At 62.1% G+C, this 55,772-nt stretch carries 53 protein-coding genes, 1 tRNA gene and 1 pseudogene (1 of these 55 running past the window's edge); 23 read left to right on the plus strand and 32 right to left on the minus strand.

The window, feature by feature from the left end; all coding sequences use genetic code 11:
* Position 1: 1 nt before the first annotated feature.
* Positions 2-74 (minus strand) — tRNA-Glu (locus AC1Q9F_RS09760).
* A 388-nt stretch (positions 75-462) separates the two neighbouring features.
* Between AC1Q9F_RS09760 and AC1Q9F_RS09765 the strand changes: the two genes are divergently transcribed.
* A complete protein-coding gene (locus AC1Q9F_RS09765; RefSeq protein WP_011335462.1) occupies positions 463-1,221 on the plus strand; it encodes a hypothetical protein in 759 nt (252 codons plus the stop codon).
* Positions 1,222-1,654: 433 nt separating this feature from the next.
* On the opposite strand, the gene AC1Q9F_RS09770 is transcribed toward AC1Q9F_RS09765, so the two are convergent.
* From AC1Q9F_RS09770 to AC1Q9F_RS09785, 4 genes and pseudogenes are all read right to left on the minus strand, one after another.
* On the minus strand, positions 1,655-2,536 hold the full coding sequence (locus tag AC1Q9F_RS09770; protein WP_371921047.1) for a methyl-accepting chemotaxis protein: 882 nt from the start codon (positions 2,534-2,536) through the stop codon (positions 1,655-1,657).
* Positions 2,516-3,619, minus strand: a pseudogene (locus AC1Q9F_RS09775) (HAMP domain-containing protein); the annotation flags it as partial. The gene AC1Q9F_RS09770 and the pseudogene AC1Q9F_RS09775, both read right to left, overlap by 21 nt.
* A 108-nt stretch (positions 3,620-3,727) precedes the next feature.
* On the minus strand, positions 3,728-5,128 hold the full coding sequence (locus tag AC1Q9F_RS09780; protein ID WP_492620013.1) for an aminotransferase-like domain-containing protein: 1,401 nt from the start codon (positions 5,126-5,128) through the stop codon (positions 3,728-3,730).
* Positions 5,129-5,323: 195 nt separating this feature from the next.
* Positions 5,324-6,085 (minus strand): SDR family oxidoreductase, encoded by a 762-nt coding sequence (locus tag AC1Q9F_RS09785; RefSeq protein WP_007917441.1) that lies wholly within the window; start codon positions 6,083-6,085, stop codon positions 5,324-5,326.
* A 228-nt stretch (positions 6,086-6,313) separates the two neighbouring features.
* Between AC1Q9F_RS09785 and AC1Q9F_RS09790 the strand changes: the two genes are divergently transcribed.
* The gene (locus AC1Q9F_RS09790; RefSeq protein WP_085730437.1) at positions 6,314-7,318 is read left to right on the plus strand and encodes an NADP-dependent oxidoreductase; all 1,005 of its coding nucleotides are present in this window, start codon (positions 6,314-6,316) and stop codon (positions 7,316-7,318) included.
* A 52-nt stretch (positions 7,319-7,370) separates the two neighbouring features.
* On the opposite strand, the gene pyrF is transcribed toward AC1Q9F_RS09790, so the two are convergent.
* Complete coding sequence (gene pyrF / locus AC1Q9F_RS09795; RefSeq protein ID WP_207983661.1) at positions 7,371-8,069, minus strand: orotidine-5'-phosphate decarboxylase; 699 nt, start codon at positions 8,067-8,069, stop codon at positions 7,371-7,373.
* 295 nt (positions 8,070-8,364) lie between these two features.
* Here pyrF and AC1Q9F_RS09800 point away from each other — a divergent pair, with 295 nt between their 5' ends.
* From AC1Q9F_RS09800 to xopAW, 3 genes are all read left to right on the plus strand, one after another.
* Positions 8,365-9,114 carry a response regulator gene (locus AC1Q9F_RS09800; RefSeq protein ID WP_207983662.1) on the plus strand — a complete coding sequence of 250 codons (750 nt, stop codon included), beginning with the start codon at positions 8,365-8,367 and terminating at the stop codon, positions 9,112-9,114.
* A complete protein-coding gene (locus AC1Q9F_RS09805) occupies positions 9,114-10,163 on the plus strand; it encodes an ATP-binding protein (RefSeq protein ID WP_492620012.1) in 1,050 nt (349 codons plus the stop codon). Before AC1Q9F_RS09800 ends, AC1Q9F_RS09805 begins: the two co-directional genes overlap by 1 nt.
* Positions 10,164-10,273: 110 nt before the next feature.
* Positions 10,274-11,131, plus strand: a complete 858-nt coding sequence (gene xopAW, locus AC1Q9F_RS09810) for a XopAW family type III secretion system calcium-binding effector (RefSeq protein WP_492620011.1) — start codon at positions 10,274-10,276, stop codon at positions 11,129-11,131.
* A 351-nt stretch (positions 11,132-11,482) separates the two neighbouring features.
* Here the strand turns inward: xopAW and AC1Q9F_RS09815 are convergent, their stop codons facing one another.
* From AC1Q9F_RS09815 to AC1Q9F_RS09855, 9 genes are all read right to left on the minus strand, one after another.
* Positions 11,483-12,523, minus strand: a complete 1,041-nt coding sequence (locus tag AC1Q9F_RS09815; protein WP_179694084.1) for an AI-2E family transporter — start codon at positions 12,521-12,523, stop codon at positions 11,483-11,485.
* Between the two features lie 70 nt (positions 12,524-12,593).
* Positions 12,594-13,400 (minus strand): DUF4892 domain-containing protein, encoded by an 807-nt coding sequence (locus AC1Q9F_RS09820; protein WP_007957816.1) that lies wholly within the window; start codon positions 13,398-13,400, stop codon positions 12,594-12,596.
* Positions 13,401-13,527: 127 nt separating this feature from the next.
* Complete coding sequence (locus AC1Q9F_RS09825; RefSeq protein WP_007957814.1) at positions 13,528-14,382, minus strand: alpha/beta hydrolase; 855 nt, start codon at positions 14,380-14,382, stop codon at positions 13,528-13,530.
* Positions 14,379-15,185, minus strand: a complete 807-nt coding sequence (locus tag AC1Q9F_RS09830) for an alpha/beta fold hydrolase (RefSeq protein WP_085683559.1) — start codon at positions 15,183-15,185, stop codon at positions 14,379-14,381. The genes AC1Q9F_RS09825 and AC1Q9F_RS09830 overlap by 4 nt, the downstream gene beginning before the upstream one ends.
* A gap of 118 nt (positions 15,186-15,303) precedes the next feature.
* Positions 15,304-15,747, minus strand: a complete 444-nt coding sequence (locus AC1Q9F_RS09835) for a hotdog fold thioesterase (RefSeq protein WP_007957810.1) — start codon at positions 15,745-15,747, stop codon at positions 15,304-15,306.
* 31 nt (positions 15,748-15,778) lie between these two features.
* Positions 15,779-17,434: an AMP-binding protein gene (locus AC1Q9F_RS09840; RefSeq protein WP_492620010.1), complete on the minus strand. Its 1,656-nt coding sequence runs from the start codon at positions 17,432-17,434 to the stop codon at positions 15,779-15,781.
* Positions 17,435-17,516: 82 nt separating this feature from the next.
* Positions 17,517-17,969 carry a phosphohistidine phosphatase SixA gene (gene sixA, locus AC1Q9F_RS09845; protein ID WP_492620009.1) on the minus strand — a complete coding sequence of 151 codons (453 nt, stop codon included), beginning with the start codon at positions 17,967-17,969 and terminating at the stop codon, positions 17,517-17,519.
* Positions 17,966-18,313 (minus strand): DUF4389 domain-containing protein, encoded by a 348-nt coding sequence (locus tag AC1Q9F_RS09850; RefSeq protein ID WP_115078878.1) that lies wholly within the window; start codon positions 18,311-18,313, stop codon positions 17,966-17,968. Before AC1Q9F_RS09850 ends, sixA begins: the two co-directional genes overlap by 4 nt.
* Positions 18,314-18,331: 18 nt before the next feature.
* A complete protein-coding gene (locus AC1Q9F_RS09855; protein WP_007957803.1) occupies positions 18,332-19,357 on the minus strand; it encodes an NAD(P)H-dependent glycerol-3-phosphate dehydrogenase in 1,026 nt (341 codons plus the stop codon).
* Positions 19,358-19,553: 196 nt separating this feature from the next.
* Here AC1Q9F_RS09855 and AC1Q9F_RS09860 point away from each other — a divergent pair, with 196 nt between their 5' ends.
* From AC1Q9F_RS09860 to AC1Q9F_RS09885, 6 genes are all read left to right on the plus strand, one after another.
* Positions 19,554-21,677: a TonB-dependent receptor plug domain-containing protein gene (locus tag AC1Q9F_RS09860; protein ID WP_492620008.1), complete on the plus strand. Its 2,124-nt coding sequence runs from the start codon at positions 19,554-19,556 to the stop codon at positions 21,675-21,677.
* On the plus strand, positions 21,678-22,610 hold the full coding sequence (locus AC1Q9F_RS09865; RefSeq protein ID WP_492620007.1) for an ABC transporter substrate-binding protein: 933 nt from the start codon (positions 21,678-21,680) through the stop codon (positions 22,608-22,610). It begins immediately after the preceding gene.
* A complete protein-coding gene (locus AC1Q9F_RS09870) occupies positions 22,607-24,508 on the plus strand; it encodes an ATP-binding protein (RefSeq protein ID WP_207983668.1) in 1,902 nt (633 codons plus the stop codon). The genes AC1Q9F_RS09865 and AC1Q9F_RS09870 overlap by 4 nt, the downstream gene beginning before the upstream one ends.
* A gap of 247 nt (positions 24,509-24,755) precedes the next feature.
* Positions 24,756-25,271, plus strand: coding sequence for a 3-hydroxyacyl-[acyl-carrier-protein] dehydratase FabA (gene fabA, locus AC1Q9F_RS09875; protein WP_003227150.1), 516 nt, complete (start codon positions 24,756-24,758; stop codon positions 25,269-25,271).
* 11 nt (positions 25,272-25,282) lie between these two features.
* Positions 25,283-26,503, plus strand: coding sequence for a beta-ketoacyl-ACP synthase I (gene fabB / locus AC1Q9F_RS09880; RefSeq protein WP_007957797.1), 1,221 nt, complete (start codon positions 25,283-25,285; stop codon positions 26,501-26,503).
* A 276-nt stretch (positions 26,504-26,779) separates the two neighbouring features.
* Positions 26,780-26,968: a hypothetical protein gene (locus AC1Q9F_RS09885; RefSeq protein WP_007957795.1), complete on the plus strand. Its 189-nt coding sequence runs from the start codon at positions 26,780-26,782 to the stop codon at positions 26,966-26,968.
* An 89-nt stretch (positions 26,969-27,057) separates the two neighbouring features.
* Here AC1Q9F_RS09885 and AC1Q9F_RS09890 read toward each other — a convergent pair whose 3' ends face one another.
* From AC1Q9F_RS09890 to AC1Q9F_RS09920, 7 genes are all read right to left on the minus strand, one after another.
* Entirely contained in the window at positions 27,058-27,600 is a 543-nt protein-coding gene (locus AC1Q9F_RS09890) for a DUF2058 domain-containing protein (RefSeq protein WP_007957793.1), read from the minus strand.
* Between the two features lie 26 nt (positions 27,601-27,626).
* The gene (gene mazG, locus AC1Q9F_RS09895) at positions 27,627-28,460 is read right to left on the minus strand and encodes a nucleoside triphosphate pyrophosphohydrolase (protein ID WP_492620023.1); all 834 of its coding nucleotides are present in this window, start codon (positions 28,458-28,460) and stop codon (positions 27,627-27,629) included.
* A 5-nt stretch (positions 28,461-28,465) separates the two neighbouring features.
* Positions 28,466-30,709, minus strand: a complete 2,244-nt coding sequence (gene relA / locus AC1Q9F_RS09900) for a GTP diphosphokinase (RefSeq protein WP_007957789.1) — start codon at positions 30,707-30,709, stop codon at positions 28,466-28,468.
* 88 nt (positions 30,710-30,797) lie between these two features.
* Positions 30,798-32,183, minus strand: a complete 1,386-nt coding sequence (rlmD, locus tag AC1Q9F_RS09905) for a 23S rRNA (uracil(1939)-C(5))-methyltransferase RlmD (protein WP_492620006.1) — start codon at positions 32,181-32,183, stop codon at positions 30,798-30,800.
* Positions 32,183-33,085: a cysteine synthase CysM gene (gene cysM, locus AC1Q9F_RS09910; protein WP_045121847.1), complete on the minus strand. Its 903-nt coding sequence runs from the start codon at positions 33,083-33,085 to the stop codon at positions 32,183-32,185. The genes rlmD and cysM overlap by 1 nt, the downstream gene beginning before the upstream one ends.
* A gap of 170 nt (positions 33,086-33,255) precedes the next feature.
* Complete coding sequence (locus AC1Q9F_RS09915) at positions 33,256-34,680, minus strand: histidine kinase sensor domain-containing protein (RefSeq protein WP_492620005.1); 1,425 nt, start codon at positions 34,678-34,680, stop codon at positions 33,256-33,258.
* Entirely contained in the window at positions 34,667-35,389 is a 723-nt protein-coding gene (locus AC1Q9F_RS09920) for a response regulator transcription factor (protein ID WP_207983671.1), read from the minus strand. Before AC1Q9F_RS09920 ends, AC1Q9F_RS09915 begins: the two co-directional genes overlap by 14 nt.
* A gap of 216 nt (positions 35,390-35,605) precedes the next feature.
* On the opposite strand from AC1Q9F_RS09920, the gene AC1Q9F_RS09925 reads away from it, so the two are divergent.
* Together AC1Q9F_RS09925 and AC1Q9F_RS09930 are read left to right on the plus strand one after the other, a co-directional pair.
* On the plus strand, positions 35,606-38,359 hold the full coding sequence (locus AC1Q9F_RS09925) for a response regulator (protein WP_492620004.1): 2,754 nt from the start codon (positions 35,606-35,608) through the stop codon (positions 38,357-38,359).
* 83 nt (positions 38,360-38,442) lie between these two features.
* On the plus strand, positions 38,443-39,432 hold the full coding sequence (locus AC1Q9F_RS09930; RefSeq protein ID WP_492620003.1) for a 2-hydroxyacid dehydrogenase: 990 nt from the start codon (positions 38,443-38,445) through the stop codon (positions 39,430-39,432).
* A 10-nt stretch (positions 39,433-39,442) separates the two neighbouring features.
* On the opposite strand, the gene AC1Q9F_RS09935 is transcribed toward AC1Q9F_RS09930, so the two are convergent.
* Positions 39,443-39,883, minus strand: coding sequence for a hypothetical protein (locus tag AC1Q9F_RS09935; RefSeq protein ID WP_492620002.1), 441 nt, complete (start codon positions 39,881-39,883; stop codon positions 39,443-39,445).
* 133 nt (positions 39,884-40,016) lie between these two features.
* On the opposite strand from AC1Q9F_RS09935, the gene AC1Q9F_RS09940 reads away from it, so the two are divergent.
* Positions 40,017-40,451: a hypothetical protein gene (locus AC1Q9F_RS09940; RefSeq protein ID WP_007957770.1), complete on the plus strand. Its 435-nt coding sequence runs from the start codon at positions 40,017-40,019 to the stop codon at positions 40,449-40,451.
* Positions 40,451-40,855, plus strand: a complete 405-nt coding sequence (locus AC1Q9F_RS09945) for an META domain-containing protein (RefSeq protein WP_007957769.1) — start codon at positions 40,451-40,453, stop codon at positions 40,853-40,855. Before AC1Q9F_RS09940 ends, AC1Q9F_RS09945 begins: the two co-directional genes overlap by 1 nt.
* 62 nt (positions 40,856-40,917) lie before the next feature.
* Here the strand turns inward: AC1Q9F_RS09945 and AC1Q9F_RS09950 are convergent, their stop codons facing one another.
* A complete protein-coding gene (locus tag AC1Q9F_RS09950) occupies positions 40,918-41,385 on the minus strand; it encodes a TlpA disulfide reductase family protein (RefSeq protein ID WP_007957768.1) in 468 nt (155 codons plus the stop codon).
* Between the two features lie 114 nt (positions 41,386-41,499).
* Between AC1Q9F_RS09950 and arsC the strand changes: the two genes are divergently transcribed.
* The 3 genes from arsC to AC1Q9F_RS09965 are packed head-to-tail and all read left to right on the plus strand — an operon-like array spanning position 41,500 to position 42,873.
* The gene (gene arsC, locus AC1Q9F_RS09955) at positions 41,500-41,853 is read left to right on the plus strand and encodes an arsenate reductase (glutaredoxin) (RefSeq protein ID WP_492620001.1); all 354 of its coding nucleotides are present in this window, start codon (positions 41,500-41,502) and stop codon (positions 41,851-41,853) included.
* The gene (wrbA, locus tag AC1Q9F_RS09960) at positions 41,850-42,446 is read left to right on the plus strand and encodes an NAD(P)H:quinone oxidoreductase (RefSeq protein ID WP_007957765.1); all 597 of its coding nucleotides are present in this window, start codon (positions 41,850-41,852) and stop codon (positions 42,444-42,446) included. Before arsC ends, wrbA begins: the two co-directional genes overlap by 4 nt.
* Before the next feature lies 1 nt (position 42,447).
* Entirely contained in the window at positions 42,448-42,873 is a 426-nt protein-coding gene (locus tag AC1Q9F_RS09965) for a DUF2069 domain-containing protein (protein WP_492620000.1), read from the plus strand.
* A gap of 144 nt (positions 42,874-43,017) precedes the next feature.
* Here the strand turns inward: AC1Q9F_RS09965 and AC1Q9F_RS09970 are convergent, their stop codons facing one another.
* Positions 43,018-43,692 (minus strand): DNA-3-methyladenine glycosylase I, encoded by a 675-nt coding sequence (locus AC1Q9F_RS09970; protein WP_492619999.1) that lies wholly within the window; start codon positions 43,690-43,692, stop codon positions 43,018-43,020.
* A 69-nt stretch (positions 43,693-43,761) separates the two neighbouring features.
* Complete coding sequence (ttcA, locus tag AC1Q9F_RS09975; protein WP_085647384.1) at positions 43,762-44,586, minus strand: tRNA 2-thiocytidine(32) synthetase TtcA; 825 nt, start codon at positions 44,584-44,586, stop codon at positions 43,762-43,764.
* Positions 44,587-44,875: 289 nt separating this feature from the next.
* Between ttcA and AC1Q9F_RS09980 the strand changes: the two genes are divergently transcribed.
* Complete coding sequence (locus AC1Q9F_RS09980) at positions 44,876-45,478, plus strand: Yip1 family protein (protein WP_007957761.1); 603 nt, start codon at positions 44,876-44,878, stop codon at positions 45,476-45,478.
* 189 nt (positions 45,479-45,667) lie between these two features.
* Positions 45,668-46,162, plus strand: coding sequence for a SprT family zinc-dependent metalloprotease (locus tag AC1Q9F_RS09985; RefSeq protein ID WP_085607401.1), 495 nt, complete (start codon positions 45,668-45,670; stop codon positions 46,160-46,162).
* Between the two features lie 135 nt (positions 46,163-46,297).
* Here the strand turns inward: AC1Q9F_RS09985 and AC1Q9F_RS09990 are convergent, their stop codons facing one another.
* On the minus strand, positions 46,298-47,479 hold the full coding sequence (locus AC1Q9F_RS09990) for a CaiB/BaiF CoA transferase family protein (RefSeq protein WP_492619998.1): 1,182 nt from the start codon (positions 47,477-47,479) through the stop codon (positions 46,298-46,300).
* A 145-nt stretch (positions 47,480-47,624) separates the two neighbouring features.
* Positions 47,625-48,959, minus strand: coding sequence for a dicarboxylate/amino acid:cation symporter (locus AC1Q9F_RS09995; protein WP_007957758.1), 1,335 nt, complete (start codon positions 48,957-48,959; stop codon positions 47,625-47,627).
* A 353-nt stretch (positions 48,960-49,312) separates the two neighbouring features.
* On the opposite strand from AC1Q9F_RS09995, the gene AC1Q9F_RS10000 reads away from it, so the two are divergent.
* A complete protein-coding gene (locus AC1Q9F_RS10000; protein WP_085654900.1) occupies positions 49,313-50,311 on the plus strand; it encodes an AraC family transcriptional regulator in 999 nt (332 codons plus the stop codon).
* A gap of 4 nt (positions 50,312-50,315) precedes the next feature.
* Here AC1Q9F_RS10000 and AC1Q9F_RS10005 read toward each other — a convergent pair whose 3' ends face one another.
* The 3 genes from AC1Q9F_RS10005 to AC1Q9F_RS10015 form a co-directional block, all read right to left on the minus strand.
* Positions 50,316-51,662: an ATP-binding protein gene (locus AC1Q9F_RS10005; RefSeq protein WP_085607411.1), complete on the minus strand. Its 1,347-nt coding sequence runs from the start codon at positions 51,660-51,662 to the stop codon at positions 50,316-50,318.
* On the minus strand, positions 51,659-52,336 hold the full coding sequence (locus AC1Q9F_RS10010) for a response regulator transcription factor (protein ID WP_007957754.1): 678 nt from the start codon (positions 52,334-52,336) through the stop codon (positions 51,659-51,661). Before AC1Q9F_RS10010 ends, AC1Q9F_RS10005 begins: the two co-directional genes overlap by 4 nt.
* A 151-nt stretch (positions 52,337-52,487) precedes the next feature.
* Entirely contained in the window at positions 52,488-53,093 is a 606-nt protein-coding gene (locus AC1Q9F_RS10015; protein WP_007957751.1) for a hypothetical protein, read from the minus strand.
* 140 nt (positions 53,094-53,233) lie between these two features.
* Here AC1Q9F_RS10015 and AC1Q9F_RS10020 point away from each other — a divergent pair, with 140 nt between their 5' ends.
* Both AC1Q9F_RS10020 and AC1Q9F_RS10025 read left to right on the plus strand, forming a co-directional pair.
* On the plus strand, positions 53,234-54,025 hold the full coding sequence (locus tag AC1Q9F_RS10020) for a dienelactone hydrolase family protein (RefSeq protein WP_492619997.1): 792 nt from the start codon (positions 53,234-53,236) through the stop codon (positions 54,023-54,025).
* A 91-nt stretch (positions 54,026-54,116) separates the two neighbouring features.
* Complete coding sequence (locus AC1Q9F_RS10025) at positions 54,117-54,842, plus strand: 4'-phosphopantetheinyl transferase family protein (protein WP_492619996.1); 726 nt, start codon at positions 54,117-54,119, stop codon at positions 54,840-54,842.
* Positions 54,843-54,848: 6 nt separating this feature from the next.
* Here AC1Q9F_RS10025 and AC1Q9F_RS10030 read toward each other — a convergent pair whose 3' ends face one another.
* Positions 54,849-55,772, minus strand: partial view of an ATP-binding protein gene (locus AC1Q9F_RS10030; protein ID WP_207983679.1) — the 3' portion only. Its footprint extends 687 nt past the window's final position; only the last 924 of its 1,611 coding nucleotides appear in the window; its start codon lies off the right edge, out of view; it ends in the stop codon at positions 54,849-54,851.

The raw sequence follows: 55,772 nt of genomic DNA on the forward strand, positions 1-55,772 counted from the left end.
GCGTCCCCTAGGGGACTCGAACCCCTGTTACCGCCGTGAAAGGGCGGTGTCCTAGGCCACTAGACGAAGGGGACACACTACAACATTCACTCCCTGCCGCGTTTCGCTGTGTGCTTTACGCTGCAAGTGGCGCGCATTCTATGGATGGATTGAAAGGTCGTCAACCCCCAGATATAAATTTATTTAAATCAATGACTTCGACCTGCTTTACGCGCCGTTTCCGGCTTTTGCGTCGCCCGACGATTGACGCCTATATTCCAACACTCGCCAAGGCGTTATAGTCCTCGGCACAGGTGATGGCAATCTGCACCCCAAGGGCCAGCATTTATATAAGCCGGTTCCTGGCCGATACAGATTCAGCTTCGCCGATCCAAACCCGTCGAGCGGCGCTAGGCTCCTCTATGCCAAGCCACTACACTCGCACGCGAACCCTATAAAGAGGTCTTACCGGTGACACCACTCATGATCACCCTGCTAGTCATAGCCGGGATCGCAATCTTGATCGCCATTGGCTACATGAACCATGTGGTGGAAAACACCAAACTGGAGAAGGCCCGCACCAAGGTCGAACTCAACGACCGCCTGCGCCGTTGCGGCGAACTGACCGAAACCTTCCCCGGCCAGTTCATGACCCCGGCCCTCAAGCTGCTGCTGACCCGCCTCGAGCTGAACGTCTGCCAGCGCCTGCTGAACCTGGAAAAGACCAGCGCCACCACCAAGGCCCGCATCACCGAACTGAGCGCCCTCGTCGCCCAGGGCGAATCAATCCCGGTCAACAACCCACCGGCCCCGATCCAGACTGAAGCCAAGGCCAAAGACGTCCGCTTCCTCCTCGAAGCCCTCCACGGCCAGATCACCCGCGCCGCCCAGGACGGCTTCCTGCCACCGAACGAAGCCAAACACTGGATCCGCGAAGTACGCCACATCCTCGTGCTGCTGCACATCGAGTTCTTCAACAACCTAGGCCAACACGCCCTCCAGCAAAACCAGCCAGGCCAGGCCCGCCTCGCCTTCGAACGCGGCGTGCAATACCTGCGCAAACAGCAGGACCCGCAAATCTACGCCGAACAACTCCAATACCTGGAAAAACTCCTGGCCCGCGCCAACGCCCAGGTCATGGACAAAATCGCCCCGGTCGAAGGCGAAGAAAACCAGCTTACGGCCGGCCTCAAAGATGTCGAGGCTGACGCGGACTGGAAGAAGAAAGTGATTTACGACTGAGTGCAGTCAAAGAAGAAAGCCACCGAAAGGTGGCTTTTTTATTGGGCGCAGCAAAGATCAAAATCAAAAACGCCCTCACCACTCAAAACGATGAGCGTTAGCTCGAGTAATGCTTTTGACGTGCCGGCCCCATCGGCAGGCTGAGTGGAGGGATTTATCCGGGGGTGGGAGCGCAGCGACCGTGCGGCGAAGCCGCATGCATCGAGAGGAGGTGCAGCGAAGCAAACCGTAGGCGATGCCCCCGGATGAATCCCGTAACGAAGGAACCTCGAGCCTCAGCGAGAGGCCGAACGCAGGGGCCCAGCCTTTTGGTTCCTTTTTGGCACTTGAAAAAGGGACTCGCCGTAAGGGCGAAACCGCCAGCGGCAGCACCCACAGAAACGGATATGAACGCAATAAAACGGGAACCTGGTCGGCCCAAAGGCCGCCAAGGTCAAAGCCGAAAATGCCCCACCATCCCCCGCAACTCACTCCCCAACTGCGCCAGCTCAACACTCGAAGCCGCATTCCCCCGCATCGCAATCGAAGACTGATCCGCACTCGCCCGAATACTCGTCACACTGCGATTGATCTCCTCCGCCACCGAACTCTGCTCCTCGGCCGCCGCCGCAATCTGCTGATTCATCTGCTGAATCAACGAAACCGCCGCCGCAATACTCCCCAACGCACTCTCGGTCTGCAACGCATCACTCACCGCCAGCTTCACCAGCTCACCACTGCTCTGAATCTGCTGCACCGACGAATGCGCCGCCGAACGCAGGGCACTGACCAACCGCTCGATCTCCTCGGTCGACTGCTGCGTGCGCCGGGCCAACGCCCGCACTTCATCGGCAACCACCGCAAAGCCCCTGCCCTGCTCGCCCGCCCGCGCCGCTTCGATCGCCGCGTTGAGCGCCAGCAGGTTGGTCTGCTCGGCGACACTCTTGATCACCCCCAGCACCGTGCCGATGTTCTGGATTTCCGCACTGAGGCTCTCGATGCTCGAACTGGCCGACGTCGCCGAATCCGCCAGTTGCTCGATCCGCGCCATGCTCTGACGCACCACCTGCTGGCCGCTTTCGACCTTGCCATCAGCAGTCTGCGCCGCGAGCGCCGCCTCTTCGGCATTACGCGCCACATCGTGCACGGTGGCGGTCATCTGGTTCATGGCCGTGGCGACCTGTTCGGTTTCCTCTTTCTGGCTGCTGACCTCAAGGTTGGTCTGCTCGGTCACCGCCGACAGCGATTGCGCCGAACTCGCCAGCTGTTCGATCCCCGCCTGCAACCCGCTGACAATCGTGCTCAAACCCGCGCCCATCTGCTGCATGGCCAGCATCAGTTGGCCGATTTCGTCACGGCGGGAGACCTCGATCGTTGCGCTCAGATCACCGGCCGCAATCTGTTGCGCCACATGAATCACGCTGCGCAACGGTGCAACGATCAACCGGGTAATCACCCACGCCGCAATCAGCCCCACCAGCAACGCCAGCGCCGACGAGCCAATGATCAGCACCGAATTCTTTTTCAGTTCGCCCTGCATGGCGCCGTCTTGCGCGACATACGCCTGATTGACCCGCGCCACGACTTCGTCGGCCCGCTGGTGCAACTGTTGATAGACGGTCTTCTCCTGGGCGAGCAGACCGGTGTACTCGGCAAGCTTCTCGCTGAAACCGGCGATGTGCCCGGAGACCTCATTGAGCACCGTCAGATAACCCTCGTCCTTGACCGTGGACTTGAGCTGTTCAGCCTGCGCCTGGGCTTGCGCAGCCTGCTCGATATTGCCCTGGCCGGCGCTGTCGTCACCCTTGCGGCTTTGATCCAGTCGCACCCGCGCTTCGTTCATCGCCTGCAACATCAAGCGTGAGACCTGGCTGACCTGGCCGGCCTGCTCGATGAATTGCGCCCCGTCCTTGCCCTCGCTGTCTTTCAGCGTGTACGCGCCGTCGTCGGCCAGACCGGCCTGCAACACATCAAGATTGTTGGCAACGCTGGACACCGACCAACTGGCCATTTCCAGCGCCAGGTCTTTGGCCTGAGACAACGAGACGAATTCATCGAACGCCTTGCGGTAAGCGCCCAATGACTGTTGGACGTCGTTCATGACCGACTCATTGCCCGGCGACAAAACCTTGAGCTGGTCGGCCATGGCGATCAGACCGTCGACCCCCTCATGCAAGGCATCGGCGGTTTTCGGGTTGCCGTGCAAGGCGTAGTCCTGCTCCAGCAGCCGCACCTTGAGCAGACCACTGTTGAGCGACGACATCTGCTTGAGGCCGTCGAAGCGCTGACTGATGGTTTGCAGGGACCAGACGCCAATGGCTGCCACCAGTGCAGTCAGCAGCAAAACCAGCACAAACCCGATACCCAGTTTTTTTGCCATACCGAGGTTGGCAAAACGTCCTTGCACGGCCGAAATCATTGCGCGTAGTCCCCTGCCATAGTCTGTTGTCGAAGATTCGCAACGGCCTTGAACCAGCACAAGTCTCTGGCGTCGGAATAATGGCAAAAAGCTACGCACGCGTCGTTTTCAGAACGCTTGAGGTCGATCCACGGTGGTGCTGCGAAAAAACTGTCGTGCCCGGGGATCACAGGCGTAAGCCACGTTGATGCGCTGCCAGTCGCAGGCCTCGCCACTGGGGCTGAACGACGTTGCACAAGACAGCTGCACCCCGCAGCGCGAGGCATGCCTGCGCAAATGCGCTTCATCGGCCAACGGCGCGCGCGCCCAGATGAACAGGCCGCCCGTGGGCTTGCCGAACACTTCCCAGTCGGCATCTTCCAGGGCCTGCAAGGCCGCTGCGCGATCGGTATTGAGACGCTGGCGCTGGCGCTGCACCAGCTTGCGATAAGCGCCACTGGCCAGCATCCCGGCCAGCACCGCCTCGCAGAACCTCGAGGTGCCCATGCAACTGATCATCTTGACCCGCGCCATCCGCTCGATCAGCTCGCCATCGGCCAACACGAAACCCACCCGCAGCGAGCTGCTCAGGGTCTTGGAAAAACTGCCGACGTAAATCACCCGTCCCTCGTCATCCAGCGCTGCCAGTCGAGTGCCGCTGCCGTTGTGCAGATCAGCGTAGACATCGTCTTCTATCAGCCGCAGATCGTAGGCCCTGCTCAACTCCAGGATCCGTCGCGCGACGGCCGGCAGCAGGCAGCTGCCCGTGGGATTGTGGTGGTGACTGTTGATGAACAGCGCGGTGGGCCGAAACTGCTGCAGCAACGCCTCAAGCGCCTCGACATCCGGTCCGCCCGGCGTGCGGCGGACCTCCAGCATACGTACGCCGTGCAAGCGCAGGAGATCGAACAGCGGCGCATAACCGGGGGTCTCGACCACGACGCAATCACCGGCCTTGAACAGGGTACGCACGATCAGTTCCAGCCCATGGCTGGCGCCGGTGGTGGTCATCACCTGTTCTTCAGCAGCCCTGATATTCAGCAATCCGAGGCGTTTGACGATCTGCTCGCGCAACGCCGGCAGACCCATGGGCGTGCTGTAGTTGAACAGGCTGGCCATGTCAGCGCGCGTCACCTCGCGGATCGCATAACCGAGATCATCGGGCTCGCGCCAACTCTCCGGCAGGACGCCACTTCCCAGCGTCAGACCGCCGCGCCATCGGGCGGCGGGATCGCCCCCGCTGCGCTCCCCTTCACACCCGGAGCCATCGATCGACTTGCAGCAACCGGGCAACGAAGCCGCCACCATGAATCCAGAGCCCTGACGCGAGGCCAGAACCCCTTGCGCCACCAGGCGCTCGCAAGCCTCCATGACGCAGGACTGGCTGAGCAGATTGCACCGCGCGATCTCTCGCACGGAGGGCAGGCGCGTCGTTGGCGGCACCTGCCCCTGCATGATCCACTCGGTCAACCCGTCAACAATCTGCTGTACGACCGGCACCATTGCCAGTCGGTCAATTCTCAATTCCATGAGCACGCAAACTCCTGTCCGTTTTGCTGGCGGCAGTAAATCACAGCCACGCCGTTGAGGCTGTGCGACAAAACCGCCAAAAGCCTCCGTTCTCACCATTTGAAACACATTGTTTAGCGGATTCACCGAACCGCTCCCGAGGCGAAAAAAAACCCGCCGATGGGCGGGTCCTTTTTTGTATCAGCCAACAACACCTTAGAAGGCAGTCACGCCACCATCCACGGCCAGCGAATGGCCGGTGGTAAACGCCGCACCATCACTGCACAGGTACAGCACGGCACTGGCAATTTCCTCGACCTTGCCGATGCGCCCGACCGGGTGCATCGCGTTGGCGAACTCGCCTTTTTTCGGATCCGCTTCATAGGCGCGACGGAACATGTCGGTGTCGATCACCGCCGGGCATACGGCATTGACGCGAATTTTCTTCTTGGCGTATTCGATGGCGGCCGATTTGGTCAGACCGATTACCGCATGCTTGGAAGCCGCGTAGATACTCATCTTCGGCGCAGCGCCCAATCCCGCCACCGACGCGGTGTTGACGATCGCCCCGCCGCCCTGAGCCAGCAGCAACGGCAACTGATACTTCATGCACAGCCAGACGCCCTTGACGTTGACGCCCATGATCGCGTCGAACTCATCCATCGAGCCTTCGGCCAGTTTACCCTTCTCGATTTCGATCCCGGCGTTGTTGAAGGCATAGTCGAGACGGCCGTAGGTATTGATCACCTCGTCCATCAGATTTTTCACTTCGCTTTCGACGGTCACGTTGCAGCGCACGAAGGTCGCTTCGCCGCCGGCTGTACGAATAAGCGCCACGGTACCCTCGCCCCCGGCCGCATCCAGGTCGGCCACCACCACTTTCAGACCTTCGGCGGCGAATGCCTGGGCCGTCGCGCGGCCGATGCCGTTGGCCGCGCCGGTGACGACGGCTACCTGACCGGAAAACGTCATGCTCATTGTTATGTCCTCGAATGCGGGGGGATTGATGAAGGCAGCATAGCCACAGGGGCCTGAGTGACGTCAGCACTATCAAAAGGCCGGTTAGGCTTGCATGAATCGCAGTGATGAAACCCCGCCGGGGACTATCACCGTACTGGATCAGCCTGCATTCGCCCCGTGAGCCAACCTTGCGGCATCGCCCATGAAGGTCTATCAACAAGGCTTCATTCAATTCGAGTGCCTGTCATGACCAACCAGACCAATCGCCAGTTCCTGCTCGCCAAACGCCCGGTGGGCGCCGCCACCCGCGAGACCTTCACCTATCAGGAAGTACCGGTGGGCGAGCCGGCGGCGGGGCAGATTCTGGTCAAGAACGAATACCTGTCCCTCGACCCGGCCATGCGCGGCTGGATGAACGAAGGCAAATCCTACATCCCGCCGGTGGGTCTGGGCGAAGTCATGCGCGCGTTGGGCGTAGGCAAAGTCGTCGCGTCGAACAATCCGGGGTTTGCCGTCGGCGACTACGTCAACGGTGCCATTGGCGTGCAGGATTATTTCCTTGGCGAGCCAAGAGGTTTCTACAAGGTCGACCCGAAACTGGCACCGCTGCCGGTTTATCTGTCCGCACTGGGCATGACCGGCATGACCGCCTACTTCGCCCTGCTCGATGTCGGCGCACCGAAGGCCGGCGACACCGTGGTGTTGTCCGGCGCTGCGGGCGCGGTCGGCAGCATTGCCGGGCAGATTGCCAAGATCAAAGGCTGCCGGGTGATCGGCATCGCCGGCGGCGCGGACAAGTGCAAGTTCCTGATCGATGAACTGGGCTTCGACGGCGCCATCGACTACAAGAGCGAAGACGTGCTCGCCGGTCTCAAGCGCGAATGCCCGAAAGGCGTGGACGTGTATTTCGACAACGTCGGCGGCGACATCCTCGACGCGGTGCTGAGCCGTCTGAATTTCAAGGCGCGCGTAGTGATCTGCGGCGCCATCAGCCAGTACAACAACAAGGAAGCGGTCAAAGGCCCGGCCAACTACCTGTCGTTGCTGGTCAACCGCGCGCGGATGGAAGGCTTTGTGGTGATGGATTACGCCGCACAGTACGCCAGTGCCGCCCAGGAAATGGCCGGCTGGATGGCCAAGGGTCAGCTCAAGAGCAAGGAAGACATCGTCGAAGGCCTGGAAACCTTCCCGGAAACCCTGGGCAAACTGTTCAGCGGCGAGAACTTCGGCAAACTGGTGTTGAAGGTCTGAAAACAAAGAAGGGAGCCATCGGGCTCCCTTCTTTGATGCTTCAGCTGTTCGCTCAGGCCAGTTCGGCAACCACCGAGGCCAGTGCCTGGGCCGGATCCGCCGCCTGGCTGATCGGACGGCCGATCACCAGATAGTCGGAACCGGCATCCAGCGCCTGACGCGGGGTCAGGATGCGACGCTGGTCGTCCTGGGCGCTGCCCGCCGGACGAATCCCCGGGGTCACCAGTTGCAGCGACGGATGCGCGGTTTTCAGCGCAGTGGCTTCCAGCGCCGAGCACACCAGACCGTCCATCCCGGCCTTCTCGGCCAGTGCCGCCAGACGCAGCACCTGCTCCTGCGGCTCGATGTCCAGACCGATACCCGCCAGATCCTCGCGCTCCATGCTGGTCAGCACGGTCACACCGATCAGCAGTGGCTGCGGGCCGCTGCGCTTGTCCAGCTCTTCACGGCAGGCCGCCATCATGCGCAGGCCGCCGGAGCAGTGAACGTTGACCATCCACACGCCCATCTCGGCAGCGGCCTTGACCGCCATCGCCGTGGTGTTGGGAATGTCGTGGAATTTCAGGTCCAGGAACACTTCAAAACCTTTGTCACGCAGGGTGCCGACGATTTCCGCGGCGCAACTGGTGAACAGTTCCTTGCCCACTTTGACCCGGCACAGTTTCGGGTCCAACTGGTCGGCCAGCTTCAGTGCGGCGTCACGGGTAGGGAAATCCAGGGCGACGATGATAGGAGTCTGGCAGGCGGACATGGATGGGCTCTCAGGCAAGTCGAAATCGGCGCGCATTGTAGCGGAACCGGCGACGGCGCGGCACCCGATGATCGGTAAATCGTCGCGCCAACCGTGATCAGCATAGCCTTGCAGGGTATTGTGTCGAACCCGATACACAACCGACACGCCGGCAACATGCGCCCGCGCTAGCCTCGCCAGCCGCAACATGTCCTTACAGCAGCCCTTCCCGCCTCACGGCCGGACGCCTATGCTGAAACCACAACCTCGCAGCCTATCTTTGTGGTTGGCGGCCTACTGGCAGATGAACAGCCTCATGCACAACTCCCAAGCCTCCATGAACGACGAGCAGAAAGACGACAAGCGCTGGAGCATCCGCGCACTGATCGTTGACGATGATGTGCCGATCCGTGAACTGATGATCGACTACCTGGCCCGGTTCAACATTCACGCCAGCGGCGTCACCGACGGCGCGGCGATGCGCCAGGCGATGCAGGCCGAACACTTCGACGTGGTGGTGCTCGACCTGATGCTGCCCGGCGAAGACGGTTTGTCACTGTGCCGCTGGCTGCGCGCGGAGTCTGACATCCCGATCCTGATGCTCACCGCCCGCTGCGAACCCACCGACCGGATCATCGGCCTGGAACTGGGCGCCGATGACTACATGGCCAAACCGTTCGAACCTCGGGAACTGGTGGCGCGAATCCAGACGATTCTGCGCCGGGTGCGCGACGACCGCACCGAACAGCGCGCGAACATTCGCTTCGACAACTGGCGCCTGAACAGCGTCCTGCGCCAGCTCATCGCCGACGATGGTCTGGTGGTGCCGCTGTCCAACGCCGAATTCCGCCTGCTCTGGGTATTCATCGAACGTCCGCGCCGGGTGCTCAGCCGCGAACAGTTGCTGGACGCCGCCCGTGGTCGCTCGATCGAAGCCTTCGACCGCAGCATCGACCTGCTGGTCTCGCGCCTGCGGCAAAAACTCGGCGACGACCCGAAAGCCCCGCAGTTGATCAAAACCGTTCGCGGTGAAGGCTACCTGTTCGACGCCCGGGACATCGGCTGATGCGGGCGCGCTTCGACACGCTGTTCGGCCGCCTGTTCGGCGTGCTGTTGGTGGCGATCGTCCTGGCGCACTTGCTGGCCTTCGCCTGGTTCCGCCTCTACGGCCCGCCACCACCACCTCCGCCGCCGGAGTTCTCGGAAACCATCGACGGCAAACAGCCGCCGCAGGATCCACGCTACCCGCCTCGTCCGCCGCGCCCCTGGTTCGGCGGGCCGATCGTGCCGCTGACCTTCCAGTTCATCTCGCTGATCATCGCCGCCTGGTACGGCGCCAAGCTGTTGACCCGGCCGATCCAGCGCCTGAGCGATGCAGCCGAACGCCTGAGCGAAGACCTCGACAGCCCGCCGCTGGACGAAACCGGCCCCCGGGAAGCCCGGCAGGCCGCACACACGTTCAACCTGATGCAACACCGCATCCGCGAACAGGTGCAGCAACGCGCGCGGATGCTCGGCGCCGTCTCCCACGACCTGCGCACCCCGTTGTCGCGGCTGAAACTGCGGCTGGAAAATATCAGCGACGACAAATTGCAAGGCCAGATGCGACAGGATCTGGACGACATGATCGGCATGCTCGACGCCACCCTCACCTACCTGCACGAACAACGCACCAGCGAAGCCTTGCAGCTGATGGATGTGCAGGCGCTGGTCGAATCACTGTGCGAAAACGCCCAGGATCAAGGCGCCGACGTGCAGGTCAGCGGCCATTGCGCACCCTTACAAGTGCAGCCGATGGCACTGCGCTCGTGCATCAACAACCTGATGGACAACGCCCTGCGCTACGCCGGCCAAGCGCACATCGAACTGCAGGACCAGCGCGAACAACTGCTGATCCGCGTCATCGACCACGGCCCGGGCATCGCGGCGGACAAGCGTGAAGCCGTATTCGAACCGTTCTTCCGCCTCGAAGGCTCACGCAACCGCAACTCCGGCGGCGTCGGCCTGGGCATGACCATCGCCCGGGAAGCCGCACAACGCCAGGGCGGACAACTGACCCTGGCAGAAACACCCGGCGGCGGCCTGACCGCCGTGATCCAGCTGCCCCGCCGCTGAGCCTGACTGTGTACCGACCGGTACAAACCCCACATACCCACGACACCTTGTGACTTGAGGCTGCATAAGCCGGTACACCCACCGGTTTTCCAGTCCAAGGAGTGAGCCCGATGATCGGTAGCGTCAGCAACTACACGAGCTATACCAGCACCAGCAGCACCTCCACCCAAAACGCCCGCAGCCAGCAACTGCAGAAGGAACTGTTCGCCAAACTCGACAGCAACGGCGACGGCGCGGTGGATCAGGACGAACTGGGCAGCGCCCTGTCGCAGAAGTCCAACGACGGCCTGCTGGTCAGCCTGAGCAAACAATTCGGTGATCTGGACAGCGACGCCAGCGGTAGCCTAAACGCCGAAGAAATGACCGCCATGGCCCCACCCCCACCGCCCCCAGGCGACCAAGCCCCCAACACCGAACTCGCCGACGCCCTGATTAGCGCCCTGGACGCCGACGGCGACGGCGCCATCAGCAGCGACGAACTGAGCAACGGCCTGACCAGCGCCGGCAGCACCGCCGACAGCAGCAAAATCTTCTCGGCCCTGGACAAGAACGAAGACGGCGTCGTCAGCCAGGACGAACTCGCCGCCAGCCTCACCCCACCGCCACCCCCACCGCCTCAAGCCTCCAGCGACGAACTCTTCAGCCAACTCGATGCAGACGGCGACGGCACTGTTACCGCCACCGAACTGAACAGCGCGCTGCAGGTCAGCGACAGCACCTCCTCGAACAACACCGACACCGCCGCCGCCCTGCTCAAGGTGCTGGACAGCGACAGCAGCGGAGGCGTCAGCAGCGACGAACTGAAAGCTGCACTGCATGCAGGTCGCGAACGCCCGGATGACGAACAGACCGCCAGCAATACTCAAACCACCACCGAAGCGCTGAACCGCATGATTGCCAATCTGAGCAAGCAGTACTCGCTCGAAAGCACTGCGTCGGTGGGCAAGTATTTGAATGTGGCAACGTGAGGTAATCCGAAACCAGGATGAGCGTTAGCTCGACAACGCTCTTGATCTTGATCCACCCGCCCCTTCGGAAGGCTGAGTGGAGGTGTTCATCCGGGGATTGGCACGCAGTGCCGTTTGGCGAAGCCGAACTCGTCGACGAAGTCGATGCCCCCGGAGGGACGCCGGAGCGAAGGAACCCGAGCCTGCGAGGGCCGAACGCCGGGGCGAGCGTTTTTTGCTTACTTTTTTAGGCGCTTGTAAAAAAGTGAGTCGCCGTAAGGGCGAAACCATAAGCCGCCGTTACCGAAGAAACGGATATGTACACAGTCAACCCAAAGCCTGGTCGGCCCAAAGGCCGCCAAGTCAAAAGCCTCAAACCCGAGCCTGACTCTTACTCCAATCCGTCAACAAACTATAAGCAACAGCCAAAAGCGTAGGCCCAATAAACAACCCGATAAACCCAAACGCAATCAACCCGCCAAACACCCCAAGCAACACAATCACCAACGGCAGATTCCCGCCCCGGCTGATCAGATACGGCTTGAGCACGTTATCCACGCCACTGATGACGAACGTCCCCCAGATCCCGAGAAACACCGCCATCCCATACTCGCCCTTCCAGGCCAGCCACGCCGTGGCCGGAATCCACACCAGCGGCGGCCCCATAGGAATCAGGCTGAGCAGGAACGTCACGATCCCCAGCACCAGCGCCCCCGGCACCCCGGCGATAAGGAAACCAATCAGCGCCAGCACCGCTTGCGCCGCCGCCGTACCGATCACCCCGTTGACCACCCGCTGAACGGTGCCGGCCACCAGATCGATGTAGTACCCGGCCCGGTCACCGATCAAGCGCTCCAGCAGACTGTGCACGAACGCCGCCAATCGCGGCCCGTCACGGTAGAAAAAGAACACGAAGACAATGCTCAGGGTCAGTTCGAGAATCCCGCTGCCGATCTGCGCACTGCGCGCCAGCAACCAGTTGCCGACCTGCCCCAGATAAGGTTTGACCGTCACCATCAGGGCCGCGCCCTGCTGGTCGATGCTGTTCCAGATCCCGACAAGCCGTTCGCCCACCACCGGCACGCCGCCCAGCCAGCTCGGCGCCTCGGGCAGTCCGTCGACCTGCACATCCTTGATGAACGCCGTGGCATCACGCACGTGATCGGCCAGGTTGAAACCCAACCACACCAGCGGCCCCGCCACCAGCAACATCCAGCCCATGGTCAGCAACAGCGCCGCGAGGGATTCCCGGCCATTGAGCCAGCGGGTCAGCAAGCGCATCAGCGGCCAGCTGGCAAACGCCAGCACCGCGCCCCAGAACAGCGCCGACCAGAACGGCGCCATCACCCAGAAACTGGCACCAAACAGCACCAGCAACAGGATCTGCACCAGCAGACGATCATTATTGGGCATGTGAAATCTCGAAAAAAATCAGTCAGGCAAAGAGTAGGCGAACACGTCGAACGTGTCCGCCAAAGACACCTTAACGCAACAGATCGATGCGCAGGCCTTCGCCGTCGACACTGCCGGTTTCCATTCGCGCGGCGCGCACGCCCTGCCCGATCAGCGCCTGTCGCCAGGCCTCGGCTTTCGGCCCGGACACCGTCACCCGCAACGTGGTGTCGAGGTTCAGACCACGAGACAGCAAACGCAGCCAGGTGTCATCCGGATCGCCGGCCAGCTTTGGAAAGTCCAGCTCGCCGGTGCTTTTCAGTTCCCGCAGCAGCGTGGCCGAGGTCGGCAGCAGGTCACCGAGGGGTGCCAGCGCCTCGAACTGTTCGACGTGCAGATAGGCTTTGCGATTGCCGCGGGTGATGCTGTACAGCGCCACCAGCGTGTTGTCGCGCGGGGCGGCGAGCCTCAGCAACAGGTAGGCCTGCTGCTCGTCGGCACCGTACAGCTTGGCGTTGCCGAACACCTCGTTGGCCCACAGGCTGCTCTCGCCGCAATCCCGGGCCTGGCACCAGAACAACAGCTGGGCATCCTGCTTTTGCAGGGCTTCGCGAGCGAGAGTGAAGGCTTCGGTGGCGGAATGTTCCGGCGGCAATTCGTAGGTTACCGAGGTGGTTTGCCCCCGGGCGCTGACCTGGCCGTCGAAACGCAACTGGCCGCTGATCTTGCGGATCGAGCCGAGCGGGTAGATCCGCTCCAGCTCCACGGCGGGGCGATAGTCGACGATCTGCGCATCGGCCACACGCGGCACGATCGGCAGGTCCTGACTGCCCGGCAGGTCGGCAGCGAATAGAAAGGGACTGAAACAGCACAGCGCCAGCAGACTGATAGATCGCATGGACAGGCTCATCGCAGGGGCATGGCCTGGGTGCCTTGAGGGCAGTTCGAAGTCGCAGCGGTGTAGAAATCCATCTTGGTTGTCTCCCATTTCAACCTGCCCAGCCTCGACAGTTGCCGGGAGCAAGTCAAGGAATGGCGAAGAACCGATTGAAACAGTCTGCGACAAGGTCGGCTCCGGCCTCATCGTTCAGGTGCAGATGGTGCCCGCCCGGCAGCTGTTCCCGGTCAAAGGGTAGACGCTCAAGCAGCTCCGGATGTTTGGCCAGCATCCCGTCGGCGGCGACCACCAACTGCGCGGGGCACGCAATGCGCTGCACGAACGCCATCGCCTGTTCCTGGGTCAGACGCAGCGGCGATGGCAACGTCAGACGATTGTCGGTGCGCCAGGTGTAACCACCGGGCACCGGCATCAGACCGCGCTGGGCCAGCAGTTCGGCGGCTTCGCGACTGACCGCCACCAGCCCTTTCATCCGCGCCTCGATGGCCCGGTCGAGGGTGTTGTAGACCGGTTTGCGCTTTTCCCGAAGATCGAGTTGCGCCTGTAAGGCCATGCCCATGCGCTCGGCGGCGTTTTCGCCTTTGTCGGTAGGAGGAATCACCCCGTCGATCAACGCCAGATGGGTGATGCGTTCGGGCAACGATCCCGCGAGCACCAGCGACACGATCGCACCCATGGAATGCCCGAGCAGGCCGAAGCGTTTCCAGCCCAATTGCTCGGCGACCTGCAGCACGTCATGGGCGTAATCCCACAGTGCGTAACCGGCGCCATTCGGGCGGTGCCCGGAATGCCCGTGACCGGCCATGTCCAGCGCCACGATGCGCAGGCCTTTGAGCTTCGGCGCCAGGCGCGCGAAGCTGTTGGCGTTGTCCAGCCAGCCGTGCAGGGCGATCACCGGCAACCCGTCTTCCGGGCCGAACAGGTGCGCCGCCAGCTCGATATGCGGCAGGCTCAGGCGCACTTCTTCGACGGCGGGGTTCATGCGCAATCCTTGTCTTGCCGGCGCTCCCAGCGATCGAACAGGTTTTTCAGTAATTGCGCGGTGTCCTGTGGGCGCTCAAGCGGAAACATGTGGCCACCAGGCACGGTCAGCGACTCGCCCTGAGGCAGGCGCCCGACAAAACGGGTGTGGTGGTTCATCACCACGCGGCTCTTGTGCCCGCGCACCACCGCCAGCGGCACTTTCAATTGCCGGGTATGCGCAGGACTGGTGTGCGGCACGCCGCGATAGATGCTGATCTCGGTCGCAGGATCGAAGCGCAGGCGCAGCTTGTCGCCGACCTTGTGCAGACCGTGCTGCAGATAGGCATCGAAGCATTCCGGATCAAAGCTGCGGAACAGGGTTTTGCCGGCGAAATAACCGCGGGCACTGTCCAGGTCGGCAAACTCTTCGCGGCGTCCCAGCGTGCGTCCGGCCGGGGTCAGCTTGTCGATGAAACCAAAGCGCTTGGCAGCGCGGATCACCCATTGATCGGTGCGGGTCAGCACCGGTGAGTCGAGCATCACCACGCCCCGATACAGTTCAGGGCAACGCAGTGCGGCGTGCAAATGCAGCATGCCGCCGAAGGAATGGCCAACGCCCCACACCGGCTCATCTTGCTGTTGCAGGTGATGGATGAGTTCGTCGACCAGGTGGTACCAGTTGTCACCCGCCGGGAAGCGCGGGTCATGGGCGTGTTGTTCCAGATGCGCGACCCGGTACTCGGGCGCCAGCGCCGCGAACAGTTTGCCGTAGGTGCCCGAAGGGAAACCGTTGGCGTGGGCGAAGAAGATCGGTTGCGACATACCGGCAAATCCATGAGCGGAAAACAGGCGTTGATTGTCCGTAAGACTGCGTCCCACAGCAATGACCGTAACTGCCAGGAATGATGACAGTCCGGTCAGGGCTATGACGCTTCAGCCATCAACGCGCCGGCGGTTGTTCTCCCAGCGGCACCACCGCCATGGTCAGGCGCGACACACAACTGGCCTTGCCTTCATCGCTGGTCAGGCGAATGTCCCAGACGTGGGTGGTGCGGCCGATGTGGATCGGTTTGGCCACCGCCGTCACCCGTCCACTGCGCAGGCCGCGCAAGTGGTTGGCGTTGATTTCCAGGCCCACGCAATAGAACTTGCTGGCGTCGATGCACAGGTAACTGGCCATCGAGCCGACGGTCTCGGCCAGCACCACCGAGGCGCCGCCGTGCAGCAGGCCGTAAGGCTGATGGGTGCGATGGTCGATGACCATGCTGGCCGTCAGCGATTCTTCGTCGAAGGACTCGAAGCGGATGTCCAGCACTTCGCCGATGGTGTTTTTCTGGATTGCGTTCAACTGCTCGATGTTCGGAGTGGTGCGCCACAAGGTCATCGCAGGCTTCCTTTGTTGTTTTGATCGACGCTCAATCCTGCCACAGCACCGCCTCACTGCGCTCGCTCCATTCTTCGAAACGTGCCCCGTAGGTGTCTTCGATGATGTTGCGTTTGATCTTCAAAGTCGGCGTGAGGAAGCCGTTCTCCACCGCCCAACTGTCCTTGACCACCACCAGCCGGCGCAGGCGCTCGTGCTTGTCGAGGACGGCGTTGACCTCCTCCAGCAGTTTTTCCAGGCTCGAATGCAGCGGCGCGCGGGCCTCTTCCCGGCCCACGGCCGACAGCACACACAAACCCAGCGGCGCACTCAGACCATCGCCGACCACGCAGACCTGCTCGATCCGCGAATGCACCGCCAGACGATTTTCGATCGGCGCCGGGGCGACGTATTTGCCCTTGCTGGTCTTGAAGATTTCCTTGAGCCGTCCGGTCAGGCGCAAACGCCCTTCGGCGTCCTGCTCGCCCTTGTCGCCGGTGCGCAGGAAACCGTCTTCGGTGAGGGTCTCGGCGGTTTTCTGCGGCTCCTTGAAGTAACCAAGCATGTTCGCCTGGCTGCGCACCTGCACTTCGCCGGACTCATCGATGCGCACTTCCACGTCAGGACACGGCCGGCCGATCCAGCCTTCCTTGTATTGCCCCGGCAGGCAAATGTGCGAGTAGCCGCAGCTTTCGGTCATGCCGTAGACCTCCAGCACGTCGAGCCCGAGTTGCTGATACCAGCGCAACAAGGTCAGCGGCACCGGCGCCGCACCGGACAAAGCCACGCGCAAGGCATCCAGCCCCAACCCGGCCAACACCTTGTGGCCGATCCGCTTGCCGATGAAGGGCAGATCGAGCAGGAAGTCCAGGCGTTTCGCCGGGATCTTGCTGTAGACGCCCATCTGGAACTTGGTCCAGATCCGCGGCACACCGAACATCGCTGTCGGCCGCGCCCGCTTGAGATCGGCGAGAAAGGTGTCGAGGCTCTCTGCGAAAAACACCGTCTGCCCGGTGTAGATCGACGCCAGTTCGACGAACATCCGCTCGGCCACATGACACAGCGGCAGATACGACAGCAGCCGGTCGTGCTCATTGAGACCGAACAGTTGCGTGCCACGCGTCGTCGCGAACCCGAGGTTGGCAAAACTGTGCATCACGCCCTTGGGCAGGCCGGTGGTGCCGGAGGTGTAAATGATCGTCGCCAGTTGCTCGGCAGCGGGACGCGGATCGTCCTGGATCGGCGAGCTGCGCTGCACATCGTCCCAGTTGAAATCGAACGTGCCCGGCGGATGCAGCGGCAAGCTGACGGTGGTCAGGCCCGCCGGCACACCTGGCGACATACCCGGCCAGTCATCGAGCTTGCCGATGAACGCCAACACGCTTTCCGAGTGGGTGAGCACCTGATTCACGGATTCGGCGGTGAGGTTCGGATAGAGCGGCACCGAGACATGCCCCGCCATCCAGATCGCCAGGTCGGCGATGATCCAGTGCGCGCAGTTTTTCGAGATCAGGGCGATGTGGCTGCCTTGCGGCAATTCCCGGGATCGCAGCCAGTGCGCGGCGCAGCGGGCCTGATGGCCGACGTCGGCCCAGGTCAGCGTCTCGACCTGCCCGCCGCCGATCGGCTGCACCAGAAAACGCTGACGCGGGTGACGGGCCTCGCGTTCGTAAAACACGTCCAGCGGCAAACGGAAGGCGGAAGACATTTCGACTCGCTCCTGTTTTTTGGTCTGGAGCAAGCGTAGCCAACCAAGCAAGTGCTTGGTTGACTATTTCGTACAAAAAATTTCAGGGATGTTTAAGGCTGTTGAGCGTCATCGAACCGATCATCAACTCGCTGTGTTCGAGCTCGGCGAGCCCGGCGGTGCTGACCTTTTCCGGTGGGTAGCCCGCACCGTGTTGCAGGTAGCTGAGCAGATTGCCCACCAGCGGGTTATGGCTGACCAACAGGACGTTGCTCACCGACACCAGTTGCTCGGCCACGCGGTCCGGGTCAACTTCCGGGGTCAGCCACTCGACTGTGCGGATCTCCGGCTCGAAGCCCAGCGCCTCGCGCACCAGTTGCGCCGTCTGCTGCGCCCGCAGGTACGGGCTGGCGTAGATGGCGGTGAGCGGCTGGCCCATCAAGCGGGCCGCACTGCTCAACACTTCCTTGCGACCGTGGGCGGTCAGTTCTCGCTCGGAGTCGGGGCGCGAGCCGTAGGGCTCGGCCTCACCGTGACGCAATACCCAGAGTTTCATAGCTTGGGTTCCTCATCCCGGGCCGGATGCGGTGCCGGCGCGACAACGTGTGGCGCTTCACCTTCCGGAGTACGCGGCGTCGGCCAGTCGGCGAACGGCCAGGGTTTCTGGTCGCTGTGGAAGCTGCCGAAACGACCGATCTGTGCCAGAAACTGGCTCAGGCTATCGCCGAAATTCATCAGGCTGGCGCTCGGGGCGCCATAGATCAAACGATAGATCAACTGCACCAGCACCACCGCGCCGAGGATGAACTGCGCTACCTGCCAGACCAGCACGTAGATGATCATCCACAACACCCGCAGGAGGATGGATTCATATTTGGCTTCGGTTTTCGGATCGTTCATGCCCTGCTCCCTGCTGAATCAGTTGAAACCACTGGTGGAAATAAAGTCGACGTCGGTTTTCGGCTCGCCTCTCATCAGAAGACCGATCACCTGCTCAAGCGTGCGCCCTTCAAACAGGATTGCATGCAATCCGGCGACCAGCGGCATGTACACACCGACGTCCTGGGACTTGGCCTTGAGCACTTTCAGGGTGTTGACCCCTTCGGCCACTTCACCGAGGCGCGACACCGCTTCGTCAAGGCTCAGGCCCTGGCCGAGGGCAAAACCGACCTGGTAGTTGCGGCTTTTCGGCGACGAGCAGGTAACGATCAGATCGCCGACCCCGGCCAGACCGAGGAAGGTCATGGGGTTGGCGCCTTGATTCACCGCAAACCGGGTCATCTCGGCCAGGGCGCGGGTGATCAGCATGCTCTTGGTGTTCTCGCCCATCTCCAGCGCCACCGCCATGCCGGCGATGATCGCGTAGACGTTTTTCAGGGCCCCGCCCAGTTCAACGCCGAAACGGTCGGCGCTGGCGTAGACGCGGAAAGTGCGGCCATGCAATGCGGCCTGCACGGCTTTGCAGAGTTCTTCGTCTTCGCTGGCGACCACGGTGGCGGTCAGCGCGTGCTCGGCGATTTCCCGCGCGAGGTTCGGCCCGGACAGCACGCCAATGCGCGCCTGCGGGGCGATCTCTTCGAGAATCTGGCTCATCAGTTTGAAGGTGTGGGCTTCGATGCCCTTGGTCAGGCTGACCAGCATCTTGCCGCTCAGGCGTTCGGCGTGCGCCGCCAACACCGTGCGCAGCGCGCTAGACGGCAACGCGACGAAACACAAATCGCAGGCGTCGAGGGTTTCCTGCAGGTCGGTGACCGCAGTCACGCCCGGCAGAATCTTGATGCCTTTGAGGTAACGCGGGTTCTCGCGATTGACCCGGATGGCCTCGGCCTGCTCGGGGTCACGCATCCACTGCCGGACTTGATGGCCGTTCTCGGCCAACAGATTGGCCACGGCGGTACCGAAACTTCCGCCTCCCAGGACCGCAATCGGGCGCTGTTCAGTCATATGTAATCCGTTAATCCATACCAGTGGCGATGCCGGCATTATACGGAGCGTCCCCTTCTCGGACAGCCCCGCCGTCAATTACCCGCACTTGTAGGAAGAAGACCAATAAAACCGAGGAAAATGCCTGCAACGTGACTGGAAAAGTCGTCGACCTCGGTTAACATGCGCGCCAATTCTTTGCTATCAAGGCTGCGTCGTGTTTTCTGGCCCCCTCTCCCCGCGTTCGTCCCTGCTGCTGGCGCTGCTGTTCAGCCCGGTGCTGCTGGCGGACGACCTGTTTGTCGACAGTGAGGCCTTGCCGCAGATCCTGACCGCCACGCGATTGAAACAGTCGCCGGCGGAAGTCCCCGGCAGCATGACCGTGCTCGACAGCGAACTGATTGCCGCCAGCGGCGCCCGGGACATCAGCGAATTGCTGCGCCTGGTGCCGGGGATGATGGTCGGCAACATCAGCGGCAATCAGGCAGTGGTGAATTATCACGGGACCAACGCCACTGAAGCCCGGCGCATGCAAGTGCTGATCGACGGCCGCTCGGTGTACCGCGCCGGTCTCGCGACCGTGGACTGGAGCGACATCCCGGTGGCCATGGAAGACATCGAACGCATCGAAGTCTTTCGCGGCCCGAACACCGTCAGCTACGGCGCCAACGCGCTGATGGCGGTGGTCAACATCATCACCCGCAACCCGGCGGACAGCCACGGCACACGGCTGAAGATGACGCGCGGCCAGCGCGGCATCAATGACTTCTACGCCAGTCAGAGCACCGGCTGGAATGGCGGCGATTTGCGTCTGTCGCTGTCCGGTCAGGAAGACGACGGCTTCGACAGCGACCGTACCGGCGCCGATTACCGCGACAACCGCCGCTTGAACCGCTTCAGCCTCGCCGTCAGCCAGACCTTGAGCGACAACCAGAGCCTGGACTGGCAGATCAACGCCAAGGACGGGACCAATCAACGCCCGTATACCTACCGTCCGGTGTTCTCCGGGATTACCGCTGCCGGGAACAATTCCGACGTGATTGCCAAGGACTACGCCGGCTCGGTGCGCTGGAACCTCGACCTCAATCCCGATCACAGCCTTTATGTGCAGGGTTCTGCGCAACACTGGGATCGCCAGCAGACCTGGCGTGCCTGCGACGCCGAAGTGTCGTTCAGCCCGCAATTGACGGAGCTGTGGCAGCTCAACCCGAACTACACCGAACGCCTCGCACGCAACATGACCCTGTTCACCGGCCCCGGCGCACCCGCCGGCACGCCGCAGGAAATGACCCTGGCCAATCAGGTGCTGGACCAGTGGCGCAACGGCGCGCGCCAGACCTTGTGCGGCGACATCGACCAGAGTGCGCGGGAATCGCGTTACGACCTGGAGTTGCAGGACACCCTCAGCCTGTCCGATAGCCTGCGTCTGGTCAGCGGCCTGAACTATCGTTACGACCGGGCCGATTCCGAGACCTATTTCAACGGCACGCTGGACGACACCACCTGGCGCGCCTTCGGCCAGCTGGAATGGCGCGCCAGCGAACACTGGCTGTTGCAGGGCGGCGCCATGTTCGAAGACACGCAATTGATCGGCAGCTCGCTGACGCCCCGATTTGCGGTCAACTACCTGTTCAACCCGCGCCACAGCCTGCGCGCGGTGTATTCGGAAGCCATCCGTTCGCCGGACATGTTCGAGAACAACGTCAACTGGAGTTATCAGGTGACCAACCTGCGGCCCGCCGCCTATGGCCAGTCTTCGGCCCGCTACTTCGTCAAGACCCGGGGCCCCGGCGATCTGGACCAGGAACACATGCGCTCGCGGGAACTGGGCTACAACGGCTTTTTCCCGGAATGGGGCCTGGCGCTGGACGTGAAGCTGTTCTACGACGAAATCACCGGGATGATCAGCGAGCCGCTGCGCAACAATCAGTACATCGCCAGCAACGCCAACGATTCGCGCTTTCGCGGCACCGAGACGCAACTGGACTGGCGCCTGAGTGCGGCCGACCGCCTGCGCCTGACCTACGCCTTCGTCGACGCCGAGGCGAGCAACCCGCTGGACCAGCAATTCACCGCGCGCAACAGCGGCTCGGCCGGCTGGCTGCGCGATTGGGGCCACGGCTGGAACAGCGCCCTCTTCTACTACGGTGACAACGCGCTCAACGGTTACCGCTTCGAGCGGGTCGACACGCGCATCGCCAAACGCATCGCCCTGGGCAAGGCCCAACTGCAACTGGCCGGCGTGCTGCAACAGCGGCTCGATCATGAGCCGACCACCTTCGTCGACAACAATTACGACGAACGCCGCGTGGTGTATTTCAGCGCCGAGCTGGAGTTCTAGATGCGTTACGCCATGTCACGGAAGATGCCAACACTCGGCCAATGGCTGGCCGGGCTTTGTCTGTTCCTGACAGCGTGGCTGCATGGCGTGGCGGTGCAGGCGGCCGACATTCTGCTGACCGGAGCCGAGGAAAGCCCCGGCGTGCAGTCTTTCGTTCAGGCCCTGAGCGAACTGCGCCCGACCGACCGCGTACATTTCCAGCCGCTGGCCAGCCTGCCGGCGCCAGGCAAGTTGCCGTCGAGCCTGCGCCTGATTCTGCTGGACCTGCCGAGCCTCGACTGGCGCATGCAGGAAAGCCAGGGCCCGGCGACGTTGGTTCTGCGCATTAGCCGCCTGCAAGCCCGGCAACGCTTCGGCGATGCGCAACCACCCCACTTGAGCCTGCTGTGGGCCGATCCGCCGCTGAGTCGTCAGTTGCAACTGATCCGCCGGATCCTGCCCCAGGCCGGGCGCGTCGGCGTGCTGTTCGATCAGCACAGCGAGTTCCTGCTCAAGGAGCTGCAATCGGCCGCCCAGCCGCTGAATCTGCAAATCGTCCCGCAGCGCTGGGACAACACCCACGACAGCCGACCTTTGCAGACCGTGCTGAAAAACAGCGATGTGCTGCTGGGCCTCGACGACCCCGACCTGTACAACCCGAAAACCGCGAAGAACCTGTTGCTCAGCAGTTACTCTCGGCAACTGGCGCTGGTCGGCCCGAATGTCGCTTTCGTCCGCGCCGGCAGCCTGGCCAGTACCTACAGCGATCAGAACGACTGGCTGGCCGTCCTCGACGATCTGCTGGACCGGTCACCGGCCATCTGGCCGCGCACGCTCTACCCCGGGCGTTTTAAAGTCTCAAGTAATGCGCAGGTGGCTCGTTCCTTAGGGATAGAACCGATGAATGAAGCGTCTGTCGCCGCAGAGCTGGCCGAAGGAGAGCGCCGCCCATGATTTTCCGCCGTTGGGACATCAACACCCGCACCCAGTTGATCAGCCTGGGCCCTGCGCTGTTGCTGACCTTGCTGCTGATCAGCTTTTTCACCTTCGTGCGCATTCAGGATTTGCGTCAGGAGTTGAACCACACCGGCCAGTTGATCGCCAACCAGCTCGCACCGGCCACCGAGTACGGGGTGATTTCCGGCAACAACGAAGTCCTGGAAAGCCTGCTCAAAGCCACGCTGGCCACGCCAAACGTACGGTTTCTGGAAGTGCAGGACAGCGCCAACCGGATTCTCGCTTACGTCGAACAGCCGGCGGATGCGCACAATCGCCCGCATCAGGTTGAAGTGTTCCAGGCGCCGGTGCGGCTGCAACGCATCGCCCTGCACAACGATTTCTTTCAGGACGGCAAGAGCAATCCCGGCGTTGCTAGCGAGGATTATCTGGGTCGGGTGATCGTCGGTCTGTCCAACGATGCCTTCAGTCAGCGCCAACAGGAAATTTTGCTCAAGGCGGGAATTCTGGCGTTGTTCGCCCTGCTCTTCACTTTTGTGCTGGCGCGGCGACTGGCCGGCAGCCTTTCGCAGCCGATCCGCGACATCGGCAATGCGGTCAAGGCGATTCAGGACGGCGATTACAAGACGCCGCTGCCGATTGTCGATGACACCGAGCTGGGCGCCCTGTCCCAGCACATCAACAACCTGGCCCAGGCGCTGGAACAGGCCAGCCGCGAACAGCACCAGGCGATGGCGCAACTGATCCAGACCCGCGAAGAGGCGGAAAAGGCCAACAACGCCAAATCGGATTTCCTGGCGATGATGAGCCATGAACTGCGCACTCCGATGAACGGCGTGCTGGGCATGCTGCAATTGCTCGAAACCACCGAAATGACCGAGGAGCAGGTCGAGTACGCGGCGCTGGCTTCCGAGTCCACCGAGCATTTGCTCAAGGTGATCAACGACATTCTGGATTTCTCGCGCATCGAGCGTTCGGAACTGGAGCTGGAGCACATTCCGTTCAACCTCGCCGAAGTGATCGGCGCCTGCGCCCAGTCGTTCCAGCACAGTGCGGCGCAACGCGGGCTGGCCCTGCAACTGCGAATCCCCGAAGACATGCGCGACTTGCAGGTACAGGGCGATCCGACGCGGATCCGGCAGATTCTGGTGAACCTGGTCGGCAATGCGCTGAAGTTCACCGAACAGGGGCGCGTCAGCATCGAGGCGCAGTGGCAATCGCTGGATCACGAATTGCTGTGGTTCACCTGCGCGGTGCGTGACAGCGGCATCGGTATTTCGCCGGAGAGCCTGGAGCTGATGTTCAACGCGTTCCAGCAGGCCGACAGTTCGATTTCCCGTCGTTATGGCGGCACCGGCCTGGGCCTGCCGATTGCCCGCACCCTCGCCGAGCGCATGGGCGGCACCTTGCGCGCTCAGAGCGAAGAAGGTCGCGGATCGGTATTCACCCTGGAAATACCACTGGCTTTATATAAGCAGGCACTGCCCGCGCTGGCGGCACCGCGCACGCTGAACGGCGACAGTCATGGCGAAGGGCGCAACGTGCTGCTGGTGGAGGACAACCCGGTCAACCAGACGGTGATCGAAGCCATGTTGCGCAGCCTGGGCTTTACCGTCAGCGTCGCCACCGATGGCGTGCAGGCGGTACGCAGCGCCGGGGACAGCCGTTTCGAAGCGATCCTGATGGATTGCCGCCTGCCACTCATCGACGGTTACGAGGCGACCCGACAGATCCGCCGTCTGCCGGGCTGCGGCCATGTGCCAATCATCGCCCTGACCGCCAATGCGTTGCAGGGCGACCGCGAAAACTGCCTGTCGGCGGGGATGAACGATTACCTGGCCAAGCCATTCAAACGCAATGATCTGCAGCAGATTCTGCAGCGCTGGGTGCAGTAACAAGGCCCTTTCGACCATCTGTGACTGGCGTGAAAAGCGAAAGTGCGGCAGTCTTAGGCACCCGAACGGGCCTCAAAAGGGGCTTGAATAAAAATTTCAGTGCACAAGTGTACATTCATGTCCTTGGTGCTGTGACTTTCACCACAACGCAATAGTCTATGAGTAGGCTGCCGGTACGAGGCATGAACGCGTCGATCGGCCGGGAAGATTTGCCCCACCTGCCGCATGGGATTATTGAGGAGCTCGCATGACCAAACAAAACGCCTTTACTCGGGAAGACCTGCTGCGCTGCAGTCGCGGTGAGCTGTTCGGCCCAGGTAACGCGCAACTGCCCGCCCCGAACATGCTGATGGTGGATCGCATCACCCTGATCAGCGAAGAAGGCGGCAAGTACGGCAAAGGTGAATTGGTCGCCGAGCTGGATATCAACCCTGACCTGTGGTTCTTCGCGTGCCACTTCGAAGGCGATCCGGTGATGCCGGGCTGCCTGGGTCTGGACGCCATGTGGCAACTGGTCGGTTTCTTCCTGGGCTGGCAAGGCCTGCCGGGCCGTGGCCGTGCGCTGGGTTCGGGCGAAGTGAAATTCTTCGGCCAGGTCCTGCCGACCGCCAAGAAAGTCACCTACAACATTCATATCAAGCGCGTCCTCAAGGGCAAGCTGAACCTGGCCATTGCCGACGGTTCGGTGACTGTCGACGGTCGCGAAATCTACACCGCCGAAGGCCTTCGCGTCGGCGTGTTCACCTCCACTGACAACTTCTAAGGGTTATTCGCATGCGCCGCGTCGTTATCACTGGTCTGGGCATCGTTTCGTGCCTGGGCAATGACAAAGAGACCGTCTCCGCTAACCTGCGTGCAAGCCGCCCTGGCATCCGGTTCAACCCGGAATATGCCGAAATGGGTCTGCGTAGCCAGGTTTCCGGCTCCATCGACCTCAACCTTGAAGAGCTGATCGATCGCAAGATCTATCGCTTCGTCGGCCACGCAGCGGCTTACGCCTACCTGGCCATGAAAGACGCCATCGCTGACTCCGGTCTGACCGAAGAGCAGGTGTCCAACCCGCGTACCGGCCTGATCGCAGGTTCCGGCGGCGCGTCGACCCTGAACCAGATGGAAGCGCTGGACATCCTGCGCGAGAAAGGCGTCAAGCGCGTCGGCCCATACCGTGTAACGCGGACCATGAGCAGCACCGTTTCGGCTTGCCTGGCCACTCCATTCAAGATCAAGGGCCTGAACTACTCCATCGCTTCTGCCTGCGCCACCAGTGCTCACTGCATCGGTACCGCCATGGAACAGATCCAGATGGGCAAACAGGACATCGTGTTCGCCGGTGGCGGTGAAGAAGAGCACTGGAGCCAGTCGTTCCTGTTCGACGCAATGGGCGCCCTGTCCAGCAAGCGTAACGACACCCCGGAACAAGCCTCCCGCGCCTACGACGCCGACCGTGACGGTTTCGTCATCGCCGGTGGTGGCGGCATGGTCGTGGTCGAGGAGCTGGAACACGCTCTGGCCCGTGGCGCGAAGATCTATGCAGAAATCGTTGGCTACGGCGCAACGTCCGACGGCTACGACATGGTGGCTCCAAGCGGCGAAGGCGCAATCCGCTGCATGCAGCAGGCGCTGTCCACCGTCGACACCCCGATCGACTACCTGAACACCCACGGCACTTCGACTCCGGTCGGTGACGTCGCGGAAATGAAAGGCGTGCGTGAAGTGTTCGGCGACAAGGCCCCGGCCATCAGCTCCACCAAGAGCCTGTCGGGTCACTCCCTGGGCGCCGCCGGCGTTCACGAAGCGATCTACTGCATGCTGATGATGGAAGGCAACTTCATCGCCGGTTCCGCCAACATCGACGAACTGGACCCTGAAGTGGCCGATCTGCCGGTGCTGACCAAGACCCGCGAAAACGCCACCATCAACACCGTGATGAGCAACAGCTTCGGCTTCGGTGGCACCAACGCCACCCTCGTGCTGAAGCGCTGGGAAGGCAAGTAATTCCCTTCCGCTGAGCCGCACATGAAAACGCCCCGACTGGTTCGGGGCGTTTTTTTTCGCCTGGAGAAAGGCATTTTCAGCGGTGCCAAGATGAAACGTTTGTCATGCAACTTACCGCCCTGCGACTGAATGTCGCGGATTCAGCGGGCTCCAGCGCTGTTGCAGATTTCGCAAGAATACATTGCACAAATCGGGCGTTTACTTAGCAGGCTAACAAAATCTATAAAAGAGTCCTGCACACGCCTTGCTGCAGATAACAGAGATTGGAGCTAGCAGATGACTGTAAAAGTAACTGAACGCGACGATTCACACATGTCCCATGAAGGCGTAGCCGCCGGCGTACGGATCTGGGATGTGCATCAACAAGACTTGCTGGTCGGCATGTTCCACAACGAGATCGACGCCCACAATTACAAGGCCGAACTGGAACTGCAAGAACGCCAGCGGGATCTGAAATCCGCCTGAATCAAAACCACAGCATTGAAAACGACAAACCCCGCCATGAGCGGGGTTTGTCGTTTATCCCAGGGCCACTTTGCGGCCCGGTGAAATCTTTACCACATCAGATCATCAGGGATCACATAGGCCGCGTACGGATCGTCCTCGGCATTGACCTCTTCGACCTTCTCGTTGAGCTGGACGATGCGCTGTGGATCGCGCTCCTGAATCTTCAGGGCCGCCTCACGAGGGATCACTTCGTAACCGCCGGCATGGTGCACGATCGCCAGCGAACCGCTGCTGAGCTTGTTGCGCATCAGCGTGTTGACGGAGATGCGCTTGACCTTCTTGTCGTCGACGAAGTTGTAGTAGTCCTCGGTGGTCAGCTTCGGCAGACGCGAGACTTCGATCAACTGCTTGACCTGCGCAGCGCGGGCCTTGGCTTCCGCCTTCTCCTGCTGCTGACGGTTCAGCTCCTGGTCGCGTTTGACCTTCTCGGCCTGGGCTTCCTGGGCAGCACGCTGCTGGGAGTCGTCCAGTTCGATCTGGCCTTTGTGGGCCAGGCGCTGTTGTTTCTGTTTGTCTTTGCTGACCTGCTTGGCCTGCTTTTGGTTGACCAGCCCTGCTTTGAGCAACTGGTCGCGAAGGGAAAGGCTCATTGATGCTTACTCACTTAGGCAACGGCTCAGCCGCAGCTGGGCAAATTCTTTTCCTGACGTTTGGCTTCGCCCCACAGGGCGTCCAACTCTTCGAGGGTGCAATCTTCTATGGGTCGGTGGGTGTCGCGCAATGCCTGTTCGATAAAACGGAAACGTCGTTCGAACTTGCCGTTGGCGCCACGCAACGCGGTTTCCGGATCGACCTTCAGATGCCGGGCCAGATTGACCACGGAAAACAGTAGATCGCCGATCTCGTCGGCCACCGCTTGCGGGTCATTTTCGGACATGGCTTCGAGCACTTCATCGAGTTCTTCACGGACCTTGTCCAGCACCGGCAACGCATCCGGCCAGTCGAAACCGACCTGCCCGGCACGCTTTTGCAACTTGGCCGAGCGGGACAGTGCCGGCAACGCAGCCGGCACATCGTCGAGCAGTGACAGTTGCTGCGGCTCGGCGGATTTCTCGGCGCGCTCCTCGGCCTTGATCTCCTCCCAGCGCTGCTTGACCTGCTCTTCGTTCAGACGCGGCACGTCCAGCGGCGCATACAGATCGCCGGTGGGGAACACGTGCGGATGACGACGGATCAGTTTGCGGGTGATGCTGTCGACCACACCGGCAAACTCGAACCGCCCTTCTTCCCGCGCCAGCTGGCTGTAATACACCACCTGAAACAGCAGATCGCCCAACTCGCCCTGTAGGTGGTCGAAGTCGCCGCGCTCGATGGCGTCGGCGACTTCGTAGACCTCTTCAAGGGTGTGCGGGACGATGGTCGCGTAAGTCTGCTTGATGTCCCACGGGCAACCGTACTGCGGATCGCGCAGACGGTTCATCAGGTGCAACAAGTCTTCAAGGCTGTAGATCGGTTTCATGGAGTCCGGTTACGCCGCGTTTCGATGATGTTCGGCAACTGGGAAATCCGCCCCAGCAACCGCCCCAGCGCGTCCAGACCCGGGATCTCGATGGTCAGGGACATCAGCGCGGTGTTGTCCTCCTTGTTCGAGCGGGTGTTGACCGCCAGCACGTTGATCCGCTCGTTGAGCAGCACCTGTGAAACGTCACGCAGCAAACCGGAACGGTCGTAGGCGCGGATGACGATGTCCACCGGATAGGTGAGCACCGGCACCGGGCCCCAGCTGACCTGGATGATCCGCTCCGGCTCGCGCCCGGCCAGTTGCAGCACCGAGGCGCAGTCCTGGCGGTGGATGCTCACGCCACGGCCCTGGGTGATGTAACCGACGATCGCATCGCCCGGCAACGGCTGGCAGCAGCCAGCCATCTGGGTCATCAGGTTGCCGACGCCCTGGATCTGAATGTCGCCGCGCTTGCCCGGTTTGTAGCCGGTCGCCTTGCGCGGAATCAGTTCCAGCTGTTCGTTGCCGCGTTCCGGCTCGACCAGTTGTTGTGCGAGGTTGACCAGTTGCGCCAGACGCAGGTCGCCGGCGCCGAGGGCGGCGAACATGTCTTCGGCGGTTTTCATGTTGGCCTTGTCGGCCAGCTTGTCGAAATCCACCGCCGGCAGGCCGAGGCGATTGAGTTCGCGCTCCAGCAGGGTCTTGCCCGCCGCGACGTTCTGGTCGCGCGCCTGCAACTTGAACCAGTGCACGATCTTCGCCCGCGCCCGGGACGTGGTGACGTAACCGAGGTTCGGGTTCAGCCAGTCGCGGCTCGGAGTGCCGTGCTTGCTGGTGATGATCTCGACCTGCTCGCCGGTCTGCAGGCTGTAGTTCAGCGGGACGATGCGCCCGTTGATCTTCGCGCCACGGCAGTTGTGACCGATTTCGGTGTGCACGCGGTAGGCGAAGTCCAGCGGCGTCGCGCCTTTCGGCAAGTCGATGGCGTGACCGTCCGGGGTGAAGATGTAGACCCGGTCCGGCTCGATATCGACCCGCAACTGTTCGGCCAGACCACCGATGTCGCCCAACTCTTCGTGCCACTCGAGGACCTGACGCAGCCAGGAGATTTTCTCTTCGTAATGGTTCGAGCCGGACTTGACGTCGGTGCCCTTGTAGCGCCAGTGCGCACAGACGCCGAGCTCGGCCTCTTCGTGCATCGAATGGGTCCGGATCTGGACTTCCAGCACCTTGCCTTCCGGGCCGATTACCGCTGTGTGCAGCGAGCGGTAGCCGTTCTCTTTCGGGTTGGCGATATAGTCGTCGAACTCTTTCGGGATGTGCCGCCACAGAGTGTGGACGATACCGAGCGCGGTGTAGCAGTCGCGCATTTCCGGCACCAGCACGCGCACCGCACGCACGTCGTAGATCTGGCTGAACTCCAGACCCTTGCGCTGCATTTTGCGCCAGATCGAATAGATGTGTTTGGCCCGACCGCTGATGTCGGCTTCGACGCCGGTGGCCTGCAATTCGTCCTTGAGCTGGGTCATCACGTCGGCGATGAAACGCTCGCGGTCGAGCCGCCGCTCGTGCAACAGCTTGGCGATCTGTTTGTATTGATCGGGTTCCAGGTAACGGAAGGACAAGTCCTCCAGTTCCCATTTGATATGACCGATGCCGAGTCGATGCGCGAGCGGCGCATAGATGTCGAACACTTCCCGGGCGACCCGGTTACGTTTTTCGTCGTCGGCGGTTTTCACCGCGCGGATCGCGCAGGTGCGTTCGGCGAGTTTGATCAGCGCGACACGCACGTCGTCGACCATCGCCACCAGCATCTTGCGCAGGTTTTCCACCTGGCCCTGGGTGCCGAGCACCATCGACTGGCGAGGGCTGAGGCTGGCACTGATTGCCGCCATGCGCAGCACGCCGTCGATCAGTTTGGCGACCACCGGGCCGAAGCGCTGGCTGACTGCCGCGAGTTCGATCTGGCCTTCGCGCACGCCGCGATAGAGAACCGCAGCCACCAGCGAATCCTGATCGAGCTTGAGGTCGGCAAGGATCTCGGCGATCTCGAGGCCGGTGCTGAAACTGCCGCTGCCTTCGGACCAGAGATTCTTCGCCGCATTGGACTGTTGCTCGGCCTGGCGAGCGTACTCGCAGGCCTCTTTCAAGGCTTCGCGATCCAGTGCCAGATCGACACTGACCGCATGATCGAGCCAAGCCTCGAGATTGATACTGCCGTCAGTGTTGATCGGCTGGTGTGCTCTCACCTGTACCATCTTGCTTTACCTTCCCTACGACGCAGATTCAATGCGTCAAATCACTGACCTTCAATGCCCGTTCGCGCTCGCGGGGCCAATGCGAGCGTTACGGACGACCAGTCGGATCAGACGAGCCATCCTGGCTCGCTTCAAATAACGCCATGGCCTCGACATGTGCCGTCTGAGGAAACATATCGAGAATCCCGGCACGTTTTAACCGGTAGCCCTGCTTGATCAATTCGACCGTATCGCGCGCCAGAGTTGCAGGGTTGCACGACACGTACACCAACCGTTCGGCGCCCAGGGTCGCCAACTTGCGCACCACCTCGAAAGCACCGTCGCGCGGTGGGTCCAAGAGTACCGCAGAAAAGCCGTTTCCGATCCACTGAGCATCGGTCAAAGGCTGGGATAAATCGGCCTGAAAAAACTTTGTGTTATGCAAATTGTTGCTGGCGGCATTCGCCGCCGCGCGATCGACCATGGTCTGCACGCCTTCGACCGCCACCACTTCACGCGCGGCTTTCGCCAGCGGCAAGGCGAAGTTGCCCAGACCGCAAAACAGGTCGAGCACGCGCTCATCGCTTGTCGGTTTCAACCAGTCCAGCGCTTGCGCCACCATGGCCTCGTTCACCCCGGCGTTGACCTGGATGAAATCCCCCGGCCGGTAAGCCAATTGCAGGTCCCATTGTTCCAGGCGGTAACCGAGCGACTGTGCATCATCCACTGGCTGCGGTTCGCCTTCGCCATGCAGCCAGAGCTGCGCTTCATGGAACGCGCAGAAATCCTTGAGGATCGTCAGATCGGCTTCGGACAGCGGCGCCATGTGACGCAGCAGAACGGCGAGTGACGAGCCACTGAACAATTCGACATGCCCCAGCGCCTGAGGTTTGCTCAAGCGGCGAAGCATCTCCGGCAAGCGGGTCATGATCGGCTGCAAGGGCTGTACCAGCACCGGGCATTCGCTGATCGCGACGATGTCCTGGCTGCCGGCGGCACGGAAACCGACTTCAAGCTTTTTGGCTTTGCTGTCCCAGCGCACGGCGATCCGGGCGCGGCGGCGGTAGCCGAATTCGGGACCGGTCAACGGCGCCGCCCACTCCTCGGGTTCGGCTCCGGCGACTCGCGACAACTGCTCGGCGAGCATGCGCTGTTTCAGGGCAAGCTGTTCGTTGTGGGGCAGATGCTGAACGCTGCAACCGCCGCAACGGCCGGCGTGCTGGCAAGGCGCGGGACGACGCAATTCACTGGCGCTGAACACGCGCTCGGTGCGCGCCTCGACCACTTTGCCGTGGGCACCGAGCACCCGGGCTTCGACCTCTTCACCGGCGAGGGCGCCGAGGACGAACCAGGTTTTGCCTTCAAAAAACGCGATGCCGCGACCGTCATTGGCCAGGCGCTCGATGCTCAAGCGCTGCTTTTTGCCGGTCGGGATTTGCGGGGCCTTGCTGCCACCGGTGGGCTGGAAGCGCAGGCCTCTCTCGTGCTTGGCCATCAGTTGGGCGCGTCGAAAATGCCGGTCGACAGGTAACGGTCGCCACGGTCGCAGATGATCGCGACGATCACCGCGTTTTCAACTTCTTTGGACAGGCGCAGCATCGCTGCCACCGCACCGCCCGAGGACACGCCGCAGAAGATGCCTTCTTCGCGGGCCAGACGACGGGTGACGTCCTCGGCTTCGCTTTGCGCCATGTCGACGATACGGTCGACGCGCTCGGCCTGATAGATCTTCGGCAGGTATTCCTGCGGCCAGCGGCGAATGCCGGGAATGGCCGAACCTTCCATCGGTTGCAGGCCGACGATCTGCACGTTGTCGTTCTGCTCCTTGAGGTAACGCGACACGCCCATGATGGTGCCGGTGGTGCCCATGGAGCTGACGAAATGGGTGATGGAGCCCTGGGTCTGACGCCAGATTTCAGGGCCGGTGGTGGTGTAGTGCGCTTCAGGATTGTCGCCGTTGGCGAACTGATCCAGCACCTTGCCACGGCCTTCGGCTTCCATCCGCTGGGCGAGATCGCGAGCGCCTTCCATGCCCTCTTCCTGGCTGACCAGAATCAGCTCTGCGCCGTAAGCGGTCATCGCCGCTTTACGTTCGGCACTGGAGTTGTCCGGCATGATCAGGATCATCTTGTAACCCTTGATCGCGGCGGCCATCGCCAGGGCGATCCCGGTGTTGCCCGAGGTCGCTTCGATCAGCGTATCGCCTTCGTGGATCTGCCCGCGCAACTCGGCACGGGTGATCATCGACAGCGCCGGACGATCCTTGACCGAACCCGCCGGGTTGTTCCCTTCGAGCTTGAGCAAAAGGGTGTTGCTGGTGACACCGGGCAGGCGCTGCAAACGCACCAGCGGCGTGTTGCCGACGCAATCGGCGATGGTTGGGTACTGCAAGGTCATGGCGTTTTTCGCAATCCGGACAGCGGGGGCGCCTATCATACCGGCAAACCTGCGCAGGCCATATCACGCAAAGTGTGGTGCTTATGGTTTCTTGGAATAAGCAATAAAAGTCGCGCCAGTGGTGCGACTTTTAAAATAGTGTCAGCGCCGCTGACACTTTCTTGTGCAGCTCAAACAATCTGCGGGCGACTCACGTCCACAGCTGGCGCCGACTTGCCAGCAAACGCATCGGGAGCGACAGCACTGTCATCCGCCACCAACCGCAGATTCAGTCGCAACCCCGACGGGCCGTTCTCGGCCCACAGGCTTCCGCCCTGGCGTTGCACCGCGTTCCTCGCGATGCTCAGTCCCAGACCAAATCCACCGTCCCCCGGCCGCGAGCCGTCGAGGCGAATGAAGGGCGAGAAGATCCGTTCCAGATCCGCCTCGTCCACGCCGCCGCCCTCGTCCTCCAGCCACAGGTGCCAGTAATCGCCATCTCGTCGACCATCGAGCCGCACGATGCCGCCCGGTGGCGAATGGCGAATCGCATTGCGCAGAATGTTTTCCAGCGCCTGGGCCAGAGTATTGAGATTGCCGCGTACCCAGCAGGAAGCTTCTACCCCACATTGCAACTGCCCGACCGGGCAGCAGCTTTCGTAGCAGGCGTTTTCGGTGAGCATTTCCCACAGCGCCTGAATCTGGATCGCTTCGTCCGGCAACGGTGCGCGCTCGGTGTCGAGCCAGGCCAGTTGCAGGGTGTCCTCCACCAGCCGTTGCATCACGTCGACTTCGCGACCGATGCGCTCGCGCAACGGTTGCAGCTGCTGCTCGCTTTCGCTGGCGACCCGCAACCGGCTCAGAGGCGTGCGCAGTTCGTGGGAAAGGTCGCGCAGCAGTTGCTGTTGCAGGGCCACGGTGGATTGCAGGCGTTCGGACATCGAGTCGAAGGCACGGGCCAGTTCGCCGAGTTCATCGGGGCGCTGGGTGATGCCACTCGACAACCGCACATTCAATTGATCGGCACGCCAGGCGTTGGCCTGCTCGCGCAGATTGTTCAGCGGCACCACCAACAGGCGATACAGGCCGACGCACAGCAGCAAGGTGAACAGACCGGGAATCACTCCGTTGGTGATGACCCGCCAGAACACCCGGTATTTCCCCGGCAGGAATCGCTCGGGCAACTCGATGACCAGACTGCCGGCAGTCGGGTCAGTGGGGAACGGGACCCGCAGCCACGGCCGGCCCTTTTTGTGAATCGGCCAGTCAAGGCCTCGCAGGAAGGTCAGGTGCTGAAGCTCCTGAGCGTTCAACGGCTGGCTGCCCAGCGACTGCAGATTGCCGCCGATCACGCCGACCCAGCCGGCTTCGCGCAATTCCATGCTCTGCAACCAGCTATCGATGCCATCGCGGTCGCCCTGCTGCCAGGCGCGCTCGGCCTCGGCGGCATAACGGCTCAGCGTGCCACGGGCGTCGTCGGAGAGGAACTGATTGCGCTGTTCCATATACCGGCCCCACGACCAGCTCAGCCAGATCATCAGCAGACAGAACGCCACCAGCAGGCAGGCGAGTTTCCAGAACAGCGAGTGCCGGCCCGGCAGGTCAGACACTTTCATCGACGGCACTCAGGACGTAACCCTTGCCCCACACCGTGCGCACTTCCCGCTCGGTGTAGCCGACCGACTTGAGTTTGCGGCGGATCTGGCTGATGTGCATGTCAAGGCTGCGGTCGTGGGCCGCATAACCGCGTTGCAGGACGTGCTGATAAAGGAAGGCCTTGCTCAGCACTTCCTCGTCGTTGCGGTTGAGGGTTTCCAGCAGGCGGTATTCGCTGCGGGTCAGGCCGGCGGACTGGTCGAGGTAGAAAACGTCGCACTGCTCGTCGTCGAAACGCAGCCCGCCGACTGGCACCACCGGGGTGACGGCAGCCGGACGACGGTCGAGGGCGACCCGGCGCAGGATCGCTTCGATCCGCACATGCAGCTCGGCCATGCTGAAGGGTTTGGGCAGGTAGTCGTCGGCGCCGAGGCGGAACCCGCTGATGCGGTCGGCTTCGGCACCGAGGGCTGACATCAACAGCACTGGCGTTGAATGGCTCTGACGCAGTTGGGTCAGGACGTTCAGACCGTCGAGCCCCGGCAACAGAATGTCCATCAACACCACATCGAACGGCTGGCGCCGGGCGATGCTCAGGCCTTCGCTGCCGTTCTGGCACCAGGTGACCTGGAAGCCACTGCGGCCCAGTTGTTCATGGACATAGGCACCGAGAACGGGATCGTCTTCGATGGAAAGAATGCGGGGTTGGCCAATAGAGACAGGAGTCATGACTATCTGCAAATAATTCTCAGTTGGGCGATTATTCAAGATTGCCCGGCGCCCGGCAACCCAAGCTTGACCTGTCGGACAGATGACAGCTCCCCAAGCGAAGGACGACGACATCATTTTTCCCAAGATTGCCCGCAAGCAAATCGCTACACTGCGCCGATACCGCGTGCCGGACGCACGTGTGAGTCAACGATCAGCGGGATGCAGGAGAAAGGCGTGCTCAAGAAACTGGGAATCAAAGGTCGCGTATTGTTGCTGACCCTGTTGCCGACCAGCCTGATGGCACTGGTGCTGGGCGGGTATTTCACTTGGACGCAGCAGTCCGACCTGCAGACCCAACTGATGCAGCGCGGCGAAATGATCGCCGAGCAACTGGCTCCGCTGGTGGCACCGGCCATGGGCCACGGCGATGCCGAACTGCTCGAGCGCATCGCCACCCAGTCTCTCGAACAACCGGACGTGCGCGCCGTGACGTTCCTCGCGCCCGACCGCATTCCCCTCGCCCACGCCGGCCCGACCATGCTCAATCAGGCGCCGAGCGGCGACAGCGCGCACTTGCTGCGACGCAGCGGCAACGACGCCACCCGCTATCTGCTGCCGGTCTTCGGCAAACACCGCAACCTCGCTGGCGAGCTGATCCCGCAAGAGTCCGACCGCCTGCTTGGCTGGGTCGAACTCGAGCTGTCGCACAACGGCATGTTGTTGCGCGGCTATCGAAGCCTGTTCGCCAGCCTGCTGCTGATCGGTGCGGGTCTGGCCGGTGCCGCGCTGCTGGCCTTGCGCATGGGCCGCACGATCAACCGCCCGCTGAGCCAGATCAAACAGGCCGTCGCCCAGCTCAAGGACGGTCACCTGGAAACCCGCCTGCCACCGTTGGGCAGTCAGGAGCTGGATGAACTGGCGTCCGGTATCAACCGCATGGCCGGCACCCTGCAAAACGCCCGCGAAGAATTGCAGCACAGCGTCGATCAGGCCACCGAAGACGTGCGCCAGAACCTGGAAACCATCGAGATCCAGAACATCGAGTTGGACCTGGCCCGCAAGGAAGCGCTGGAAGCGAGCCGGATCAAATCCGAATTCCTCGCCAACATGAGCCATGAAATCCGCACGCCGCTCAACGGCATTCTCGGTTTCACCCACCTGTTGCAGAAAAGCGAGCTGACCCCGCGCCAGCTCGACTATCTGGGCACCATCGAAAAGTCCGCCGACAGCCTGCTGGGGATCATCAACGAGATCCTCGATTTCTCGAAGATCGAGGCCGGCAAACTGGTGCTCGACCACATTCCGTTCAACCTGCGCGACCTGTTGCAGGACACCCTGACCATCCTCGCCCCCGCTGCCCACGCCAAGCAGCTGGAACTGGTGAGTCTGGTGTACCGCGACACGCCGCTGTCGCTGGTCGGTGATCCGCTACGGCTCAAGCAGATCCTGACGAATCTGGTGAGCAACGCGATCAAGTTCACCCGCGAAGGCACCATCGTCGCCCGCGCCATGCTCGAAGAAGAAAACGACGACAGCGTGCAGTTGCGCATCAGTATTCAGGACACCGGCATCGGCCTGTCGAACCAGGACGTGCGCGCGTTGTTCCAGGCGTTCAGCCAGGCCGACAATTCGCTGTCGCGCCAACCCGGCGGTACCGGCCTGGGGCTGGTGATTTCCAAACGCCTGATCGAACAGATGGGCGGAGAAATCGGCGTCGACAGCACGCCGGGCGAAGGCTCGGAATTCTGGATCAGCCTGAACCTGCCCAAGACCCGCGACGACGCCGAAGACCTGCCTTCCGCGCCATTGCTCGGACGCCGGGTGGCGGTGCTGGAAAATCACGAACTGGCGCGTCAGGCCCTGCAGCATCAACTGGAGGATTGCGGCCTCGATGTCACGCCGTTCAATACCCTGGAAAGCCTGACCAATGGCGTTACCGGCGCTCATCAAACCGATCAGGCCATCGATCTGGCCGTGCTCGGCATCACCAGCAACGACATGCCGCCGGAACGCCTCAACCAGCACATCTGGGACCTTGAGCACCTCGGTTGCCGGGTGCTGGTGTTGTGCCCGACCACCGAGCTGACGCTGTATCACCTTTCGGTGCCCAACCCTCACAGTCAGCTGCAATCGAAACCGGCCTGCACCCGCAAACTGCGCCGGGCCTTGTCGGACATGGTCAACCCGCGCCAGCCGCGCAGCGAACCGGGCGAACCGTTGTCGAGCCGCGCGCCGAAAGTGCTGTGCGTCGACGACAACCCGGCCAACCTGTTACTGGTGCAGACGCTGCTCGAAGACATGGGCGCCAAGGTGCTGGCCGTGGAAAGCGGTTATGCCGCGGTAAAGGCGGTGCAGAACGAAACCTTCGATCTGGTGCTGATGGACGTGCAGATGCCCGGCATGGACGGACGCCAGAGCACCGAAACCATTCGCCAGTGGGAAAGCGAGCGGCATTGCACGCCGCTGCCGATTGTTGCCCTCACCGCACACGCCATGGCCAATGAAAAACGCGCGCTGCTGCAAAGCGGCATGGACGACTACCTGACCAAACCGATCAGCGAGCGGCAACTGGCGCAGGTGGTGCTGAAGTGGACCGGCCTGGCGTTGCGCAATCAGGCGCCGGACCGTGGCGGCGAAAGTCTGCTGGGCAATCAGGAACTGCCGATTCTCGATCACGAAGAAGGTCTGCGCCTGGCTGCCGGCAAGGCGGATCTGGCGGCGGACATGCTGGCGATGCTGCTGGCCTCCCTCGAGGCCGACCGCGAAGCCATTCGCACCGCCCGCGACAATCAGGATCAGAACAGTCTGCTCGAACGGGTGCATCGTCTGCACGGCGCCACCCGTTACTGCGGTGTGCCGCAATTGCGCGCCGCCTGCCAGCGCAGCGAAACCCTGCTCAAGCAGCAGGACCCCAAGGCCTCGACCGCTCTGGACGAGCTGGAACGGGCGATCAATCGTCTGGCGGCCCAGGCGAAGATCAGCGCCTGATCCACGGCAATGCCGGTCAACGCCGACGCAGCTAAAGTTGTCGCGGGTGATTTGCGCCCGCGTCGATGCTCCAGGAGGATTTCATGCGCACGATCGTTTTCAGCAGCCAGACCTACGACCGCGACAGCTTCCTCGCCGCCGACTGCCCGGACGGGATCGAACTGCACTTCCAGTCAGCCCGGCTCAGCCTCGATACCGCAGCGCTGGCCGAACATCACGAAGTGGTCTGCGCGTTCATCAACGATGACCTGAGCGCCCCGGTGCTGGAGCGTCTGGCTGCGGGCGGCACACGCCTGATCGCCTTGCGTTCGGCCGGCTACAACCATGTGGACCTGGCCGTCGCCAAGCGTCTTGGGCTGGCCGTCGTGCGCGTACCGGCCTACTCGCCCCACGCGGTGGCCGAGCATGCGGTGGCGTTGATCCTCGCCCTCAACCGCCGCTTGCATCGCGCCTACAACCGCACCCGCGAAGGCGATTTCAGCCTGCACGGGCTCACCGGCTTCGATCTGGTGGGCAAAACGGTCGGCATCGTCGGCACCGGGCAGATCGGCGCGACCTTCGCGAAAATCATGCATGGCTTCGGCTGCGAACTGCTGGCCTACGACCCTTATCCGAACCCTGCCGTCGAAGCGTTAGGCGCGCGCTACCTGAGCCTGCCGGACCTGCTGACGCAAGCACGGATCATCAGCCTGCACTGCCCGCTCAACGAACAGAGCAAACACCTGATCAACCGCGATTCGCTGGCGCACATGCAACCGGGGGCGATGCTGATCAACACCGGGCGCGGCGGTCTGGTGGACACGCCGGCGCTGATCGACGCCCTGAAGGACGGCCAACTCGGTTATCTGGGACTGGATGTGTATGAAGAGGAGGCGCAGCTGTTTTTCGAGGACCGCTCCGACCTGCCGCTACAGGACGACGTGCTGGCGCGGCTGCTGACGTTCCCGAATGTGATCGTCACCGCGCATCAGGCATTCCTGACCCATGAGGCGCTGGGCGCGATTGCCGCGACCACCTTGCACAACATCGCGACCTGGGCGGCAGGTATGCCGCAGAACCAGGTCGAAGGCTGAGCGATCGGACTCAGACCGGGGGCGGCGTCGGGGTAATCGCCACGCACAGGATCAACAGCGCCAGCCAGCCGAACCCCAGCAAACGTTGCTTGAAGGAGTGGCCGCTGCGCAGCAGGAACCAGACAAACACCAGCGGCATCAGAAACGCCATGATCTTCAGCCAGCCTTCCACCGGGCGCGAACCGTCCGGGTTCAACACCGGCTCGGCAGGCTGCGAACGACGGCGGCGCCCCGCAGCGGCCGGCATGATCTTCGGCCGCTCGGGAGCCGGCGGCGGAACGAAGGCCTCGGGCACGGCCTTGTTACGCGGCAGGCTGCCAAAGGAAATCGTCGACGCGCCTTTTTCGGCTTGAGGAGCCTGTGCATCGGCCAGCGGAGCACCGCAATGAATGCACGCCGTGGCTTCTGAGCTGATGCTCCGCTTGCATTCATAACATTCGATCAGCGCCATGTTCCGTTCCTTGAAAATGAAGGCGGCAGTTTGCCACGACTGTGGTGTCGATTTGAACCGGATCGAAGGTCGCACGCGCGCATCATTCTGCAATCAAGCCCGTGCTAGCATGTCGCGCATATTTGGAGGACCCATGGTCGAACACGATTTCCGCTACACCCTGATGAACCCGCAACACACCCTCACCGAATGCCGCGCCCTGGTTCCGGGCCGTTATCAGGTCACCGGCAACGGTGGCTCGATCCGCATCGGCGACGTACTGGTCGTGACCCTCAAAGGCAGCAAGGACTTGTCCATGCGCCTGACCGTCGACACCGTCCGCCACCTGATCAACCCGCCGGGTCAATGGACTGCCATGACCACCGGCCCGGTGTTCGGTGAACTGGCGATCCACACCTGGCAGGTCAACTGCGACAGCTGCGCCAAGGAGCTGAGCTTCGAATTCGCCGTGGACGCCAAGCTGGGCAAGCCTGCGGAAAAACCGGCCGCCACCGCACGTATTGCGGAGCTGGGCTGGAAAGCCGTCGGCGACAAGCACCTGTGCCCGAAATGCCAGGAGCCGGCGTGATGAAACACCTGGCCCTGACCGCCGCTGTCGGCGCCGGCCTGATGGGTTGCGCCGCGGAGCCTGTGCAACTGCAACAGAACCGCAGCTACATTTTGGAATGGATCGGCGAGCGTCCGCTGATGGACTACAGCCACCTGACCGTGACCCTGGGCGATGATGGCCGGGCGTATGGCAATGGCGGCTGCAACCATTGGTTCGCGCCGTACACCCTGGAAGGCGACAAGCTGAGCTTCGGCAAGATCGGCAAGACCCGCAAGCTCTGCGCACCAGCGCTGATGGAGCAGGAGCAACGCTTCCTCCAGGCCCTGGAACACGTGGAACGCTGGGACATCTCGCCGATCGAGCAGATGCGCTTCTGGCCGGCTGAAGGCAAGCCGTTGCGCTGGTGGCTGGAAGAAGGCTGATCCTCTAGATCGCCCCTCGATCATTCCCGCGCTCCCGCGTGGGAATGATCAGCCAAGGCGAATCAGTTGGTCGCCTGCAACGCCTCAAGCTTCGCCATCACCCCCGCCGCCGTCTGCTCGCCCATCAACTGTTCCCGCACCTTGCCCTTGTTGTCGATGATGTAAGTCACCGGCAAGGCTTCACTGCGCGGCAGTTCGAACAGTTCCGACGGATCCTGCGCCAGCACGGTGAACTTGATGCCCAGTTTTTCGCTGGCGCTCTTCAGCTCTTCACCCTGCACGTTGTCGAAATTGACCCCGAACACGCCGATCTTTTTGCCCTTGAGCTCGTCGGCCAGATGATTGAGTTCCGGGATTTCCGTGCGGCACGGGCCGCACCATTCGGCCCAGTAGTTGAGCACGACCCATTGTTTGTCGAGACGCTCGGACGCCACTTTCTGCCCGTTCTGGTCGATGCCGTAGTCGTTACCGCAGCCCCCCAGCATCAACGCCCCGATGATCGTCAATGCCGCTGCCAGTGCCCGTGTCATGTCGTGTTCCTTGTGAAAAATTGAATGCGCCTGCGACCCATCGCCTCCCAAGGTTCTGGATTGCGCGCTGCACAGTTAGAATAGCCGCCACTCTACGCAAGAAGCGACCCGCCCATGACCGATCTGACGCTTTATCACAACCCGCGCTGCTCGAAATCCCGCGGTGCGCTCGAACTGCTCGAAGCCCGTGGCCTGACACCAAACGTGGTGCGCTACCTCGAAACCCCGCTGGACGCCGCGCAGATCAAGGCCTTGCTCGGCAAGCTGGGCATCAGCGCACGGCAACTGCTGCGCACCGGCGAAGACGAGTACAAGACCCTGAACCTGGCCGATACCAGTCTCACCGAGAAACAATTGATTGAAGCGATCGCGGCGCATCCAAAGCTGATGGAGCGACCGATTCTCGAAGCCGGCGACAAAGCCGTCATCGGCCGTCCACCGGAGCAGATCCTGGAGCTGCTGCCGTGAGTGCGCCGTACATTCTGGTTCTGTATTACAGCCGCAGCGGTTCGACCAACGAGATGGCCCGGCAGATTGCCCGTGGCGTCGAGCAGGCCGGCCTCGAAGCGCGACTGCGCACCGTGCCGGCGATCTCCACCGAGTGCGAAGCCGTGGCACCGGACATTCCGGATGAAGGCGCGCTGTACGCCACGTTGGATGACCTGAAGAACTGCGCCGGCCTGGCCCTCGGCAGCCCGACCCGTTTCGGCAACATGGCCGCGCCGCTCAAGTACTTCCTCGACGGCACCAGCAACCTGTGGCTGACCGGCGCGCTGGTCGGCAAACCGGCTGGCGTGTTCACCTCCACCGCCAGCCTGCATGGCGGTCAGGAAACCACCCTGCTGTCGATGATGCTGCCGCTGCTGCACCACGGCATGCTGATTACCGGCCTGCCTTACAGCGAGTCGGCGCTGCTGGAAACCCAGGGCGGCGGCACACCGTACGGCGCCAGCCATCACGCCGGGGCCGACGGTAAAAGCGGTCTCGATCAGCACGAAGTGGCGCTGTGCCGCGCCCTCGGCGCACGTCTGGCCAAGACGGCCCAGAAACTGGGGAACTGAGATGGCCAGAAAGCCGAAAGTCCTGCCCGCCGTCGAGTGGCTGGAGCCACGGGTGCGGGCGATGCGGGTGATCAGTCTGCTGTGCTTTTTCGGCCTGGCCGGACTGCTCGCCGCTTATTACCTGGTGTTCGCCGACCTGCACGGCGCACGGCCGTGGGTGATTCTGCTGATCGAGCTGATCCCGTGGATCGTGCTCGCACCGGGCATGATCATGGGCAGCGCACGCGGGCATTCGTGGATGTGCTTTGTGGTGAATCTGTATTTCATCAAGGGCGCACTGGCCGCGTATGACCCGAGCCGGCAGCTGTTTGGTGTGCTGGAGATGATCGCCAGTCTGGCGGTGTTCTGCTCGGCGCTGTTGTATGTGCGGTGGCGGTATCAGCTGAATCGCAGACTGGCGGGCGAAGGCGAAGTCTCCGTCGCCTGACTGTGCTCCAACTCCAAGATCGTTCCCACGCTCCGCGTGGGAATGCATCAAGAGACGCTCCGCGTCTCAGGGACGCAGAGCGTCCCGGGCGGCATTCCCACGCGGACGGTTCGACGCCTCGACGTGGGAACGATCGCTCTGAGCTCAATGGTTGACGGTGTAGGCCAGCATCATCGATATCTGGCTCATCGGCCGTCCGCCACTCTCTTCATGCCACTGGTTGAACGCGTTCTGCACCGTCACCAGATCCCGCAGACTGCTCGGCACCTTGTCGACGATCTTCTGTGCATTCAGCGCCGCGACCACATCGTAGCTCGGCACGAAGGTGTCCTTGCCGACCATCCGCAAAAACCGTGGTGCGGACAACCCGCCCAATTGATGACCGTGCTTTTTCAGATACGTCCACAGGCCGACGATGTCGGTCACCGGCCAGTCGGCGAGCAACGCACCGAAGCTGCCCTTCTCTTTCTCGACGTCCAGAATGAACTGCGCATTGCGCGGCACACTCTTGAGCTTGCCCAGGTGACGGATGATCCGCGCATCCTGCATCAGCCGCTCAAGGTGTTCGGCGCTCATGAGCACGACCTTTTCCGGGTCGAACTTGAAGAACACTTCCTCGAAGGCCGGCCACTTGGCATCCACCAGACTGTGCTTTAGCCCGGCGCGAAACACCCGCAGGGCCATGGTCGAGAGGTAACGGTCGTCGCTGATCTTGCGCAGTTGCGCCGGGGTCTTGGGAACGGGCAGATGGGCTTCCAGTTCAGCCGCCGAACCGAAGCGGTTCAGACAGTATTCGTGCAGCCACTTGTAGTCGCGCATGCCCTCTCCTAAAAAAACGAATTGAAAACGGCGCCCGCGAGCGCCGTTTTTTTCAAGCGATCGAATCGCTTACAGGTTCACCACATTGACGAAACGCGAAGCCGCCGTCTCGTCGATCTTCAGGCTGGTGAAATCAAACAGGTTACGGTCAGCCAGCTGCGACGGGATCACGTTCTGCAAGCTGCGGAAGATGCTTTCGGTGCGGCCCGGGGTCTTGCGCTCCCAGTCCAGCAGCATTTCCTTGACCACCTGACGCTGCAGGTTTTCCTGGGAACCGCAGAGGTTGCACGGGATGATCGGGAATTGCTTGAAGTCCGAGTAGGCCTGGATGTCTTTCTCGTTGCAGTAGGCCAGCGGACGGATCACCACGTTGCGCCCGTCGTCGGCGCGCAGCTTCGGCGGCATGGCCTTGAGGCTGCCGTTGAAGAACATGTTGAGGAAGAACGTCTCGACGATGTCGTCGCGGTGATGACCGAGGGCCATTTTGGTCGCGCCAATTTCGTCGGCGAAGGTGTACAGCGTGCCGCGACGCAGGCGCGAGCACAGCGAGCAGGTGGTCTTGCCTTCCGGGATCAGTTCCTTGACCACCGAGTAGGTGTCTTTCTCGACGATGTGGTACTCGATGCCCAGCTCTTTCAGGTAGGCCGGCAGCACGTGCTCGGGGAAGCCCGGTTGTTTCTGATCCATGTTCACGGCGACGATCTCGAACTTGATCGGTGCAACCTTCTGCAGGTGCATCAGCACGTCGAGCATGGTGTAGCTGTCCTTGCCCCCGGACAGGCAGACCATGACCTTGTCGCCGTCTTCGATCATGTTGAAGTCGGTGACGGCTTCGCCGGCCAGGCGGCGCAGGCGCTTTTGCAGTTTGTTCTGGTTGACCGTAAGAGTGCCCATGACGCGAAATCCGTGAGGTGTGACGAAAGGCGGGCATTTTACGCAAAAACACCGGGGTTGTGGCCACAGGTTGTCGCCCCCTCAAATGCCCGTTTGCACAGACCCCGACGCGATTACCCCGAGGTTTTACAGCGCGATTTGCTCTAAGCCCCTATCACCTGTGCGGTTAAGACCTTTCTATACTGCGACATAAGGTCGCACACAATCTGAAGACCTGTATTTGCTCGGCCGCATTGGCCCGTAGGCGCTCCGCTGGGGGGCGATGGCAATAACGAGAGGAGTGACTGGCATGATCCATCACGTAGTGGGACTTTTTACCCACCCCGATCAGGAATGGAAGGAAATCCGTGGCGACCAGGAAGAAAGCATCAGCCACATGTACCTGACGCACACGCTGATTCTGGCGGCGATCCCCGCTGTTTCGGCATTTATCGGCACGACTCAGGTCGGCTGGGTGATCGGCAACCGCGCACCGGTGATGCTCACCGTCGAAAGCGCGTTGTGGATGACGATCATGTCTTATCTGGCAATGCTCGGCGGAGTCGCGGTCATGGGTGCCTTCGTGCACTGGATGGCCCGCACCTATGACGCCAACCCGAGCCTGGCCCGTTGCGTGGCATTTGCCACCTACACCGCGACACCGTTGTTCGTCGGCGGGCTGGCAGCGCTCTATCCGCACATGTGGCTGGGGATGATCGTCGGCACGGCGGCCATCTGCTACACGGTGTACCTGTTGTATGTGGGGCTGCCGACCTTCATGAACATTCCGTCCGACGAGGGTTTCCTGTTTTCAAGCTCGGTGCTGGCGGTGGGTCTGGTGGTGCTGGTCGCCATCATGGCGTTTACCGTGATTGTCTGGGGACTGGGCGTGGGGCCCGTCTACACCAATTAGAGAGCCACAAATTAGAGAGCCACGAATCAGCTGGCTGCAACGCCGAGAAGAACAAGATCCGCCAACACAGGCCGCCGCAAGGCGGCCTTCTCGTGCCGGTTGAAAAAGAGCGACGACCATTCGGCAGCTCGACGATTCGCAACGCTGCGGGGTTGCGGCATACTCGACGCCTCTGGAGATCCATCAAGCATGCCCGAGCAACTCAATACCCGCGTCGAAGACTGTTTCCAACTCGCTGAATCCTTTTTCAAACGTCCCTTCAAACGCCCCGTGGTGAGCCTCAAGCTGCGCGGGCAAAAAGCCGGGGTCGCGCATCTGCACGAAAACCTGCTGCGCTTCAATCCGCAGCTGTACCGGGAAAACACCGAACACTTCCTCAAGCAGACCGTGGCCCACGAAGTCGCGCACCTGATCGCCCATCAGCTGTTCGGCGACCGCATCCAGCCCCACGGCGAGGAGTGGCAACTGATCATGCGCGGCGTTTACGAATTGCCGCCGGATCGTTGCCATACCTATGAAATCAAACGCCGCAGCGTGACCCGCTATATCTACAAATGCCCGTGTGCCGATAGCGATTTTCCGTTTTCGGCGCAGCGCCATAGCCTGGTGCGGCAGGGACGGCGCTATCTGTGCCGCCGATGCCGCAACACGCTGGTGTTCAGTGGCGAGATGCGGGTCGAATAGCCTGGATTTTGTGTTGTCTGGCCGGGCCTCTTCGCGGGCAAGCCCGCTCCCACAGTGCCCCGTGAGTTCAAAGCCTCTGTGTACGACACATAACCTGTGGGAGCGAGCTTGCTCGCGATGAGGCCGCAACAGGCACTAGAGAATCACCTTGGCTCGGCGCAGCTCGGCAATCCGCTCAGGACTTAAACCCAACTCCGCCAACACCTGATCCGTATGCTGCCCCAGCGCCGCCCCGACATGTCGCGGCGCCGGCAATGCCTCGGAGAACTTCAGCGGGCACGCCATCTGCGCCTGCACCGAACCATCCCCACGCGGTACCTGCATCACCAGTTCCCGCGCCTGCAATTGCGGATGCTGCACCGCCTCGCCCAGGCTCAACACCGGTTCTACACAGGCATCGATCCCGGCGAACAGCTCGCACAATTCGGCAAAATCATGCTTCTCGAACTCGACCTTCAAGGCGTCCTTGAGCGCCCGCTGTTGCTCGGGTTTGGGCGACAAGCCCTGCGCCGCCAGTTCCGGCCGGCCCAGCGCCGCACACAGTTGCTGCATGAAGGCCGGCTCCAGACTGCCCACCGACATCCAGCGCCCGTCGCGGGAACGGTAGTAATCGTAGAAGCTGCCGCCATTGAGCATCTGGTCTTCCCAGCCCGGCTCCTCGCCACAGGCCAGATACCCGGCGCCGGCCATGGCGTTCAGGCTGAACGCGCAATCGGTCATGCTCACGTCCAGATGCGTGCCCTGCCCGGTTTGCTGGCGGGAAATCACCGCCGCCAACAAACCGATCACCCCGTGCAGCGAACCGCCGGCGACATCCGCCACCTGCATGCCCAGCGGCAGCGGCCCGTTGTCGGCGCGCCCGGTGTAACTGGAGAGCCCGGCCAGCGCCAGATAATTGATGTCGTGGCCGGCGCGATCCTTGTACGGTCCGGTCTGGCCGTAACCTGTGATCGATACATAAATCAGCTTCGGATTGATCGTCTTCAGCGCCTCGTAACCCAGCCCCAGCCGCTCCATCACACCGGGGCGGAACTGCTCCAGCACGATGTCGTAATCCGCCAGCAACTGCTTCACCAACTCCAGCGCCTCGGGCTGCTTTAGGTCCAGCGCCAGGCTGCGCTTGTTGCGGTTCAGATAGGCATGACTGGCAGAAACACCCTGATCGTGAGGCGGCAACACCCGCACGAGGTCGAGGCGGGTCGGCGACTCGATGCGCAGCACCTCGGCGCCCATGTCCGCCAGCAGCAGCGAGGCGAACGGCCCCGGCAGCAGGGTCGAGAAATCCAGAATCTTCAGTGAGGCCAGCGGTGCAGACATGGGCGATCTCCATCAACGATGCATGCAGCCTAGGCAGCCATCGGCGATGGGGCAATTACCGGATCCATCAGTTGCGCTGACCGTTGTGCTCAAACAGCAGACAAGAAAAAACCCGCCGAAGCGGGTTTTTCCATTCAAGCGATGCTTACTTCACATTGCTCGGGGTCGGGCCTTCGGCCACGCCCAGGTCATCTTCAGGACGGGTATCGGCGATACCACGACCGCCCGAGGCCAGCTCGGCGTCCAGTACGTCGGTGTCCAGTTCCTTGACCCACTTGGCCACAACGATGGTGGCAACGGCGTTGCCGACCAGGTTGGTCAGGGCACGGGCTTCGGACATGAAGCGGTCGATACCCAGGATCAGCGCCAGACCGGCCACCGGCAGGTGACCTACGGCCGACAGGGTGGCCGCCAGTACGATGAAGCCCGAACCGGTCACACCGGCTGCGCCTTTGGAGGACAACAGCAACACCACCAGCAGGGTGATCTGGTGAGTGATGTCCATGTGGGTGTCGGTCGCCTGAGCGATGAACACGGCCGCCATGGTCAGGTAGATCGCGGTACCGTCGAGGTTGAACGAGTAGCCGGTCGGGATCACCAGACCTACTACCGATTTCTTCGCGCCCAGACGCTCCATCTTGATCAGCATGCGTGGCAGTACCGATTCCGAGGAGGAAGTACCCAGCACGATCAGCAGTTCTTCACGGATGTAGCGGATCATCTTCAGCACGCTGAAGCCATGCATGCGGGCGATACCGCCGAGCACGATCAGGATGAACGCAAGGCAGGTGATGTAGAAGCAGATCATCAGTTGACCCAGCTGCACCAGCGAGCCGACACCGTAGGCACCGATGGTGAACGCCATCGCACCGAAGGCACCGATTGGCGCGAGCTTCATGATCATGTTGATGATGTTGAACATCACGTGGGCGAAGCGATCGATGAAGTCCAGGATCGGCTTGCCGTAGGCACCCAGGCGGTGCAGGGCGAAACCGAAGATCACCGAGAACATCAGCACTTGCAGGATGTCACCGGTGGCGAACGCGCCGACGATGGTGGTCGGGATCACGTTGAGCAGGAAGCCGACAACGCTCTGGTCTGCGCCTTGGGCAACGTAGGTCGCGACTTTCGAGGCGTCGAGGGTGCTGACGTCGATGTGCATGCCGTTGCCCGGTTGCACGATGTTGACCACGATCAGGCCGACCAGCAGGGCGATGGTCGAAACGATTTCGAAGTACAGGAGTGCGTAACCGCCGGTCTTGCCGACCGATTTCATGTTCTGCATGCCGGCGATGCCGCTGACCACGGTGCAGAAGATGATCGGGGCGATGATCATTTTGATCAGTTTGATGAACCCGTCACCCAGCGGCTTTACGGCCACGCCGAACTGCGGGTAGTAGTGGCCGAGCGCAATACCGATACAGATTGCGACGATCACCTGGAAATACAGGGATTTGTACAGTGGCTGACGAGTCGTCATTGCAAAGTTCCTCAAGAGTCCCGCGTGGCAACATCCATCTGTTGAACGCGACACTTGAATTGCGAACCCTCCTGCACTGGAGGGATTTGTTGTGTCGAACGGCGCTTTTCCGGACCGGCTCGGCGCACGCTTCTGTCGCTCTTATCGCAAACGTCGTGCCACTTTGGTGCAAATCGCTGCAAGCCTTTTGATATCAGGGGATACGGGTTTTTCTGTGTCACCGTTCGGTTACTCAAGTGTGGCGGATTTCCGCCAACTCGCCCGACCTCGTCCTACAATTTGGCGGAAATCCGCCTTGTTACCGATCAAAGGCAGCCGCTACCATCGGTCGCCAGAGGAAGGATCTGCCGCTCATGCGCGAACGCACCATCGCCAGTCACTTTGCCCGTGCCGCCCTCGGTGGCGCGCGGCGCTCGGGTTACGACTATTCGGACCTGCTGCAGCAACTGGGCATCAGCCCCGAACTGCTCGACGAGCCGCGCGCGCGGATCGCCCCGGAGCAATTCACCCAACTGATCCAGAACCTGTGGCTGGCCCTGGACGACGAATACCTGGGCTTCGGCAATGCACCGAGCAAACCCGGCAGCTTCGCCATGATGTGCCACGCCATCATCCATTGCCGCAGCCTGGAGAAGGCTCTGCAACGCGGCTTATTGTTTTATAGCCTATTCCCCGAAGCCCCGCGCCTGACCCTGACCCATGAAGACGAATGGGTACGCCTGAGCCTCGACGATGCGCAATTGTGGGACCCGGATCACTTTCTCAGCGAGAGCCTGCTGGTGATCTGGCATCGCCTCGGCAGCTGGCTGATCGGCCAGCGGATTCGTCTGGAACAGGCGAGCTTCAGCTACCCGAAACCGGCGCACGGTGCGGAATACGATCTGCTGTTTTCCTGCCCGCTGGAGTTCTCGGCAACGCAAAGCAGCCTGGTGTTTCACAGTCGCTATCTGCACATGCCGCTGTTGCAGGACGAACGCACCCTCAAGCATTTCCTCGAACGCTCCCCCGCCGACCTGCTGTCCCGCCCGGACGACGGCAACAGCCTGAGCAGCCGGCTGCGCCGCTTGCTCAGCCACGACAGCGCACGCTGGCCGGACCTCGAAGCGGTGGCCGCGCACCTGCACATCAGCCCGCAAACCCTGCGCCGGCATCTGCGCGAGGAAGGCACCAGTTTTCAGGAATTGAAGGATCAGTTGCGGCGGGACATCGCGATTTATCACCTGGGGCGGGCGGATCTGTCGTTGCAACAGATCGCCGAACAGCTCGGGTTCTCCGAGCCGTCGGCGTTTCATCGGGCGTTCAAGAAGTGGACGGGGCTGACGCCGGGGGCTTATCGGGCGCAGGAGCAGTAGGCCGTCACACCGCCGGAAAATGAATCCTGAACGCCGCCCCGCCCATCGGCGAATCCCCCAGGGTCAGCTTGGCGCTGTAGCTCTCGATGATGTCCTTGACCACTGCCAGCCCGATCCCCTGCCCCGGGTGCTGGCGGTCCAGGCGTTCGCCGCGTTCGAGAATCCGTGCACGCTGATCCGGTGGCACGCCGGGGCCGTCGTCTTCGATGCACAGTTCAATTCCGTCCAGGCCTTCGCGCACGCTGATGCGCACTTCGCCCAGGCACAGGCGATAGGCGTTTTCCAGCAGGTTGCCCATCATTTCCAGCAAGGCGCCCTGCTCGATCGGCACGTAACAGTGCTCCGGCAGATCGAAGGCGACGCGCACGTGTTTGTCGCGGTAGACCTTGTCCAGCGTGTCGCACAGGCTTTGCAGCACCGGGCGCAGGCGCACCTGATGGCGCACCAGACCGCTTTTGCGCAGGCTGGCGCGTTGCAACTGGTAGCCGATCTGCTGGCTCATGCGTTCGATCTGGGTTTGCAGCACCCAGGCCTGATCGCGGTCTTCGGGGCGCTGGGCCATGTCTTCGCTGACGCCTTGCAACACCGCCAGCGGGGTTTTCAGGCTGTGGGCCAGATCGTCGAGGGAATCGCGGTAACGGCTGCGCTGCTGGCGTTCGCTGTGCAGCAGGCGGTTGAGGGAACCGGTCAGGCGCAGCAGTTCGCGCGGGTGTTGTTCGCTGAGGCTTTCGAGGGTTCCGCCTTCGATTTCGTCGAGTTCCTGACTGAGCCGGCGCAAGGCTTTCAGGCCCCAGGTCAGGCCGATCCACAGTAGTGCGAGCAGCACCAGCAGCGCCGCGCCGAAACCGAGGTAGAGATTTTCCCGCAGGCCTTCGAGGGTCGTTTCGTATTCGCGAACCGGTTGCAGGGCCACGATACTGAAGGCTGCACTTTTGCCGCCAAGCAGTTTGACTTCGACGTCGTAGACGAAGAATTCTTGACCGTTGGCCTCACGGATTCGCGCGAACTCGTTGCCGAGGCCGTCGTAGCGCGGCGTGTAGTTGATCTTTTCTTCCTGGGTGCCCTTCGAGCGCCAGACCAGATGCCCTTCGCGGTCATAGATGTAGCCGAGCAGGCGATTGTCCGTGAGGTTGAAGCGCTCGTCGGGCAACTGTGCCGGCATCATCAAGCGGTTGTTTTCAACCCGCGCGGCAGAGATCAGCGTGGTGACATCGGACGCCAGCCGCTGCTCGATCGAGTCCTGCAGCGCCAGGCTGAACGCGCCCTGCATCGCCGGGAGCAACGCGAGCATGAACAACACCGCCAGGGTGGTGGCGGCGAGCATCAGCCGGACGCGAAGGGAACGGATCAAGTGCAGCGCTCATTGAACAGGTAGCCGAGGCCGCGCACGGTGTCGATCGGCTTGAACCCGGCCGGGCCTTCGAGCTTGCGGCGCAGACGGCCGACCAGCACTTCGATCACGTTTGGATCGCGCTCGTCGTCATCCGGGTACAACTGCTCCATCAGCCGATCCTTGGGCACCACTTGCTGGTGATGGCGCATGAGGTATTCGAGGATCCGGTACTCGTAGGCAGTCAGCGCCAGCGGTTGCTCGTCGAGGGTCGCCTGCTTGCGATTGAGGTCCAGCAACAGCGGGCCGGCGACGATGGTCGACTGGGTGAAACCGCTGGAGCGACGCAGCAACGCATTGAGCCGCGCCTCAAGTTCTTCGAACTGGAATGGCTTGACCACGTAATCATCGGCGCCGGCGGCCAGGCCTTCGACCTTGTCCTGCCAGTTGCCGCGCGCGGTGAGGATCAGGATCGGAAAGGTCTTGCCGCCCGAGCGCAACTGGCGGATCAGGTCGAGCCCGCCCATGCCCGGCAGGCCGAGGTCGATCACCGCCAGGTCAAAGTTGAATTGCCCGGTCTGGTACAACGCCTCTTCGGCGTTGGCCACGGACTCGACCACGTGACCGCTCTCCGTCAGGCGGGTTTGCAGGTGATGGCGCAACAGCGCTTCATCTTCGACGACCAACAGTTTCATGACGCTCTCCCGGGTAAATCAGAATCTCCAACAGCATACCTGTGGGAGCGAGCTTGCTCGCGAAGGCGATTTATCAGCCAACATTGTTGTCGACTGACAGACCGCTTTCGCGAGCAAGCTCGCTCCCACAGGGTCTAGAGCGAACCGCGCTTTAGAAAGCGTAGTTGGCCGACAGGTAAGTCTGGGCGCTGCTGGTCAAATCCAGCGAGCCTTGCTTGCTGCCGCCGCTCTCTTTCATCTCGGTGCTGGCGTTGCTGCGCAGGTAACGGTAACCGAGTTCGACCGAGGTGTTCTGCGAGACTTGCTGCAGCACACCGAACTGACCGCCGACGGCGTAACCGATGTCGCTGTCGCGGCTGTAGCTCGGCGAATCCTGGGTCAGCTTGGTCAGACCGGCCGTGGCACCGCCGAACAGCTTGGTGCTGCTACCCACCGGGTAGAACAGATCGTAGCTGCCCAGCAGGTTTTCCTGGCGCAGTTTAATGCCATTGTGCGAGCCGGACACGTTGTCGTAGGTGGCGTAGTAGCGACCCTGGCTGTTTTGCTGACCCAGGCGCAGGCCGTAGGTGTTGTTGCCGTCGATGGCCGCGGTGGCATCTGGGTGGCCGAGGTTGTCGTTCAGGGCGTTGGATTTCTTGATCTTGTCGCTGGTCTGGCCGAAGGTCAGGCCGGCGAAGTTGGTGGTGGTGTCGGCATGGGCGGCGATGCTTGCGCTCATGACGGTGAAAGCCAGCAGCAGTTTGTTCAAACGAGTCATTGAGTGTTCCTCAGTTGTGCTCTTCGGGTATGGCGCAAGGTTACTGACCCTCCCCTGTACCGCCCCTGAACGCTCTCTGAACCTCGCCTGAATGAAATGAACTAGGCTGTTTTGACCCTTTATTGTCAGGAGACCCGATCATGCGCCTGCTTCTAACCCTCGCCCTCCTTGTCTTCAGCGCCCTCAGCCAGGCTGCGATCAAGACCGAGGAAATCCCCTATCAGAGTGCCGACGGCACAAAGCTGATCGGTTACTACGCCTACGACGATGCGATCAAGGGCCCGCGCCCCGGCGTGGTGGTGGTGCATGAATGGTGGGGACTGAACGACTACGCCAAGCGCCGCGCCCGGGATCTCGCCGGGCTCGGTTACAGCGCGCTGGCGATCGACATGTACGGTGAAGGCAAGAACACCGAGCACCCGAAAGACGCGATGGCGTTCATGCAGGCGGCCACGCAAAACGCCGATGCGGCCAGCAAGCGTTTTCAGGCCGGGCTGGATCTGTTGAAGAAACAGCCGCAGACCGACAAGGATAAAATCGCCGCCATCGGTTACTGCTTCGGCGGTGGCGTGGTGCTGAATGCGGCGCGTCAGGGTGTGCCGCTGGCCGGTGTGGTGAGCTTCCACGGTGCGCTGGCGACCAAGACGCCGGCTACGCCGGGCAGCGTGAAGGCGAAAGTCCTCGTCGAACACGGCGCGCTGGACAGCATGGTCACCCCGGACAACGTCGCGGCGTTCAAGTCGGAAATGGACAAGGCCGGTGCCGACTATCAATTCGTCAGCCTCGACGGTGCCAAGCACGGGTTCAGCAATCCTGACGCGGATCGCCTGAGCCACGGCGATCACGGTGGCCCGGATATCGGCTACAACAAGGCCGCCGATGAAAAGTCCTGGGCGGACATGCAAGCGTTCTTCAAGAAGATCTTTGGCTGATTCCGGTTAACCGATCGTTCCTGCGCTCTGCGTGGGAACGATCACTTCCTCTGCACTATCCAGCCCGAAGACAACCCGGCAAAATGCCGACATGACTGCCAGCCCTTTCCTCCCCGCCTGCTGCACCCCGCTCGATGCCCATTGGCCGCTGCCGACGGTGTTGCCCGACACTGTGCTGCTGAGCACCCATTTCGATCCGTCGCAATTGCTCGGTGATGACTTTCGCCGCAGCGCCATCGAGCCGCCGCCGAGCATCCAGCGTTCGGTGGCCAAGCGGCAGGCGGAATTCCTTGCCGGGCGAATTTGCGCCCGGGCGGCGTTGCAGCAGCTGGAAGGCTCAAGCAGCGTGCCGGCGATCGGCGAGGACCGCGCGCCCATTTGGCCGGCGCACATCTGCGGCTCGATCACCCACAGCACCGGCCGTGCGGCGGCGATTGTCGCCAACAAACAGCACTGGCGCGGACTGGGCATGGACCTGGAAAACCTGCTCAACGCCGAACGCGCCGAACGACTGGCCGGAGAGATCCTGACCCCGCCGGAAATGCAGCGCATGGCCGCCGGTTCCCGGGATCAGATCGCGCTCTGGGTGACCCTGACCTTTTCGGTGAAAGAAAGCCTGTTCAAGGCGCTGTACCCGATCGTGCAGCAGCGCTTCTACTTCGAACACGCCGAGGTGCTGGAGTGGAATGAACAGGGTCAGGTGCGGCTGCGGCTGCTGACGGATCTGTCCAGCGAATGGCGCAACGGCACGGAACTGGACGCTCAGTTCGGTGTGCAGGACGGGCAGTTGCTAAGTCTGGTCAGCATCCAGGCGTAAGCGGTTTCAGCGCCGCTCCTGATTCCTCGGCCAGCTCAAGCTGAAACACGCTCCACCCAGACTCTTGCTCTTGCCGATCAGCGCCCGGCCATCGTGCCAGTGGATGATCCGCCGCACGATCGACAGGCCCAGCCCGTGTCCGCCGGACGCCCGGGTGCGGCTGTCGTCCAGACGCAGGAACGGCGTGAAGATTTTCTCCCAGGCAGTTTCCGGGACACCGGGGCCGTCGTCCTCGACATCCACCCGGCAGCGCATCTGCCCGACCTGATAACTGACCGTGACCTTCGAGCGCGCATGGCGCATGGCGTTGCTCACCAGATTCTGCAAGGCGCGGTGCAGGTAACGCGGCTCGGCCTCGACCCAGGCGTCATCGCAATCCGCCGCCGACAGGCACAGACCGCGTTGCACCGTGACCTCGGCGCGCAGAGGCGCCAGCTCTTCGATCACCTGATTGACCAACGCATCCAGATCGATGCGCTGGAACGTCAGCGCCGGCGAGCCCTGCTCCAACCGGGCGTACGTGAGCATTTCATCAACGAGCTTGTCGAGGTCCTCGATGTCGTGGTCCATGCCCTCGCGGTATTTCTCCAGCGCCTGCGGGGTGGTGGCCGAGCCGATCATCTCCAGACCGAAACGCAGGCGCGCCACCGGTGTGCGCAGTTCGTGGGACACCGCGCGCACCAGTTCACGCTGAATGGCGAGCAACTGCTGCAAGTGCTCGGCCATACCATTGAACGCCGCCGCCAGTTTGCCCACCGAGTCGGCACCCCGGGCCGGCACCCGGGTTTCCAGACTACCTTTGGCGATGCGCGTGGCGGCGGCTTCGAGCCCGCGCAAACGCCGTTCGAGCTGACGCACCAATAAATAGACGATCAGGCCGATCAGGGTCAGGCCGAGGGCAGCGATCAAAACCAGCCATTCCGGCGGGTA

Source organism: Pseudomonas sp. GW823-FHT04A03 (assembly GCF_058796615.1).

Coding starts and splice junctions, on each gene's coding strand:
- AC1Q9F_RS09765 (WP_011335462.1), top strand. CDS start 463: ATGATCACCCTGCTAGTCATAGCCGGGATCGCAATCTTGATCGCCATT.
- AC1Q9F_RS09770 (WP_371921047.1), bottom strand. CDS start 2,536: ATGCTGGCCATGCAGCAGATGGGCGCGGGTTTGAGCACGATTGTCAGC.
- AC1Q9F_RS09780 (WP_492620013.1), bottom strand. CDS start 5,128: ATGGAATTGAGAATTGACCGACTGGCAATGGTGCCGGTCGTACAGCAG.
- AC1Q9F_RS09785 (WP_007917441.1), bottom strand. CDS start 6,085: ATGAGCATGACGTTTTCCGGTCAGGTAGCCGTCGTCACCGGCGCGGCC.
- AC1Q9F_RS09790 (WP_085730437.1), top strand. CDS start 6,314: ATGACCAACCAGACCAATCGCCAGTTCCTGCTCGCCAAACGCCCGGTG.
- pyrF (WP_207983661.1), bottom strand. CDS start 8,069: ATGTCCGCCTGCCAGACTCCTATCATCGTCGCCCTGGATTTCCCTACC.
- AC1Q9F_RS09800 (WP_207983662.1), top strand. CDS start 8,365: ATGCACAACTCCCAAGCCTCCATGAACGACGAGCAGAAAGACGACAAG.
- AC1Q9F_RS09805 (WP_492620012.1), top strand. CDS start 9,114: ATGCGGGCGCGCTTCGACACGCTGTTCGGCCGCCTGTTCGGCGTGCTG.
- xopAW (WP_492620011.1), top strand. CDS start 10,274: ATGATCGGTAGCGTCAGCAACTACACGAGCTATACCAGCACCAGCAGC.
- AC1Q9F_RS09815 (WP_179694084.1), bottom strand. CDS start 12,523: ATGCCCAATAATGATCGTCTGCTGGTGCAGATCCTGTTGCTGGTGCTG.
- AC1Q9F_RS09820 (WP_007957816.1), bottom strand. CDS start 13,400: ATGCGATCTATCAGTCTGCTGGCGCTGTGCTGTTTCAGTCCCTTTCTA.
- AC1Q9F_RS09825 (WP_007957814.1), bottom strand. CDS start 14,382: ATGAACCCCGCCGTCGAAGAAGTGCGCCTGAGCCTGCCGCATATCGAG.
- AC1Q9F_RS09830 (WP_085683559.1), bottom strand. CDS start 15,185: ATGTCGCAACCGATCTTCTTCGCCCACGCCAACGGTTTCCCTTCGGGC.
- AC1Q9F_RS09835 (WP_007957810.1), bottom strand. CDS start 15,747: ATGACCTTGTGGCGCACCACTCCGAACATCGAGCAGTTGAACGCAATC.
- AC1Q9F_RS09840 (WP_492620010.1), bottom strand. CDS start 17,434: ATGTCTTCCGCCTTCCGTTTGCCGCTGGACGTGTTTTACGAACGCGAG.
- sixA (WP_492620009.1), bottom strand. CDS start 17,969: ATGAAACTCTGGGTATTGCGTCACGGTGAGGCCGAGCCCTACGGCTCG.
- AC1Q9F_RS09850 (WP_115078878.1), bottom strand. CDS start 18,313: ATGAACGATCCGAAAACCGAAGCCAAATATGAATCCATCCTCCTGCGG.
- AC1Q9F_RS09855 (WP_007957803.1), bottom strand. CDS start 19,357: ATGACTGAACAGCGCCCGATTGCGGTCCTGGGAGGCGGAAGTTTCGGT.
- AC1Q9F_RS09865 (WP_492620007.1), top strand. CDS start 21,678: ATGCGTTACGCCATGTCACGGAAGATGCCAACACTCGGCCAATGGCTG.
- AC1Q9F_RS09870 (WP_207983668.1), top strand. CDS start 22,607: ATGATTTTCCGCCGTTGGGACATCAACACCCGCACCCAGTTGATCAGC.
- fabA (WP_003227150.1), top strand. CDS start 24,756: ATGACCAAACAAAACGCCTTTACTCGGGAAGACCTGCTGCGCTGCAGT.
- fabB (WP_007957797.1), top strand. CDS start 25,283: ATGCGCCGCGTCGTTATCACTGGTCTGGGCATCGTTTCGTGCCTGGGC.
- AC1Q9F_RS09885 (WP_007957795.1), top strand. CDS start 26,780: ATGACTGTAAAAGTAACTGAACGCGACGATTCACACATGTCCCATGAA.
- AC1Q9F_RS09890 (WP_007957793.1), bottom strand. CDS start 27,600: ATGAGCCTTTCCCTTCGCGACCAGTTGCTCAAAGCAGGGCTGGTCAAC.
- relA (WP_007957789.1), bottom strand. CDS start 30,709: ATGGTACAGGTGAGAGCACACCAGCCGATCAACACTGACGGCAGTATC.
- rlmD (WP_492620006.1), bottom strand. CDS start 32,183: ATGGCCAAGCACGAGAGAGGCCTGCGCTTCCAGCCCACCGGTGGCAGC.
- cysM (WP_045121847.1), bottom strand. CDS start 33,085: ATGACCTTGCAGTACCCAACCATCGCCGATTGCGTCGGCAACACGCCG.
- AC1Q9F_RS09915 (WP_492620005.1), bottom strand. CDS start 34,680: ATGAAAGTGTCTGACCTGCCGGGCCGGCACTCGCTGTTCTGGAAACTC.
- AC1Q9F_RS09920 (WP_207983671.1), bottom strand. CDS start 35,389: ATGACTCCTGTCTCTATTGGCCAACCCCGCATTCTTTCCATCGAAGAC.
- AC1Q9F_RS09930 (WP_492620003.1), top strand. CDS start 38,443: ATGCGCACGATCGTTTTCAGCAGCCAGACCTACGACCGCGACAGCTTC.
- AC1Q9F_RS09935 (WP_492620002.1), bottom strand. CDS start 39,883: ATGGCGCTGATCGAATGTTATGAATGCAAGCGGAGCATCAGCTCAGAA.
- AC1Q9F_RS09940 (WP_007957770.1), top strand. CDS start 40,017: ATGGTCGAACACGATTTCCGCTACACCCTGATGAACCCGCAACACACC.
- AC1Q9F_RS09945 (WP_007957769.1), top strand. CDS start 40,451: ATGAAACACCTGGCCCTGACCGCCGCTGTCGGCGCCGGCCTGATGGGT.
- AC1Q9F_RS09950 (WP_007957768.1), bottom strand. CDS start 41,385: ATGACACGGGCACTGGCAGCGGCATTGACGATCATCGGGGCGTTGATG.
- arsC (WP_492620001.1), top strand. CDS start 41,500: ATGACCGATCTGACGCTTTATCACAACCCGCGCTGCTCGAAATCCCGC.
- AC1Q9F_RS09965 (WP_492620000.1), top strand. CDS start 42,448: ATGGCCAGAAAGCCGAAAGTCCTGCCCGCCGTCGAGTGGCTGGAGCCA.
- AC1Q9F_RS09970 (WP_492619999.1), bottom strand. CDS start 43,692: ATGCGCGACTACAAGTGGCTGCACGAATACTGTCTGAACCGCTTCGGT.
- ttcA (WP_085647384.1), bottom strand. CDS start 44,586: ATGGGCACTCTTACGGTCAACCAGAACAAACTGCAAAAGCGCCTGCGC.
- AC1Q9F_RS09980 (WP_007957761.1), top strand. CDS start 44,876: ATGATCCATCACGTAGTGGGACTTTTTACCCACCCCGATCAGGAATGG.
- AC1Q9F_RS09985 (WP_085607401.1), top strand. CDS start 45,668: ATGCCCGAGCAACTCAATACCCGCGTCGAAGACTGTTTCCAACTCGCT.
- AC1Q9F_RS09990 (WP_492619998.1), bottom strand. CDS start 47,479: ATGTCTGCACCGCTGGCCTCACTGAAGATTCTGGATTTCTCGACCCTG.
- AC1Q9F_RS09995 (WP_007957758.1), bottom strand. CDS start 48,959: ATGACGACTCGTCAGCCACTGTACAAATCCCTGTATTTCCAGGTGATC.
- AC1Q9F_RS10000 (WP_085654900.1), top strand. CDS start 49,313: ATGCGCGAACGCACCATCGCCAGTCACTTTGCCCGTGCCGCCCTCGGT.
- AC1Q9F_RS10010 (WP_007957754.1), bottom strand. CDS start 52,336: ATGAAACTGTTGGTCGTCGAAGATGAAGCGCTGTTGCGCCATCACCTG.
- AC1Q9F_RS10015 (WP_007957751.1), bottom strand. CDS start 53,093: ATGACTCGTTTGAACAAACTGCTGCTGGCTTTCACCGTCATGAGCGCA.
- AC1Q9F_RS10020 (WP_492619997.1), top strand. CDS start 53,234: ATGCGCCTGCTTCTAACCCTCGCCCTCCTTGTCTTCAGCGCCCTCAGC.
- AC1Q9F_RS10025 (WP_492619996.1), top strand. CDS start 54,117: ATGACTGCCAGCCCTTTCCTCCCCGCCTGCTGCACCCCGCTCGATGCC.